Here is a 55984-nt window from a genome sequence, read left to right as displayed (position 1 = left end):
GGACGTTCGCGCCCTGTTCGACTGCGTCACGCATGAGGGCGTCGTAGGCGACTTCGAAGCAGATCGCGAGCCCAGCCCTGATCTGGGAGCCGCCGGCCGCCGCGGTAGTGAAGATGCCCGTGGTGTCGCCGGCCACGATGTCTCGCCGGACCAGGTCGACTTGCTTGCTGAAGGTGCGCCAGAAGTCGCGGTTCGGGATGTATTCAGCAAACGGCACGGGGTGCTGCTTGACGTAGCGTGCGGTGTTGCCGCGGCCCGGTTCGAAGAGCAGCGAGACGTTGGAGAGCCGGTCCTCGGGCTCTTCGAGAAGACCTCCGACGATCAGCGGGACGCCTAGCGCGGCAACGGTCCCATCGATCAGCGAGCGGGCATCGGCGTTACGCAGCGGGTCGATGTCCGAGGCATTCTCGGGCCACACCACCAGATCCGGTCTGGGCGTACGCCCGGACGCCACGTCCCGCTGGGCGCGCAGCGTAGCCTCAACGTGGTTGTCCAGCACAGCCCGCCTTTCGGCATTGAAGTCCAGCCCGGGCTGCGGAACGTTTCCCTGGACCCCGAGAAGCCGGGCCGTCGGCCCGTCGAGCGGTAACGCCACGGCGTACCCCGACACGGACAGACCCGCCACAGCGCCCAATGCGACCACCGCTCGCGTCCTCGCCGTGTGGCGGCCGACGGCCGTGCCCCGGTGGGCGAGCAGAACGTGCTGGACACACCGACCGACCAGTGCACCGGTGAGCGCCACGATGAACGCCACGAACGGGGTGCCGCCGATGGCGACAAGCCGACCGAAGGGCGAGTCGGCCTGGCTGAACGCCAGCTTCAGCCATGGGAAGCCACCGTAGGGCGTCCGTGACCGCAGACCCTCAACAACAACCCATACGAGGGCGAACGCGACCGGCCGTACCGCGCCAGCACGGCTCAACCACCCATACAGCGCGCCGGCGAGACCGAGGAAGAGCGCTTCCAATAGGGACAGTGCGACCCATGGCACCGGCCCGACGTAGATCCCGGACCAGTGAAGGCTCGGCAGGAAGAAGGACGACCCGGCGATCAGGCCCAGGACCAGTCCTCGCCGAGGGCCTGTCCCGGTCAGGACGAGAGCCAGCGCCGCTGTGGACAGGGGCGCGGCCACCCACACGTTGAACGTGGGAAAGGCCAGAAACATGAGGCCACCGGCCAGTAGCGCAATGAGACTGCGGCACAGGAACACCACAGACCGGAGGTAACGCATGCCGATGAGCAGTGCAGCGATCCGGCCGGGTCTGGCCATAGCCGAAGCCGTGCCATTTAACGGCGTTGCGCCCGGCGGTCGGATGTTCATTGCAGCCCTCTCAGAAAGGGTGGACACTGTCAAGCCCTTCACGGGGTAGGACCTGCACCACGCGTTGACAGGCCACGGGCGACGGCCCGGAGGCGAGGACGGATCATCCGAGCCATGCGCGCGGGTTCACGGGACGGCCGTCCTCGTAGGCGCCGAAGTGGAGATGGCAGCCGGTCGAGAACCCCGTCGTGCCCACAGACCCGATCAGTTGGCCCCGGCGGACGGGACCACTGAACCGTGCGATCCGCGACAGGTGGTTGTAGCTGGTGACGAGGTCGACGCCGCGGCGGATACCGTGATCGACGAGAACCTGGTTGCCCCAGCCGCTCGAGTTCCACCCGGCACGGATGACCTGGCCGTCAGCAGCAGCATAGACAGGGGTCCCGCATGCGGCTGCGATATCGAGCCCGTCGTGGAGCATCCACTTCTGCAGGACGGGGTGCCACCGCATCCCGTATGGGGAGGTGACCTCGCCGGCGACCGGGCCAGCCAGCCTGCCCGATGCCGTGACAGGCGGAATGGACGGCTGACGTTGCTCGGCCTGTCGGGCGATCCGGGCGCGCTCGGTCAGCACAGCCTGAAGACGCCGCGCATCTGCTTGCTTGGCGGCCAGCTGGCGCTCTTCCTGGGCCTTGCGGGCGGCGAGCTCCTGCGTCTGGCGTGTCTGCGTGGAGCGCAGCCCTACCAAGAATGCTCGCGCAGCGGCCGCGTTGCCACGTGCCGTGGCCGCGTTCTGCTTCGCGCTCTCGGCTTGAGTGGCGGCGGAGGCAGCGGTTCGTGTCGCGGCCTGCGCCGCGTTCCACGAGCGACGCGACTCATCCCGCAGAGCGCGGACCTCTCGGGCCACCGCCGACAGATAGGCCTGTGTTGCCCGACCCTCGCTGACAGCGGCGCTCACCCGATCGATGGCATCAGCACCGATCTGGCTGGCGATGTCGGCCAGGGCCGTGCGCTCGGACACCGTCTGTAGTGAGGACATGCCGAGCATCAGGCTCAGCTGCGGGGAGGGCTGACCAGATTGAAAGACCTCGGCTGCGTACGCGTCGAGGGCGTCCTGGGTGGCAGCCAACCGTGCCGCATCGAGGGAACGCTGCTCGGTAGCTCGTTGTTGTCTGGTGGCCGCCTCCGCCAGCCTCTGCGCATCCGCCTCGTATCGAGCCTTGGCCTGCCGTTCCGCATCGAGCGCGTGCTCCTTGACTGCCAAGGCGGAGCGCGCTGCTTCGGTCGAGACGTCCAGGGCCTGCTGCGCCCTGGTCAACTGCTCCTGGGCTTGGGTGAGGCGGGCCTCGGTGCCCTTCAGCGCCAGGTACGAGGCAGCCAGTTCCGCCCCCGTGTCCCGGAGGGCCTGCTGGAGCCGGGCGGCGTCCCGATCAGCCTCCCGCTTCTTATCCTCGATGCTGTCCGCCGCCGCGGGCCAGCCCAGGACCCCGGTGAAGAGCGCAATCAGGGCGACGCATACCGCGCGGCGCCAGCGCGGTGATGCCGCCGAAGGCGCGAACGGGGGCGCAGCGACATGGGGATGGCGCCCCCGGTTGGCGGCGAGCGTGTCAACGATCATGGACGAGAGAGGGCAGGGTTCGCGTTGGTAGCGAAGTCCCAGGGGGATCATGGCATCTCCTGTGGGGCTGACCGAGGCGCGGTGGAGCGGCGGAGTCCGAGGTGGGTCGCCTCGATGATGGCGGCAGCCTCGGGCGTGGCAAGGGTGGTGTGTCGTACGCCGCGTCCGGTTGATGTGGTGGGCAGCGTCATCGTGAAGGTCGACCCCTGCCCGGGGCCAGGACTAGACGCCGTGAGCGAGCCGCCGAGCGCGTCCGCGAGGGCCCGGCTGATGGTCAGGCCGATCCCTGCGCCGCCCTGTGTTCGGTCGCGGGCGGTGTCGCCCCGGTAGAACCGCTCGAACACGTGCGGCAACTGCTCGGCAGGAATGCCGTCGCCGTTGTCCGTCACGCGGAAGACCACCTCGGCCCGATCACGGAAGGCAACCACCAACACCGTCCCCCCTTCGGGGGTGTGCCGCAGCGCGTTGCCGAGCAGATTGGCGATGATCTGCCCGAAGCGTTGAACATCAACATCCACGCGGAGGCCGGCGGCCCGGTCTACGTCGACTACCAGGTTGACACCCTTCAGCTGGTACGCGGCGCGGGCCGCGTCGGCGGCGACCCAGACGAGGTCGCCGACGCGGCTGGGGCGTAGATTCAACGGGATACGTCCTTCCTCTGCGCGTGACACGTCCTCCAGGTCCTCGGCGAGCCGTCCCAGGCGATCGCTCTGGTCACGCAGAACAGCTGCAACGGTTTCGTCCCAGGCCACCACGCCCTCCTGCAGCCCCTCGCTGTAGGCGCGGACCGTGGATACGGGAGTGCGCATCTCGTGGGCCAGATCCGCCAGCAGCTGCCGGCGGGTGTCCTCGACCTGCTCCAGTCGCGTGGCCATCGTGTTGAACGCCTCCGCCAGCGTGTCGAGCTCGCGGCTGGCCCCAGTGATGGCGACGCGACGGTCATAGTGCCCGCGGGAGACCTCCCGCGCCGCGCGGGTCAGAGCTCCCAGAGGGATCTGTAGGCGGCGACTGAGGTACCACGCCACGACGGACGCACACGCGACGGCGACGAGCAGGGCGACGCCCAGCGAGGTGAGGCTGCTGTCCCGATACGCCTCCTCGATGTGCACGATTTCGGGTGAGTCCGCCGCGTGCCCCGCCTCGATCAAATGCTCGTGGAATATCGGCGGGCCGAGGACAGCGGCGACAAGCGCGGCGGTGATGATGCTGGCCACGAGCACCGCAAGCAGAGCCGCCATGAACCTGCTGGCCAGCCCTTGGGCACCCCACAATCGTCGGACACCGGACCACCTCGACCAGCCGGCGCAGTCGCTCCGAGAAGAGGTCATCCACGGCCCATCCGATACCCGACGCCGCGCACCGTGGTGAGGAATCGGGGGCTGGCCGAGTCATCGCCGAACTTGCGACGCAGGTGGGCGATGTGCGCGTCAACGATGTGCTCGTCGCCCACCCACGCCGCATCCCACACCTCGTCAATCAGCTGCCGCCGCGACCAGGCCAGGTTGGGTCGCTCGCTGAGAACGGCGAGGATGTCGAACTCGGTGCGTGTGAGGGCCACCGGCGCCCCATGCAGGGTCACCTCCCGGCTCTCGGTGTCGACGCGCAGGGGACCGAAGACCCCTACCCTCCCCTCGCCGGTACGGGGCATATCGCGGCGCGCCAGTCGGGGACGACGCAGCACGGCCTGCACGCGCGCAACCAACTCGCGAGGGCTGAACGGCTTCGTGACGTAGTCGTCGGCGCCGACGGACAGTCCGATGAGCTTGTCCGTCTCGTGGGTGCGCGCGGTCAACATGATGATGTAGGAGTCGCTGAAGGTGCGGACCTGGCGGCACACCTCAACACCGTCCAGTCCCGGCAGTCCAAGGTCGAGGATCACGACGTCGGGGTCCTGCTCTCGGGCTGCTGCCACGCCTTCCGGGCCGGAGTGAACCAGAGCCGCGGCGAAGCCCGCCTGGCTCAGGTAGTTGCCGACGAGCGTGGCGAGCGAGCGCTCATCATCGACGACCAGGACGCGCGCGCCAGGGGACTCGGTGGTCGGACTGCTCATCCCGACAGTGTCCACGCCCGAACCTGGCACCGGTAACGCCACAAGATCAGAGGGCGCAACCTTCGCTAGATCTTCATGAAACCTACATCGAACACCAATGATCAGGGCCGACTCTTTCTCTGAGATGCCGCCCCGACGGCACCCGCGTCCTTGACCGCTCACGCGCAGCCAGATCAGGCGGCCCTAGGAGGACCACCCGAGGCCGCGGGGTCAAATGGGATCCGGAAAAGGGCCGAAAGGCGACGAAGGATGAGCAGGAGGAACGACATGATGTGGACCTCCGGTATGGGCCCCGGGATGTGGCTGCTGATGGCCGCCGGCATCCTCGGCTTCTGGGTTCTGATCGCCATGCTGGTGCGCGCCATCTTCAGCAATCCCGCCCGCGGCGGCGAACCGACCGTAGACCGGAGTCCGCTGCACGTGCTGGCCGACCGGTTGGCGCGCGGTGAGATCACCCCCGAGGAGTACGAGCAGCGCCGGCGAGCCTTGACCGACCTGACAGCGTCGGCGGATCCACCGGCGCCGGGAGTCGGTCTGCAGTCATCTGTATCAGTCCCCGATCCGACGAAAGACCATCACCGATCGTCATGAGGTTCCTTCCCGACCCATCTTGCTCGCCAGCCTGCGTGGGGCAGGTTTCCTCTCAGTGACCCTTCAGTCGTTCCAGCAAGGGCGAGAGGCCCTCCCTTCTCGTCGTCGGCAGGCGGGTCCTTCCGCACCGACGATCTGGGTGTCTGGACCGTGATCTCTCGCCCAATACCGCACGGGTGAAAGCCATCGCCGAATACGTCGCCGGACCGCAGCGTCCGGGCCGCCGAATTGACCTCTAAAGGAGAACTCGCGTGTCACCCCGCTCGTCAGCAGTTGACCCGTTCGCGGCATACAGTCGCTACCGGCGCCGCGTCCGCCTCGGCCAAGCACTCATGGTGGTCGGCGGGGTCATCGCCGCCGTGCACCTTGTGATGCACCTCGCGGGCAGCCCCTCCGGCTGGACCGATCTCGCGGCCGGCTACCCCATCGCCGGACTGATTTTCCTCGCCGGCGTCTGGCTGGCTGGGCAGACCGAACCCAAGCGCAAGCGGTGACCACCGCAGGCATCCCCGCACACGCACTGCTCCCGCTTGCCTTACTGTTCACGGCAGCAGCCGCGCTGACGGCCAGCCTGGCATTCCGGCTGGCCCGCGCATCGCAGCGCCGCGCGGGATGGCTGGCGATTGGGGCGCCGCTCATCCCTGCCGTGCGGCCACACCTAGCGCGCGACGGGGCGGACCTCGCTGCGATCGTCCTCGCCAGCGTGGTGCTGTTCGTAGCCGTCATGTATGCCCAGCGGACACGTGTCGCGCAGCTTCCGCTGCTCTGGGGTTCGTGGGTGGACCGGTATGCCGATCGACTGGCCGGCGAGCAACTCATGGATCCGATTCGGGCCAAGACCGGTCGACGCGCCCGGCGGCGCTATGACCTACGGCGCTGGCGCGGTGTCAACGACTAGGGCGGACATGCCCGGGCCGGCGCTCGCCGTGCTTCCCAAGACGGGCGCCCCCCCGTGGCGCAACTGACTTCCGAGGCCCGAGACCCCCACCCGCAGCCGGGGAGCGCGTCTTCATCAAACCTTCATGGAAACCGCACGGCTCCCCGGTCACGCTCGATCAGGCTGTTCGCCTGTTCTGGACCTACCACGACACCCCGAGCGTTGATCTGAAGGTACTGCACAGGCCGGTCAACGTCACTGGTGTCCTTGAGGAGTTGCTGAATGCTTTCATTCGTCCGTCGGTGGCCCCGCCGCTCCAGCATCCGGACCAGCCGGTGTCCTCACCGGGTGCTCCGGGGCCGGAGGACCAATACCCGGCATGCACGGCGGCTCGGCCGACACGAGCGGGATGACAAGTCGGAGCACGACGTCGAGCCCCCCTCCAGAGCCTCCGACGCAGGCCGGGCCGGTGACGTGATGTTCGTCCAGATGATGATGACCACACCACCAACAGGCCGTCGAGATGGCCGACATCGCGCTCGGCAAACGGGGGGGCGCCCCGGCGCCCGTCCGCAACTGGGGACCCAGATCAAGGCCGGACAAGGCCCGGAGATCCAGACCATCCGCACCTGGCTTCAGTCTTGGGGTGCGCCCGAGCCCACGGCAGGAACGAGCGCGACGTCAGGTCAGAGGATGATGAAGGACGCTGACATGAACGCCGTCAAGGCCGCCGGCGGCGCGGGGTTCGACCAGCAGTGGGTGACCCTAATAACCGCTCAACAGGAGAGGGCTACCGCCATGGCCAAACAGGCCCTTACGACGCAGAACCTTCAGGTTAAGGCCCTCGTCGAGGCCGTCGTCAAGGCCCAGAACGAGGAGACTGCCACCATGAAGGACCTTGTTACGACCGATCCCTCCCGTGATTCAAGACGGGACCGTCGCGGACGTGACGCGGTGAGGCGATGATAGGCGCCTTCGTCGCACCGGCCGTGGAGTGGAGCTACTCCACGATCCCGACCGTGCTGGGCATCTCGCCCCACGGTCTGCTCTCTGCGGTCGGCATCCTACTGGCGTGGGTGCTGCTGCGCCGTACCCTGCACAACCGAGGGCTAGACATCAGCGCCGCTGAGTCCGCCGTCGGTTGGGCCATTCCGGCTGGTCTGGTCGGCGCCAGGATCGACTACGTAGTCTCCCACCCGGGCCAGTTCGGGTCGCTCTGGCAGATGCTCGAGGTGTGGCGCGGTGGCATGGCCCTGTTCGGAGGGCTCCTGGGAGGCGTACTGGGCGGGCTGATCGTGCTGCGCCGCCGTGGGGCGCGCGTGCTGCCGATCCTCGACGCGGCAGCGGCCCCGCTCGCGGCCGGGATCGCGATCGGGCGCGTCGGCGACCTGATGCTCAGCGATCATCTCGGTCGACCCCTCACCGGCACATGGGGCATCGGCTACGTGATCCGGCCCGGCTCGATCCTGGCCCCCGGCTTCTCCCCAAGTCCTGCGCGCCCCCCGGGTCTCGGCGAGAGCTGCAGGGACCTGGGATCCTTCTACGCGGGCTGCACGTACCACCTCACACCGGCCTACGACCTGATCGCTGCCGCCGCCATCGCGCTGGTCCTGGTCGGGTGCGCGAGGTGGACCCGGCGCGTGCCCGGGGTCGCAATCGGTCTCTTCGCGCTGCTCTACGCCGGGCAGCGGTTGGCTCTGGACGGAGCCCGCGGGATCGACGAGCGGCCATTCGCGGGGCTGACCGGCACCCAGCTGATCGCCGTCATCGTGGTGACAGCGGCGGCGATATCGATCGCCGCCGCCGTCGCCCGGCATCGGACTCGCTCCACCGCTACCACTCCGGAGGCCCCGAAATGTCGGTCCACGGGCAACACGAGCGACCGGGACGGTGTCGTCACGGCCGTGGAGCCCTCGGGCCTCCGCACGCTATCCACACCAACCCCCGGACGCGAGCACCCGGGCGGCGACCCCTCCGGGCCGAGAGACACAGCGTGACGTAGGGCCACCCGGCGTTGCGGGCGTGGTCGGCCAGCCGGGCAGCATACTCGGTGATCCATAGCGCTTTCAGTGCGGCGGCAAGGCGGGTCTCCTTGAGCGGCTTGCTCCGCGACAGCAGCCTTGCGCGTCACGGCTGGTTCACCTCCTCGAGGCGGAAGGCGCGGTCGTACTCGCCCAGGTTCGCCACCACGCCCTCCTCGGCCGACGTGGCGGGGCCGGTAATGCTGGTAGTCGTGCGGCAGCGCCGAGACGTGTGCGGGATCGGTCACAGGTCATGCCGCGGGCCGACCGGCGCGGGGTGCTCGGCCACCAGCGGCCGCTGTGTGGTTGTGACAGCTTGGAATCCAGCGAACGTCGCAATACCAAGCAGGGTGGAGCACGTCATGGAGGAGAGCCAGCAGGTCGGAAGGTGCCGGGTCCGGCGCCGTTGACGCGGCAGCGGCAAGAGTACGCGGCCCATCGCGCGCGGGGTCAGCAACGCTGAGGCTTGCCGGCTCGTCTGAGTGAACCGGCGGACCGGGATATCGGTGGCGGCAGGGGCAGCACCGGCTCCTGGTCCTCCGCGAGCAGGTCACTGGCCACAGGTGGGCCGCCGAATGATGCTACGACCCGCCGTTGGCGGTGGGCAGTCACCGGCTGAACGGGTCGTTGAAGCCCGCGGAGGAGGCGAAGTGGGCGCCGAGGTGAACGAACGAGGAGGTCTCGAAGAAGCGGTTGCGGCGTTCGACAGCGCCCTCGGACTCCGGATCCCTTGGCGGCAGCAGCACCACCTTGATCGTCAGCGGCCCGGCAAAGACCGCAACCGGTTCGGTGAGCCCGCGCCGTCCGATGCCGCGCTCACGGCCAAAAATCAGCCAGCGCGGCACCCGTCCGAGCTAACTGAAGTGCGCCCAAGATCCCAGCAGCAAGTCGCGCGCCTTGCGGGTGGGGATCATCTGCCCGAGCGTGTACCGGGAGTACCAGCAGGTCATGACCAGCACCGGCAGCAGGGGGCGTGAGCCGTCCTCGAGCAGGTTCTTGCGCGGCGGGAACCACACGTCACACTGGGCCAGGTCCCCGGCTAGCCAACTCAGCCGGTCGGCCGGGGGGCGGGACGGTGGTCAGACCGCAGGCGGTTGACGTTGTCCCGAAACCCGCGGATCGAGCCGGTCCGCCCCAACCCGCGCGGCCAGCACCATCGCGGGCATGTCCGGGGGCCCGCCAACAGCTAACGCACCCGCGCCTCGAACGGACGAATGACGTCTGTCCCGGTGCCCAACCTCCTGGCGATCGCGGCCGTCACCCTCTCTCGAAGAGGGCACACTTTTCGAGCGTCGCCGACAGTGGGATTCGATCCGGGGTTGTCGTGCCGCGGGCGGAGCCTCGATGATGGTTACGAGCGTGGCACGGACAAAGAGTGCCCGCCCACCCCACAAGGAAGGCAGAGGCGATGCGCAGAGTTCTCAAGGCCGCGGTAGTCCTAACGATCGCGGGTGCCGGGTTGCTCGTCGCATCCCCCGCGCAGGCTGCGGATGCGAACTCCGATTTTGGGCAGCATGTGCGCGCGTGCGCCCAGACGATGGGCTTCGACGGGACGATGAACCCAGGCATGCACCAGGGCAGGTCCGGTTGGGATCCGAGCCACGACTGCCCCATGGCCTGAGCGCCTATCCCGGGGTCCCTCTGGCCCGAGTTGTGCCCGGCGGACACCGAAGCGCCGCCGGTCTGACCCGGGGTCAGGGGGCCCTGCGCCGTGCCGGCGCCCGGCCCTTTCGGGTCGATACGACCAGGATGCGGCCTGCCAGTGACAACGAGGCCAGCGCGGCGACGGCGCTGACGGCGGTCAGCAACGCGGTGAGGTGGCCGGCAGGCATCCGCAGCGTCTGGGAGAGAATGCCGACCGAGAGTATGGTAGCGGCCACGAGGACCCAGAAGTTCCTGCGGACGCGGTCGATGGCGGTCATGGGGCAAACGTCCTTCTGTTGGAACTGCCGACCCGCTACATGTTGAGGTGTGCGGCGGGGGTCGTGACCGCCATGAGGATGGTCAGCACGATTAGGGCGGTCAGGACGAGAGCCCCGATCGTCATGGCGACGGGTCGGGTCCGCCAGGACCGCTTGGGGTTTCGGTCGACGAACGGGACGGCGAACAGCAGCAGGAAGAAGGCCAGGCCTCCCCAGAGGATGGCTGGGAGCCCGAACCAGTTCTCCAAGGTGAACATCCACCAGAACGGCCACATCGGCTTGGTGACTTCGATCCCCGCCACGGGGGTGGACCCGACCGGTGGCGGGAAGAAGACCGCGACGGCACTGAGGACGGCGAGCAGCACGAGCCCGAAGGCGCCGACGCGGCGCAGGTGGTGGGTGAACGGCTCTTGTGCCTCCGAGTAGGTCTCTCCGGATGGGGTGGTGACCTGCGCGAGGCCAGCCGGCCCGTCCTGCACCGGGCTGCCCGAGACGAGGTTGGCCGGCGTGTCCGGTGCGGGTGCGGGCAGTCCGGGGTGGCTGGAGATCTTGTGCTTCTTGATGAGCAGTGCATGCAGGATGACCAGGAGAACCAGCAGGCCGGGGATGAGCATGATGTGTGCCGAGTAGAGCCGAACCAGGATGGGGGTGTGCGCGGCGAACGTCGAGGAGAACCAGAAGCCGGCGCCGCCGAGGATCTTGCCGAGCTCCAGGTTGTGGGCCAGGGCCTCGTAGCCTTCCTGGTCCCATTTGAGGACGGTGCCGGTGAAGATGGCCAGCAGGGTCAGGCCGAACATGCTCACCCCGATGAGCCAGTTCGCCTCGCGCGGTCGCTTGTACGAGCCGTGGAAGAAGACCCGGATCAGGTGCAGCGCGGCGAGGACATACATGGCTTGTGCGGTCCAGAAGTGCAACGAGCGCAGGAACCGGCCGAGCATGATGTCCTCGACGATCGTGCGGACGCTGGCGTTGGCGACCTCGGGCGTCGGGTCGTAGAACTGGGCGAGCACGACGCCGGTGGCGATGAGGATGAGCAAGGCTGCGGCGGTCAGCCCGCCGAGGCTCCACGCGAGATTGTTGGCATGCTCCGGGACCGGGTAGCGCAGGGCATCCAGCCCGAGCCGTTGGTCGACCGCCTGCACGAAGCGGCGTGACCGGGAGGGCCGAAGGACGGGCGGGGCCGGCGGCGTGGTGCTGATCTGTGACATGGCGCTCAACCTGCCTGGCTCTGCCGGGCGCGGCGGCGCAGGTCGTGGATCGAGTGTTCCGGACGGAACCTGGCGCCGAGGAATACCCCGGCCACGGCGGCGAGCAGGGCCAGCCCGAGCAGGGTCGCGTCGATACCCGTGAGGGGCCCACGGCCGGGCAGCTCGTCGGTGACGGTCTGGGTGCCGGGCTGTTCCTCGGTCGCGAGGCTGACGGACGCGAGCCCGGGTGGCACCTGAAGGACATGCCGCACGTTGAGGCCGGTGAGGTCGACCTTGGCTCCGATCGACTGCTCGAGCAGCGTGCGGACCTGGCGCATGTTGCCTGCCGACAGGGCGGTCATGGCGCGTTTGACCGCGGCGAGGTTGACACCCGACTGGTCGGCCGACTCCTGGGCGTCCTTGAGTTTGTCGGTGATGGCGTCCATGTTGTCAGGGGTGTTGACGACGTAGGCGAGCGCCTGCAAGACGCTCTCCCGTGCTGGGACAGCTCCCTCGTCCCCGTGGGCGAAGGCCACCTGGGGCAGGCTGAGGAAGCTCGTGATGGTCAGGACGGCGACGATCAGTGCCATCCGGGCACGTGATCCGGGCGGTGATGGACGCGCCCGAAAAGGGAATGGCTCGCAGCACGTGGGCCCGACATGTCTGCTCCTTGGGGACTCCTTACCTCCCTCAATAGTGAATCGCTACCGTGCCGTCGAGGTACAGGTTTCCCGCAGATTTGGTGAAGAAGGATTGGACGGCGCTACGTTTCCGGGCGCCGGGTTCACCGCTGGTACTTGAGTTCGACCATCATGCCGGCCTCGGCGTGGTAGATGTTGTGGCAGTGGGCGGCCCAGTTGCCCACGTTGTCGGCCTGCAATTCCACCGGGATGCTCGCCATCGGGGGCAGGAGCACGGTGTCCTTGCGCAGCCCGCTGCCGATCACGCCGAAGGTGTGCCCGTGGATGTGGAACGGGTGGGTCATCATCGTCATGTTCGTCAGGTCGAGGCGGACTCGGTTGCCCTCAGTCAGCACGATGGGGTCGTTATCGCCGAACTTGGCTCCGTTGATTCCCCACGCGTAGGGGGCCATCTGCCCGGTGAGCTGGACTGCCGCTGTCGAGTCGGCGCTCTTCTTCTCTAGCCGTGCGGCGTCCGTTGCGACCAGGCTTGTGCCGAGCAGCACTGGGCCGCGCAGCTCAGCCGGGCGGACCGTGGCCGGCGGGGCGCTGCCGGTGCCGGTGCGGATCAGAGCCATGGCCTGTCCCTGCTTGCCGAAGGGAGCCGCGACGAGGGGGAACGCGCCGTCCCCGAGGGTGACGGTCGCGTCATACCGTTCCCCCATCCCGATGTAGAACGCGCCGGTTTCCGTCGGTTGAACGGGGAACCCGTCGCTGTGGGTGACCGTCATCCGATGCCCTCCGAGCGCGACGGTGAAGATGGTGTCCGAGGCAGCGTTGATCACCCGAAGCCTGACCTTCTGGCCAGGCTTGGCCCGCAACACGTCCGGCGCGGTGGGGACGCGGCCGTTGATCAGGAAGTGCGGATAGGTCACGTCTCCGGAGTCGCCGAACGGCGAGGTGCCCGTCGGGCCTGACCCCGTCCCCATCGACCCGTGGTCCATGCCGCTCATACCGCCCATGCCTCCGCCAGTCGCGGACCCGCCCTTGGTAATGAGCTGCTGCAGGACGTCGTCGGGGGTGCGCCCGGTGCCGTCGACCCAGTCGTCGAGGACGACGAGGTACTCGTGGTCGTAGGCGCCGGGTTCACGGGGGTCGTCGATCACCAGTGGGGCATACAGGCCTCGGTCGAGCTGGACCCCGACGTGCGGATGGTAGAAGTATGTGCCGGGGTCGGGGGCGACGAACTCGTAGGTGTAGCTGGTGCCTGGCTTGATCGGGTCCTGTGTCATGCCCGGCACCCCGTCGGCGGCATTGCGCAGCGCGATCCCGTGCCAGTGGATGCTTGTGTCGGCCGGCAGCTGGTTGTCGATCGTGATCCGCACCAGGTCGCCGGCCGTCGCTCGGATGAGGGGCCCGGGAGCCTTGTCCCCGTACGCCCAGGTGGCGACCTGCGGGCCGCCCAGGTCGAGCGTCGTCGCCTTGGCAACGAGCCTGGCGGTGGTGACTCGTTGGCCGGCAGTCGTGCGCACCGGGCTGGGCGGCCCGAAGGTGGGGGCGCTGCCAGCTCCCTTCGTTCCGGAGCATGCGGCCAGCGCGCCGGCACCTGCAATGCCGAGCCCACCGAGGAGCAGGCGGCGTCGCGATAGTGAGTTCATGGTTCCTTCTGGATCGGATGACACAGCGGTCGGCTGGGGTCCAGCCGCGGACAGAACCGGCAGCGGCCGTGTGAACGGTCGCTGCCAGGCGGTCCCACTCAGGTGTGGGTTAGCAGGTTGCGGGTGCGCTGGTACTCGTCGGCGTCGACCTCGCCGCGAGCGAGACGCTCGTCGAGTAGCTGCAAGGGTTCGCGTCCGGACGCTGCCGAGGTCGGAGACGGCGTCGCCGGTCGACCCTGGATCACGGCACGCACGACGTAAGCGACCAGCACCCAGAATCCGAGCGTGCCCAACGCCATCAGCACCCACATCCACCAGCCCATGTCGTAGCTCATCGCGTGGCCCCACATGGCAGCTCCTCCCGTTACGGTGCCACGATCGCCCGGTGGAGGGTCGATCGCGTTCATCAAAATCATCCGAGGCGGTTGTCTTGGTCTGGCCCAGATTCGATGAAGGTTTGACGAAGGTCCCGTCCGGCGGCTTTGGGCGGCGCACTGGGCCGGCTTGGAGGGGCCAGACTTGGGCCATGAGTTCCCTTGTGCATGGTTCCGCCCTGTCCGGCGCCCCCTCGCGGGTGCTCGTCGTCGACGATGAGCGTCCATTGGCCCAGATGCTCGACACGTACCTGACCGGCGCGGGGTATGCCGTGACCCAGGCGCACACCGGCCTCGATGCTGTCGCCCTGGCGCGGGAACTGGACCCCGACGTCATCGTGCTCGACCTCGGGCTGCCCGGCCTGGACGGGGTCGAGGTGTGCCGACAGGTACGCACCTTCTCCGACTGCTATGTGCTGATGCTGACCGCGCGCGACGACGAGATGTCGCGGGTGGTCGGCCTGTCCGTGGGCGCGGACGACTACATCACCAAGCCGTTCAGCGCGCGTGAGCTGGTGGCGCGGGTCCAGGCGGTCCTGCGCCGCCCGCGGGTCGGCGGCCCGGCGCAGGCGGTAGCGCAAGAGGCACCGCCCCGCGTGTTCGGTGACCTTGCGGTCGACGCCGCAGGGCGTCACGTCACCGTCAAGGGGGAGCCGGTCGAGCTGACCCGCACCGAGTTCGACCTCATCGATGTCCTGTCGGCCCGCCCGAAGTACGCCTTCTCCAGACGGCAGCTCATCGACGAGGTCTGGGACACGGCGTGGATCGGTGACGAGCACGTGGTGGACGTCCACATTGGCCATATACGCCGGAAACTGGGTGACGACCCCGTGACCCCGCGGTACATCGAGACGGTCCGCGGTGTCGGCTACCGGATGGGGAGAGGCTGAGCACCATGAGCCCGAGAAACCCCCCGGGTATGGCCTCGCGGCTCATGCTGGCCCAGGTGCTCGTTCTCCTGGCGAGCATCCTGACGGCGGGCCTGGTCGCGCTCCTCACGGGACCACCGCTGTTCCACCAGCACCTGCTCGAGGCCGGACACACCGCCAACTCCCCCGAGACCGCTCACATCGAGGAGGCCTACCGGGACACGTCGGTCGTGTCGCTGGGCGTGGCACTCGTCCTGGCACTCGCCTTCGCGGCAGCAGTCACCTGGTACGTGACCCGGCGCCTACAGGCGCCGCTCGAGGCCCTGACCCAGGCCGCCCGGCAGGTCTCACGCGGCCACCTCGACACGCGCGTCCCCGCGTCGGGGGCTGGGATCGAGCTCGACACCCTGGGCGCAGCGTTCAACCTGATGGCCAATCAACTCGGGCAGACCGAGGACACCCGCCGAAGGCTCTTGTCGGACCTCGCCCACGAGCTACGAACCCCGATCTCGACCCTCAAGCTCTACCTCGAGGGCCTGCACGACGGAGTCACCACGTGGGACGAGGACACCGAACGGGTCATGACCGAGCAGACCGACCGGCTCGTCCGGCTCACCGAGGACATCGACGAGGTGTCCCGGGCCGAAGAGGGCCGGATCGCCCTGGAACAATCCCCGACCGCCGCCGCTGACCTGATCTGGTCGGCCAGCCAAGCCAAGCGCGAGGCGTTCGCCAAGCGGGGCGTCAACCTCGTGGCCGACCCGGGCAGCGGCGCGGGTCTGGTCGTCGACATCGACCGCCGCCGCCTCGGGCAGGTGCTCGACAACCTGCTCGCCAACGCCCTGCGCCACACCCCCGAGGGCGGCACCGTCACCCTGTTAGCACGCAGAACCGGTGAGGAGGCCGAGATCGTCGTCGCCGACACCGGCGAGGGCATCCCCGCAGAGCAACTGCCGCACGTGTTCGAACGGTTCTACCGGGGTGACACCGCCCGCGACCGTGACCGCAGCGGCTCCGGAATCGGGCTGACCATCAGCCGCGCTATCGCCGACGCCCACGGAGGCGGCCTCACTGCCAGCAGTGAAGGACCCGGTCACGGGGCGACGTTCGTCGTCGCCCTGCCCCTGTCCCGCGTCCCGCCCACCGACACCCAGGGGCCCTCCCGTCCAAACGCTGAGAACCACCCCGTGCCTTCGCGTCCCCGCCCGCGGAGTGGGCGCCGCGACGGAACTTGAGCGAACCTTCACCAAACCGCATGCACGGCCTCCATCATGTGTCGGCATCGTGAGTCCTGAAGACAGCAACGGGCCCGGGCCGACTCGGGTCCACGGACCAGGAGGCACCGATGAGTAGCTGGCGAACCATCAACATCAGCCCGAGGGAACGCGCTGCCCGCGTCGCCGTGGGCGCCCTGGGGATCATCGGCGGGATCGTCCTGCTTACAGGTGCCGGCTCCGTGCTCGCGGTAGCCCTCGAGGTCCTGCTCGTCCTGGCCGGGGCCGATCTCCTTATCACCGGAGCGCTTGGGCACTGCCCGCTCTACGCGCGTCTCGGCCATGTCCCAGCAACCTTGAAAGGAAGGTCGTCATGACCACACACCTGCCTGGCAACCGGCACCAGGACGGCCACGACATCCGCGGCACCGACCCCGCGCCGACCGGCACGCCCATTCAACCCCTCACTCTTGGCAGGCACGACCAGGCCAAGGGCGGGGCGCCCACCCCGTGGCGCCACCGCCTCATGATGCTCGCCTGCTGCATCCCCATGCTGGTACTCGTCATCGCCTTGGTGGCCACAGGCGTCGCCGGCAGCGGCGCAGTGCTCTTCGCGCTGCTGTGCATCGGGATGATGGCCGCCATGATGTTCCTCATGCCCGGCGGCCACCGCCACTGACCAAGCAGGAGCGCTGCGCTCGGAGGCGCGGCACCCAGCCCGGCCCTACAGCGGACAGCGGAGAACTCCACATGCCTCACGTTCGGGCCAGTGACCGACGGGAGATGATCGTGAGAATGCCAGCGGGGGCAGATGCCCGCACATCGCGTGCGCGGCGGTATCGCGAGATCGTCGATGTGCTGTCCGTGCATGGGTTCGGCTACCTGCTAGGGGCGACTGGGATGGCTGGCAGGTTCCCGTTCCAGCGCGGCCTGCCTGGACACGAGGCGGGCAGAACGTACACCCAGGCCGAGCACTTGCGCCTCGCGTTCGAGCAACTCGGACCCGCGTTCATCAAACTGGGGCAGGTGATCTCGACACGACCGGATCTGCTCCCGGCGCACTACCTCGACGAGCTGGCCACCCTGCAGGACGCGGCCAGCCCAGTCCTCCCCGACGACGTCCTGGCCACGGTCGCCGAGGAGCTCGGCGCGACGCCCGGCCTCTACAACTTCGAGACCGTGCCGCTGGCTGCGGGTTCCATCGGCACGGTCCACACGGCCACCGTGGACGGCGGCGAGGTGGTGGTCAAGGTGCGCCGCACAGGTGCGGTCGAATCGGTACACGCCGACCTCGACATCCTCGCCGACCTGGCCCAGCGCGCCTGCCGGCGGTCCCAGCTGGCACGTGATTACGATGTGGTTGCGGTGGCCGCCGAGTTCGCCCAGACCCTGAACAACGAACTGGACTACCTGGCCGAGGGCCGCAACGCCGAACGGTTCGCCCGCAACTTCGCCGATGACGGGGGTGTGGTGTTCCCCAAGGTGATGTGGGGCCAGACAACCTCGCGAGTCCTCACGCTGGAACGGATCCGAGGCATCCGGATCGGCGAGACGGAAGCGTTGGATGCCGCCGGCGTCGACCGCCACGAGGTCGCGACGCTCGCAGCGCGGACCCTGTGCAAGATGGTCTTCGAGGACGGCTTCTTCCATGCGGACCCCCACCCCGGCAACTTCTTCGTCCTCGACGGCGGCCGGTTGGGCATCATCGACTTCGGGATGGTGGGCGAGCTCGACGACGACCTGCGTCAGCGGCTTATCCGGTTGTTCGCAGCCCTGATCACGCGCAGCCCGGACCATGTCGCGGCTGCCCTGATCGACCTCACGACCGCTTCCACGGCAGTGGACCGTGCGGCGCTACGCGATGACGTCGCGCCGTTCGTGGACCGGTTCGCGGGGCTCCCGCTCAATGACCTGCCGATCGGGGAGCTTGTCTCGGGGGTGAACGCTATCCTCCGGCGCCACCGGCTGCGCCTACCGCGACACGTCGCCCTACTGCTGAAGACGCTGGTCATGGCCGAGGGAATGGGCCGGCAACTCGACCCGGGGTTCCGGTTCGCGCACGTGATGGCTCCCTTCGCAGACCGACTACTGGCCCGCCCGCTGACCCGAGAGCAGCTCGTCCGCCGCCTCCTGACGTGGTCGGGCAGCCTCACCAGGCTGTCTGCGGACACGCCACAGGCGCTGCGTGACGTGATCGGCGCCCTTGACGGCACCAGCGTAAGGGTCCGGCTCTCCGAGGCTGATCTGCTGGCGATCGTAACCAGCATCCGGGACACCGGAGACCGGCTGATCGCCGCCCTCCTGGCGGCAGCCGCGCTGCAGGCCATGGACCGGCGGCATCGACGAAGGCCAGACTGCGCCGAGGCCCGCGGCAAGAGCCTCATCCTCGCCGGCTTGGCGGTGATCGCTTCCCACCGAGCGCTCTACGCGCACCACTCCAGCAATGCGGACCCCCGAGGTCCTGTACGGATGCGGTTCTCCCGACCCCGGCACCGCCCCAGCGAGCAGATGCACGTCAAACCTTGACCATCCCGACAGCAAAGGCCCATGACACGGAGGAACAGTAGATCTCGACGGGGTCGGACGAGCAAACCGAACACCGGCCATCCCGTCCGAGGTGGACCCGAGCCGGGACAACCACGAAAGGAACGAACATGAGCCTCAGCAAGCGGATCGCCCTGCTGTTCAAGGCCAAGGCGAGCAAGGCCTTGGACCGTGCCGAGGATCCGCGCGAAACCCTGGACTACTCCTACCAACAGCAGCTGGAGATGCTCCAGAAGGTCCGGCGCGGCCTGGCCGATGTGGCAACCAGCCGAAAGCGGGTCCAGCTGCAGGTACAGCAGCTGGCCGGCCAGGCGGACAAGTTGCAGCAGCAGGCAGCCACCGCGATGTCCGCCGGAAGGGAGGACCTGGCCCGTGAGGCCTTGGTGCGCCGTTCGGCCAGCCAGCAGCAGCTGGCCGACCTTGCGGGGCAGGAGGAGTCACTGCGGGCTGAGCAGGACAAGCTGATGCTCGCCTCGCAACGCCTGCAGGCCAAGGTCGAGGCGTTCCGGGTACAGAAGGAGACAATCAAGGCGCGGTACACCGCCGCCGAGGCCCAGACGCGGATCGGCGAGGCCGTCTCCGGCATCAGCGAGGAGATGAGCGATGTCGGTCTGGCGATGCAGCGGGCCGAGGACAAGACCGCACAGCTGCAGGCGCGCGCCGGAGCGATCGACGAGCTGCTGGCCAGCGGCGCCCTGGACGACGCGACAGCGCCCGGCAAGGACGACATCCAGCTCGAGCTCGAACGGATCGCGTCCACCTCGGACGTCGACGAGCAGTTGGCCGCCCTCCGGCGCGGCCTGCCGGCACCCGGTCACGGTGCAGCGCTCCCAGCTCCGTCCCCACCGGCGGCGATCGCCGGCACCACCCCGCCCGGCAGGACCCCCGGCCCTGACGCGACATCGGAGGCGACCTCATGATCATCCGCATCCTCGGAGAGGGCCAACTAAACGTGCCCGACCAGCACGAGGCCGAGCTGAACCGACTCGACGACGCCGTGACTGCCGCTGTGACTGCCGCCCAAGAGATGGCCTACCAGCAATCGCTCGCCCAGTTGCTCGCGCGCGTCCGCGCCATCGGCACCCCGCTGCCCGACGACGAGCTGACAGCCTCCGACGCGATCCTGCCCGCCGAGGACACCAGCCTGGCCGAGGTCCGGGCCCTGCTCGGCGAGCAGGGCCTGATCCCGGGTTGAGCCGATGCGCACGAGGTTCGCCCCGGACCGGGGACTGACCGGTCGGATGCTCGCGACCACGTTCCTGCTCGGCCTGCTCTACGTGGCCTTCGCCGGCGCCCTGTTCGTCCTGCTCAAGAGCGCGGTGCTGGCGGTCGTGATCGCCGGCGCAGCCCTGTTCGCCCAGTACTGGTTCTCCGATCGGATCGCCCTGTTCGCGATGCATGGACGGACCGTCACCCCCGAGGAGGCTCCGCAGCTGCACGGCCGGATCGACCGGCTCTGCGCCCTGGCCGACATGCCCAAACCCGCCGTGGCGATCGCCGACGTCGACCTGCCGAACGCCTTCGCCACCGGCCGCAGCCCCGCCAAGTCCGTCGTCTGTGTCACCTCGGGCATCCTGCGCCGCTTGGATGGCGAGGAACTGGATGGGGTGCTCGCACACGAGCTGTCCCATGTGGCCCATCGGGATGTGGCCGTCATGACCATCGCGTCCTTCCTCGGCGTCCTGGCCGGTCTCATCGTCCGGTTCGGCCTGTTCGCCGGTTACTCGGGCGCCCTGGGGGCCGGGCGCCGGCGCGACGACAACGGCGACAACGTGGCCGTGCTCGTGATGGCGGTGGTCGCGGTCTCGGCGGTCGTGTACGCCGTCTCGTTCCTGCTCATCCGGGCTCTGTCTCGGTACCGCGAACTGGCCGCCGATCGCGCGGGCGCGCTGCTGACTGGACAGCCGTCTGCCCTAGCGTCGGCGTTGACGAAGATCACCGGCGAGATGTCGGCGATCCCGACCCGGGACCTGCGCGAGGCACAGGCGTTCAACGCGTTCTTCTTCGCGCCGGCGCTCGCGCCCGGGGTCGCCTTGACGGCCCTGTTGGCTACCCACCCGCCGCTCGAGCAGCGACTCACCCAGTTGTCGGACCTCTCCCGAGAGCTCGGACAGGAGTCGTGACCGTGGGCTTCCTCGATATCCTGCTGGGCCGCTCCAAACCTGCTGGCCCCGACCTCGACCAGCTCTTCGCGCTGCCTTCCGCCGCAGTCACGTTGCAGGCGGCCACCCGTTTCCGGCCCACCGGGACCGGCTCGGTGGCCTTCAAGGCAGCCGAGGGCGCCGCCTTCTCCGGGCTGACCGAGCACGTCGAGGCGCTGCTCGCCCTCGACGAGGGCAGGTTCGCGATCTCCCGCGACACGTTCGGCTACACATGGCTGACCCGCACCGGCGACGCCGCCGACCTGGAGGGGCTCGTGACGGACCTGCACGCGGTCAACACCAGTCTGGTGGAGGCCGGCTACGGGACTACGTTGCTGTGCACCTTGGTCGTCTTCGGTGACGGGCCGCAGCGCCTGGGTCTGATCTACCTGTACAAACGCGGCACCTGGTACCCGTTCGCCCCCACGGCCCAAGAGCGCCGCGACACCGCGCTCGAGCTGCAGGTCAGGGCCGTCATCGCGGACGACCTGCGCATCGAGCCCGACCTCGGCCGGTGGTTCCCGGTGCACGGTGCGCCGGGACTTTGACTCACTCGGCGACACCCCTTTTCTTTTCACAAGATGGATACATCCGGCAACTGCAGGGAGGAACCGCGATGATGACCACGACCGGCTGGCCCCTGTGGCTGCTGCTCGGGCTGGGCACCCTCGGGTTCTGGGGTACCGTCGCCTACGCGGCCGGCTCCCTCTTCCACCGAAGCGACCCCGCTGCCCGGGACACGGCCGACCCGTTGGCCACGCTCGATGAGCGGCTGGCACGAGGGCAGCTCAGCATCGAGGAGTACGTGCAACAGCGTCGACACCTCACCGACGGGCACTGAGCCCGGCCGGGCGGGCGGCAAGCCTGACGAAGCCAACCGCGGCACCGGTCCGGTCAGACGCTGGCAGGCTGGCGCGCCAGTGCCCCCGCCAGCTGGTCGAGAATGGCTTGGGTCATGCGCCCGGCACGTGCGTGACCGTCGCCTTCGGGCAGGGGCACGCCGACGTCGTGCCAGCCCACCTCAGCCACCTCAGCGGTATTCACCCCCTGCGTGAACCGCGGCTGCGTCGACCAGGCGAGGACCGGCGTCACGATGAACGCCGACCCGGCCAAGGCGTAGTCCGGCAGTACGCCAAGGACCCGCACGCTGCCCGGTTCGAGACCCACCTCCTCGGCGGCCTCGCGCAGCGCGGCCGCGATCGGGTCCACATCACCCTCGTCGACCGCTCCCCCCGGGAAGCTCATGACGTCCGGGTACTGCGCCAGGTCGTCGGCCCGCCGGGTCAGCAGGACCGAGGCACGGGAGGGTCCGCCTCCGCGGACGACGACGAGAACCGCGGCCTGGTGCCACGGCCCCGGTCGTCGGGGCTGTCCGCGACCGGCCCCTCGCTCGGTGAGGGACGTCAGGCCACCCAACCACGACGGTGCGTCCTCGCTCGGCGCGGCGAGCCTTCCCGGGCTCGGGCCCTGCGCGGTGAGCCGCCTGATCGAGGCGGACCTGATGGACATCAGAGTGACGCCGGGCTCGGCGTTGGACGCGACCAGCCGGGTGAGCTGTCCCAGACCCGGGTGCCCGAACAGAGCGGCGTCGGCGGGGCGTGCGAGTCCCTCACCCCAATCGGCGGGGTTGTTCGCGACGATGACAAACGCCTGCGAGAGACCCACCAGCACCGCCGCAGACGCGACGAAGGGCCGCAGCGAGTCACTCATGGCGGGCACCAGCACGACATTGACCACGGCCTCTGACAGGGCGTGCACCGCCTGGGGGTTGAGAAGGTCGCGGCAAATCGCGAGCGTCAGGCGCCAGCCGCCGGGCAGCACCCAGATCCGCAGGGTCGGCCGGGCCTCGACGTCTAGGGCCTCCAGAACCGGCGCCCGTGCCGGAGTGTGCTTCCGGTGCACGAGCGGGTGACCGACACCCTTGGCCCAGACCATGCCGGTGTTGGTCTGCCGGGGCGTCCCGCCGCGCTCAGCGACATGGCGTTCGTGGAAGGTTCCGGCGACCAGGATCTTCGGGCCGTCGTCTCGTTGGACCCACTGGTGCAGATGGTGACTGAGCTCAGCGGTGACGCTCAGCTCAGGCAGCACAACGATCGAGGCCCCCGCATCGACGGCCCACCGAATCTGTTCGTCGATGGTGTGCCGTTGCAGGACGGGGTCGAGCGGGCCGACCGGGAAGGCCTGCTGCTGGCGATCGTGGGGCACGGACAGCTCGGCAAGCTCGAGGTTCGGCTGGCAGCTGGCCACGATCGTGTCCGGGGTCAGGAGCGGCCCATCCATGCTCGGAACCTCGTAGATGACCCGGTACTGCGCCGCCCAGGCACCAGCCAAGCGGACCCGGCGCGTCTGGTCGACGCGTTGTACCAGACGCCACGGGGGCGTGCTCGCAGGCATGTCGATCAGCTGACGGATGTCCGGTGACTCGATCGGGACGGGATCCCCGACCGCGGGCTCGTAGGGGGCCCGGCGCCGGAAGGACTCCTCAAACGTGTGGCCGAGGACGCGGTCGACCTCTCCCGCGAGCAGATAGGCACAACGGATGCCGTCGAGCCTCCGGCCGTGCGCGACGGCATCGGCGATCGCCTCACACGCGAGCTGGCCCAGCCGCCCGCGCCCTGCGTTCAGGGCGATGAGACGCTTGGCGTGCGCAAGGCGTGTCAGCGTGGCGGTCGGGAGGTCCTGTTCGACCCAACCGCCACTTAGACACTCCGCATGGTCACGACACACCCGCAGGAGGTGGGCCAGTACGGCCAGCGGCTCGCCATCGGGGCTGATCGCCGATGGCGCCGACTCGGTGCGCTGCCGCTCAGCCCCTCCCGGGGGGAGGCAACCGACCGTCGTCAGTTTCGGGGGCGCCGAGTTGCAGCCACATGGGCCCGTGGCGGCGATGCAGTTCCCGTTCCGGATCGATGACACCCCGGTCTCGGTTGGTCTGGCCTGTGTCATCGTTCCTCCCGGGCGTCTCGTCCTTCAGCCCAGTCCGGCCCTCGCGCGCTGGACGGGCCCTCGCTTAGCGTGGTGGCCGTAATCACAACGGTGCTCGCCTCACCTGTCGATCGACCGGTGTCAACGGTGAAGGTCCGCTGAAGACCGGATCGGCCTGCTGGCGCCGAGCGCACAGAAACGGATCCGTCGAAGGCCAGCTCGTGCCGGGAAGATCTTGACCGAACCTTCAGGCGAACTCGACACGATCGAGACCTCCGCCCGCGAGGCTGCCAACATGAGCCTCAATTCGCCGCAGTCGGCGCCCCGGCGAGGGCGCCCAACGCTCCTCCTCGGGCGGGCCAGCGCGCCCTGCGGACAACCAACCCCGGGAGGTACCAAGCGATGACTGTCGCCCTCTTGCCCGTGCACGGCATGTTCTGCCCAGACTGCGTCAGTCGGCTCCGTGCCGCGCTCCAGAAGGTCCCAGGGGTTCAGCGCGTTGTCATCGACCTGGGCGGCCGATCGTGCAGCCCGGTGCTGGTCGCGCTCGACCCGGATGGCTCGCGCCAGTCGGTCGCCGCAGCCGTCCACGACGCCGGCTTCACCACCACGAACCTCACGAACGAGAGCCGATCATGACCGAACCCATCGACGCCCCCGCCCTCCCCCTCGTCTCGCAACCGACCAGCAGGGCCACCCCGCGGGGATTCTGGGCTGCGGCCCGCGCGGCCGTCGGCGTTGTACTGGGGATCGTCCCGCACGTGATGCACCACATCGGGCTGCTCGCGGGAGCCGCGCTGCTGACCGGCGTGTGGGGCAACGGCGTGCTCTACATCGTGGGCCTGCTCCTCAGCATCCCGCTACTGCGCCGCATCCACGCGCGGTTCCGGACCCCTTGGGCCCCGGTCCTTGGAGTCGCCGCCTTCACGACCCTGTTCGCCCTGTCAGCCTTCATCATCGGACCGGCCCTCAGCGGCGCGACCGCAGGCGCCACCCCCGACCGCACGCCGACCCCGACCGTCACGAGCAACGAGCACGCCGGCCACCACTGACTCACGGTTGGTCGGCAGGGCGCCGGGCCGAGCGGCAACGGCCCACCGCTATGCCGCTGCCTCGTCGGGCGCGCCCGTTACGGCCCGTGGCGGGACCGCTGGCGCGGTGTGATGGCCCGTTGGCACTCTGCACCGCGGCGCCCAACCGGGAGGATCTTCACCGCAACTTCGCCGTTTCCCAGTCCACATCGCCAACCTCTCGAGGTTTCCTCGACGTAGGCGCCGTCAACCGAGCAAGGTATCTGTACACCGCAAGAGGAGATGGTCCCATGAGTATCCGCGTTGCAGTCAACGGTTATGGCGTGATCGGTAAACGGGTCGCAGACGCGGTGCGCCTCATGCCGGACATGGACCTGGTCGGCGTCGCCGACGTCGCCTCGGACTGGCGTATCCGCACGGCTGTCGGCCTCGACATCGATGTGTACGCGGCGACGACGCCGGCCACCGCGGCGATGCGCGAGGCCGGCGTGTCCATGGCCGGCAGCCTCGCCGACCTCCTCGGCCAGATCGACGTCGTCGTGGACACGACCCCCAAGAAGGTGGCGGCGACCAACCTGCCCAGCTACCGGGCCGCTGGAGTCAAGGCGGTGCTCCAGGGCGGGGAGTCCCACGCCACAACTGGGCACTCCTTCGTCGCCCAGGCCAACTACGCCAGCGCCGTTGGCCGTGACCTGACCCGGGTGGTCTCCTGCAACACCACGAGCATGGTGCGAGTGCTCGGCGCCCTGCAGGGCGCCGGGCTGCTCGCCCGGGCGCGAGGGGTCCTCATCCGGCGAGCGACCGACCCCGGCGAGTCGCACCAGGGCGGGATCATGAACACACTGGTGCCCGAGTCCACCATCCCGTCCCACCAGGGACCGGACGCCCAGACCGTGCTACCGGATCTCGACGTGGTCACCATTGCCGCCAAGGCCTCACACACCCAGACCCACGCGCACTTCTGGACGCTGCAGCTGACCCGCTCAGCCTCCCGGCAGGAGGTGCTCGAGGCCCTGCGAGCTGCGCCCCGGATCGCGTTCATCCGGATGACCGACGGGCTGACCGCGCTCAACACCACGGTGGAGCTGATGCGCGACCTCGGCCGGCCCCGGGGCGACATGTGGGAGGTCGCGCTGTGGGAGGACGTGTTGAGCGTCGCCGAAGCCGAGGCCTTCCTGACCTACCAGGTCCACAACGAGGCCATCGTCGTCCCGGAGACCATCGACGCCATCCGGGCCCTCAGCGGGACGGTGACCGATGGCGCCACCTCCATCGCGATGACCGACAAGGCCCTGGGCATGCGCCACCGGTTCCTGCCGGCTCCAGTCCGCCTCCACGATCGGGTGCACTGAACGGCCGCCACGGCCCGTCAGGTTCAGCCACGCTGGCCCACGACCGGGCGGCCACACAACCAGGAAGGGAAGATCGGACCATGAACAGCCAGACGACGATCCTGCAGGTCGGTGGCGTGCACTGGGCCACCTCCGAGGCGGTCATCGAGAACACCCTCCTGCGCCGTCCGGGCGTGCTCGGCGTCCAGGCGAGCGCCGCCTCGCAGACCGCAACCGTCACCTACGACCCGGACCGGACCTCCGTCGCCCGGCTCGCCCAGTGGGTCACGGAGTGCGGCTACCACTGCCAGGGCCAGTCCGTGCCCCAGCACGTGTGCGACCCCATGCACGAGCCCGGTGACAGGCACGCCCGGCACGACCCGCACGCCGGTCACGAGCCGCACGCCGGTCACCACGCGCAGGCCGGGCTTGAATCACCCGGCCGCTCCGCGCAGGATGTGATGGGGCACGGCGGGCACCATGGTGGCGGGTCGATGGAGGACATGGTCCGCGACATGCGCAACCGCTTCCTCGTGGCGCTTCTCTTCTCCGTTCCGATCACGCTGTGGTCCCCGATCGGCCGGGACTTCATCGGGTTCACCGCCGCCGCACCGCTCGGGCTGCGCGACGACGTCTTCATGCTGATCCTCTCGCTTCCGGTGATCTTCTACTCCGCGTGGATTTTCTTCGACGGCGCGTACCGGGCCTTGAAGGCCAAGACGCTGGACATGATGGTGCTGGTCGCGGTCGCCGTCGGCACCGGCTGGCTCTACAGCCTGTTCGTCACCCTGTCCGGTGGTGGGGACGTCTTCTACGAGGCGGCAACCGTCCTCGCGACGTTCGTGCTCCTCGGGCACTGGTTCGAGATGCGCGCCCGCGGCGGCGCCAACGACGCGGTGCGCACCCTGCTCGAGCTCGCCCCGCCCCGCGCGGTCGTGATCCGCGACGGAGCCGAGGCGGAGATACCCACCGCCGACGTGGTGGTCGGGGACCTGCTGCTCGTGCGCCCCGGCTCAAAGATCGCAGTTGACGCCATGGTGGAGGAGGGCGAGTCCGAGGTCGACGAGTCGATGGTGACGGGCGAGTCCCTGCCGGTGCACAAAGCGCCGGCAGACGAGATCATCGGTGCCTCGATCAACCTCTCCGGCACCCTGCGGGCGCGGGCCACCAAGGTCGGGCAGGACACCGCCCTGGCGCAGATCGTCGCGATGGTCCAGGAGGCCCAGAACTCCAAGGCCCCGGGCCAGCGGCTGGCCGACCGGGCCGCGTTCTGGCTGGTGTTCGTGGCGCTCATCGGCGGCACCGTCACGTTCCTTGCCTGGCTGCTGGCCGGGGCGAGCGTGCCGACCGCGATCCTGTTCGCGATCACCGTGGTGGTCATCACCTGCCCCGATGCGCTCGGCCTGGCCACCCCTACCGCGATCATGGTCGGCACGGGCCTGGGCGCCAAGCGGGGGATCCTGTTCAAGAACGCGACCGCGCTGGAGACCTCCGCGCGCATCGACACCGTGGTCATGGACAAGACCGGCACCCTGACCAAGGGCCAGCCCGATGTCACCGACATCGTCGCAGCACCAGGGATGACCCAGGACGAGGTGCTCGCGCTGGTCGCGGCGGTGGAGCGCGAGTCCGAGCACCCCTTGGCCCGAGCCATCGTCGGGCGCGCCACCCAGACCCGTGTCCCGGTGTACGCGGCGTCGGACTTCCGCAACGTCGCCGGGCACGGCGCCACCGCCAGCGTCCAGGGCCGGCGTGTCGCGGTGGGCAACCGGAGGTTGATGACCGCCGAGAACGTCGACCTCGGCGACCTCGCCAAGGCGCGCGAGGACCTGGCGGCCGCGGGGCGAACCGCCGTGCTGGCCGCGGTCGACGGGCGCGCCGTGGCCGTCCTCGCCCTCGCGGACGCCCCCCGAGAGACCGCTGCTGCAGCGGTCCGGGCCCTGCACGAGCAGGGCATCGAGGTCGTCATGCTCACCGGCGACAACGAGGCCACCGCGCGACGGATCGCCGGCCGGCTCGGCATCGACACCGTCATCGCCGAGGTGCTACCCGGAGACAAAGCCGACAAGGTCGCCGAGCTGCAACGGGCGGGGAAGAAGGTCGCCATGGTCGGCGACGGCGTCAACGATGCCCCGGCCCTGGCCACCGCAGACATCGGCGTGGCCATCGGCGCCGGCACCGATGTGGCCATCGAGACCGCGGACATCGTGCTGATGCGTTCGGACCCGCTTGACGTGCCGGTCGCGCTGCGGATCGGTCGGGGAACCCTGCGCAAGATGCGGCAGAACCTGGGTTGGGCGATCGGCTACAACACCATCGCCCTGCCCATCGCGGCTGGGGTGTTCTACCCCTCCCTCGGCGTCTCGCTCAGCCCGGAGATCGCGGCGTTGTCGATGTCGGGCTCGTCGGTGATCGTCGCCGTCAATGCCCTGCTGCTCAAGCGCCTGCGGCTGCCGCAACAGCAGGGGCCTCAGCCTGCGCACCCCGTCGGTGGCAGCCCCAAGCCGACGGCCCCAGTGCCGGCCGGCACGCGCTGATGGGCCACCCCACCCCGCCGTCCCGTCGCACCGAGCCGTCGCGGGCGGCGCCTACGGACCGACGCGTCTGCGGCCGGCGGGACCGCGAAACCGACCCACCAGTTGGAGGTGGTCCACGATGAAAGGTCCCACAACTGGCCAGCCGCGCGGGCAGTGCGCGCAGGCGGCGGCCCGACCCCCACAGGAGGCCGTCATCTTCGACATGGACGGTGTCGTGACGGACACGGCGGCCATGCACGCCACGGCCTGGAAAGCCTTGTTCGACCAGGTGCTGGCCGATCCTCGTCTCGGTGCCATGCCGTACCGCCCGTTTGATGCCGTCGAGGACTACCGCCGGCTGGTCGACGGACGCTCCCGTGAAGAGGGCGTCGCCAACGTCCTGTCCGACCGGGGGATCGACCTGCCCCTCGGAAACCTCGGCGACGGGGCCGGAGCCTGGTCGGTGCACGGGCTCGCCGCCCGCAAGAACGAGCTCTACCTCGACCTGCTCGCTGAGCAGGGCCTGCGCGTCTTCCCGGGCACCATGGAGCTGGTGCGCCGGCTCAAAGCAGGCCGGGTGCCGGTGGGCCTGGTGACCGCCAGCCGCAACAGCCGCCAGCTTCTGATGGCGGCTGGTCTCGACGGGGTCTTCGATGTCGTTGTCGATGGCCGGGACGCGAGCGAGCTCGGGCTGCCGGGCAAGCCGGACCCGGCCATGTTCCTGTACGCGGCCGGGCAGTTCCGGCTCGCTCCGGCGCGCGTGGCGGTGGTCGAGGACGCCGTCGCCGGGGTCGAGGCGGCACGGGCCGGCGGCTTCGGCCTGGTGGTCGGCGTGGACCGGACGGGTCGTCGTCAGGCACTGGAGGCGGCCGGCGCGGACCTCGTCGTGACCACGGTCAGCGAGCTGGACCTCGGAGCCCTGCGCGCTGATCCATGGATGCTGGTCTACGAGGGGTTCGACCCGGCCCATGAAGCGCATCGGGAGGCACTGACGACGCTCGCCAACGGCTATCTCGGCACCCGCGGCGCGGCCCCCGAGCGAGCGGCGGACGGGGTGCACTACCCGGGCTCGTACCTGGCCGGCGTGTACAACCGGCTGACATCCACCGTACATGGGCGCCAGGTCGAGGACGAGAGCCTGGTCAACGCGCCGAACTGGCTGGTGCTCGACCTGCGCATCGGGCAGGGTGGCTGGTGGTCGGCCGGTGCCCTCGCAGTGACGCACGAGCGCCGCGAGCTGAACCTGCGCACCGGGGTGCTCACCCGCACCGCCGTCCTCACCGACGAGGCCGACCACCGTATCCGCGTGACCCAGCGCCGCGTCGTCTCCATGGCCAGACCGCACCTGGCCTGCCTCGAGACCACGGTGGTAGCCGAGGGATGGACCGGTGCCGTCAGCATCCTCTCGGGGGTGGACACCGGCGTGCGCAATGGGAACGTGCCCGAGTACCGCGGGCTGGCGGACCGGCACCTGAGGACCGTGGGTGTCAAGCGGGTGGGGCCCGAGACCCTCGTGACCGAGGTCGAGACCACCCAGAGCCACGTGCGCATCGCGACGGCCGCACGCACCACGATCACGGGAACGCATGCCACCGCAGGGATGCTCACGCAGCATGGGCAGCGTCACGGGCTGCGTTTCGAGGTGACACTCGAGACGGGCCGGCCGGTGGTGGTGGACAAGACCGTGGCCGTCTTCACCTCCAGGGACCGGGCGATCTCCTCACCATCGCTGGCCGCGGTGGGCGAGCTCGGCTGGGCCCCCGGCGGGTTCTGCGACGTGCTGCCACCGCACGAGGCGGCCTGGGAACGCTTGTGGGACCGCTTCGGAATCGAGCTGGATGCCGACCGCGGGAGCCAGCTCGCGCTGAACCTGCACGTGTTCCATGTCCTGCAGTGCGTCTCGGCACATACCGCGGAGATCGATGCCGGCGTGCCCGCACGCGGCCTGCACGGGGAGGGCTACCGCGGGCACGTGTTCTGGGACGAGCTGTTCGTCCTGCCGGTGCTCACGGCCCACCTGCCCGTGGTCACCCGCGCCCTGCTCGAGTATCGCCACCGACGGTTGGACGCCGCACGGCAGGCGGCCGCCGAGGACGGGCACGCCGGAGCGATGTTCCCGTGGCAGAGCGGCAGCGACGGACGTGAGGACACCCCGAGCATGCTGTTCAACACCCGCTCGGCGCGATGGATGCCCGACAACTCCCACCTGCAGCGGCACGTCGGCCTGGCCGTGGCCTACAACGCCTGGCAGTACTACCAGACCACCGGCGACTTGGCCTGGCTCGCCCACCGCGGAGGCGACCTGATCGTAGAGGTCGCCCGGTTCTTCGCCTCCCTGGCCACCTACGACAACACCGCGGATCGGTTCCACATCGCGGGCGTCATGGGCCCTGACGAGTACCACGACGGCTACCCGGAGGCCCCCGGTGAGGGCCTGCGGGACAACGCCTACACCAACATCCTGAGCGCCTGGGTGTGCGACCGGGCACTGGACGTGCTGCGCGTCACCGACGGGCACGACTGCGACAGTCTGCACGCGCGCCTTGGGGTCCGCCCCGCGGAGCGCAGGCTGTGGCAGCGCCTCAGCAGCCGGCTCACCGTGCCATTCCACGATGGGGTGATCAGCCAGTTCGACGGCTACGGCGCCCTGGCCGAACTGGACTGGGACGGCTACCAAACCAAGTACGGCAACATCGGACGCCTGGACCTCATCCTCGAGGCGGAGCACGACACCACCAACCGGTACCGGCTCGCCAAGCAGGCCGACGTCCTCATGCTCGTCTATCTCCTCGGGCCCGACGGCGTCGTCGCCGCCCTTGAAAGGCTCGGCTATCCGGCCGACGCCGAACTGCTGGCGCGAACCGTCGAGTACTACCTGGCCCGCACCGCTCACGGGTCGACCCTCAGCCGCGTGGTGCACGCGTCCGTGCTCGCCAGAACGGATCCTGACCGCGCCTGGCAGAGCTTCCGCGAGGCCTTGGCGGCGGACTTGGACGACACCCAAGGCGGAACCACCGGCGAGGGCATCCACCTCGGCGCCATGGCTGCCACCACCGACATCGTCACCCGCGCCCTTGCCGGTCAGCGCACCGAGGGCGACGCCGTCATCCTCGACCCGAACCTGCCGACCGGCCTGAGGCGAGCCCGGTTCACCATCCTGCACCGCGGTCAACGCCTGCGGATCATCCTCGACCGGGACACGGTGAGCGTCCACGCGGACCCCTGCGCCACGAATCGAGACGTGCACCTGCGGGCGCTCGGCCACACTCACGTCATCCCTGCCGGCGGGAAGGCAGTGTTCGTCCCAGCGGACCGTGCCGGAACCTCCAGCACTCCCCCGCCACCCGGAGGCGCCGTGCGGTCACGATCCCGTCGCGACCTGCGCCGGCAGCGGACCGACCGGGCCGGCGGTCGACAGTCAGCGCCGTGAAGGTGCGAGAGACACCACGCCGCTCACCTCGGTCCCGCTGGGAGGCGACGTCCCGGCGGGACTGAGGTGAGCGGCATACGACTGATAACGTCCCTTACCGAGCGATCTCATCCCGCCTGGCAGCAGGCATGCCCGGCAACCACATCCGCGTCGCTCTCGGGGACGGAGTGCTCGTCGTCGTCCTGAGAGTGCTGGTGATTGCCGTCTTCCCTGCAGCAGCCTCCGGTGGCCAGTGCGGCCACGACCTCGAACTGTGTCGCCTGCGGCGCCTCGGCCACGAGTCCCCGCAGCCTCGTCTGGACACGGGCCGCCGCCGAAGTGCCGTGCATGGCGGTGAAGCTCCTAGCTGACTCGTGCTCGACCAGAGCGCAGTACCCGTCGTCCGCGGAGTACAACAGCCGCCGGCCCCGCAGGCCCTGGGTACCGGCCAGCTCCTGGTTCGACCATTCGAACCAGTCACGGAACTCGGCATCGCGGTCACTCGGTACGTCCGGGAACCGGACCATGGCGATGAACATGGGATCCTCCTCGTCGGGTGCCGCCTGACCTCGACACAAGTCGAGAGGCGTGACCTACGTCGGTCAGCCGGATGCCGGAGCGGCGGGCCGTTTCAGGTTCTCCGATGAGGATCGAGATCTCACGTTCTTCCCGTGAAGGTTCGACGAAGACGTATGCCGCGCCGCAACCGGCTGGGCTGGTCGGCCCAGCAAGGCCTATCCCGGGTTCATGGCGACTGATCTTCATCGATCCTTGACGGTTCGTGCCTCCAGTCTCCATGAATGAAGACCAGTCTCGGAGATGGCAAGCGGACGCCCCCGCTGTCAGCCCTTTGCGTTCACCTACAGGAGCAAGTGATGTTCGAGTTCATCCAGCGGAACTGGGTCGGAATCGTCCTGGTCGTCGGCATGCTCGTGATGCACCTTGGTGGACACGGCCACGGCGGGCACGGCGGGCATGGCGGCCGCATGGGCGGATGTGGTGGGCACGCCGGCCACGATCACGGCGAAAGCGACGCGCCGGCGAGGCACCAGGAACCCGCCAGCCCGAGGCCCTCGAACCCGGACCCGACCCGGGACGCCTACAACCCGGACGACCAGGACCAAGCCCAGCGACCTGACGGATCCGGGCCCCGTTATGGGTCCGCGCACCGGCCCTTCTGACGCCTCCCCCCCAAGGACCTGCCCTACTACCGACGGAGCCGTTAGCGATGCGCCCCATCCTCTTCTCGATCCTCGGGATCGACATCCAGACCTACGGAGTGAGCAAGGCGTTGGCCGCCTTGGCCGCCGCCGTGCTCGTGGCTCGCGCGTTCGAGCGCCGCGGCATCGACCGGTCTCTCGCCTACCCCCTCGTCATGTGGGCCACCGTGTGGGGCTTCGCCGGAGCGAAGGTGTACTACCTGCTCGAGCGCCTGCCGAACCTGACCCTGCACGACCTCGGCGGGATGGGCTTCACCTGGTACGGCGGCCTGATCGCCGGCGCCGTCGCGGCCGTGGTCATGATACGCCGCTGGCGTTTGGACCTCGGCGTCGTGGCCGGAGCGGTGGCCGCGCCGCTGTCCGTCGCCTACGCGATCGGCCGCCTCGGGTGTCTCGTCTCCGGCGATGGCACCTACGGGCGCCCCACCACACTGCCGTGGGCCATGACCTTCCCCAACGGGGTCGTGTCGACCAACGTCCCGGTGCACCCCACCCCGCTCTATGAGGCGATCGGCGCCCTGGCCATCGCCGGAATCCTGTGGTGGCTCGGTCGACGGGCAGGTGGACCGGCGGTGTTCGCCTGGTACCTCGTACTCAGCGGCGCAGCCCGCCTCGCGGTGGAGTTCCTGCGGACCAACACACCGGCCGTCCTCGGCCTGACCCAGCCGCAGCTGTGGGCGCTGGCCGGGATGGTGGGGGGGGTCGCGCTGCTCGCCGCGGCGACACGACGATCCGGCGGCGCTGGGACGCCCAAGCGGCCGGGCAACGATCATCCCTCCGCTGCGCAAACGCCGATCTTCGACACGACGGGAGCCGACCAGTGAACGCCGATCTGAAGACCGGGCTAAGTAGCGACATGACCGGTGTCCCGGACAGTCCTCACGTACTGCTCGGTGCCTACGTGCTCGGCGGCCTGTCCACGGAGGACCGGCACACCTTCCTGGAACACCTGCGCTCCTGCCCCACGTGCCAAAACGAGCTCGCGGCGGCCGCGTGGCTGCGCCGCTGTCTCGCTCGACTCGGGCCCGGAGACTGGGCACAGCTCGCAGTGCGGGGCGCTGCTGACGCCGCGGAAACTTCACAGGACCTTCATGATTCGAATGGACGCCCAACACCTTCACGAGGTCCACTAGCACTGTGACCGTACCCCGACGGGGTATTAGAAGGGGACGACTCCCCACGGCCACACCGATCAGCGGAGGTGAATGGAATGCCCATCGGTGACGTGTTCATCGTGCTGTCAGCGGTCCTTCTCACCGGCCTGCTGGCGTGGTTCTTCTTCGGACCGAAGAAGACCCGCCGGGCAGACCTGGAGGACGGCGTGCAAGTCGTGAAGGTCAGCGTGCGAGGCGGCTACAGCCCGGACCTGGTGGAGGTTCGCACAGGCCTGCCGGTACGGATGCTGTTCGACCGGCAGGAGTCTGGCGACTGCTCCTCGCGGGTCGTCATGCCGGACTTCAAGGTCAACCAGCTGCTGCCGGCCTACGCCACCACCGCGGTCGAGTTCACCCCCCCGGGACGCGGGCGAGTTCCGGTTCGCCTGCGGGATGAACATGATCAGCGGCACCTTGCGGGTCACCACGGGTGCGGCCGAGCCTGGTCGCGACGCTGTGCCCGGGAGCACGCAGGCGAGCACGACCGCCACGACACCGCCCCTACGGCCCGAGCACGGCCAGGGCGCGGACCCGGCCCCTGCCATAGGAAACGAAGAGGACCCGGAGGCCACCGAGCGGGCCGCCGAAATCAGCGACCTGACCCGGCGAGTCATCTTCGGTGCGATCCTGACCGCGCCGGTTCTCTTCGCGGTGATGTTCACCGAGTTCTTCGGCGTCACCTGGATGCCCGAGCTGCTGATGAACCGCTGGCTCCAGCTCGTCCTCATCGCGCCGGTGATGTTCTACACGGGCTGGCCGATCCACCGGACCGGCTGGCTGGCGCTCTCGCACCGGACCGCGGACATGAACTCGCTCATCACGCTGGGCACGGTCGCCGCGTTCGGCTACAGCCTCGTCGTCACCTTCGTGCCCGCGATTCTGCCGGCGAACGTCCAAGAGGTGTACTACGAGGCCGTCGGCGTCATCATCACCCTGATCCTGCTCGGCCGGCTGCTGGAGACCAAGGCCAAGGCCGGCACCGGTGAGGCGATCCGCACCCTGATCGGGCTGCAGCCGCACACCGCCCGCGTGATCCGCGACGGTGTCGAGTCCGAGGTGACGATCGAGGAGGTCGCCGTAGGCGAGGTGGTCGTGGTCCGACCCGGGGAGAAGCTGCCGGTCGACGGGCAGGTCCTCGAGGGCACCTCGTCGGTGGACGAGTCGATGGTGACCGGCGAGCCGATCCCGGTCAGCAAGGCGGCCGGCGACCCCGTCATCGGCGCGACCATCAACCAGACGGGCGCCTTCCGCTACACCGCGACCAAGGTCGGCGCCGACACGATGCTGGCCCAGATCATCAACCTCGTCCGCCAGGCCCAGGGCTCCAAGGCGCCGATCCAGCGGCTGGTCGACAAGGTCTCCAGCTACTTCGTCCCCGCAGTGATCGGCATCGCCATCTGGGCTTTCGTCATCTGGGCGCTGGCCGGGCCACAACCCGCGATCGTCTTCGCGCTCGTCGCCGCCGTGTCGGTGCTCATCATCGCGTGCCCCTGCGCGCTCGGGCTGGCCACCCCGATGTCGATTACCGTCGGCACCGGCAAGGGCGCATCCAACGGGATCCTGATCCGCTCGGCCGAGGCCCTCGAGACGGCGCACAAACTGGACACGATCGTGCTGGACAAGACCGGCACCATCACCAACGGCGCCCCGGCCCTGACTGACGTGCTACCCACGCAGGGCATCACCGCCGAGGAGCTCCTCACGCTGGTCGCCGCCGTGGAGAGCTCGTCCGAGCACCCGCTCGCCGCAGCGATCCTGACCGGCGCCCGGCAGGGCGGGCTCACCGTGCCCGAGGTGACCGCCTTCGACTCCATCACTGGACAGGGTGTGCGCGCCCTCGTCGGGGGCCGCGAGGTGCTGGTCGGCAACGCCCGGCTCCTGAGCGGCGCGGGCATCGACCCGGCACCGCTGCTGAGCGACCTGGAGCGGCTGGCACGGGACGGCAAGACCCCGATCCTGGCCGCAGTTGACGGCCTGCCCGCCGGCGTGATCGGCGTCGCCGACACCGTCAAGGACGGCTCCGCAGCGGCGGTCGCGGCCCTGCAGGCCCGCGGCATCGAGGTGGTCATGATGACGGGCGACAACCGGGCCACCGCGGCCGCCATCGCCCGTCAGGTTGGCATCCGCCGGGTCGTGGCCGAGGTGCTGCCCGAGCACAAGGCCGCCGAGGTCAAGCGGCTGCAGGGTGAGGGCAAGATCGTCGGCATGGTCGGCGACGGCATCAACGACGCCCCGGCACTGGCCCAGGCCGACGTCGGCTCGGCCATCGGGACCGGCACGGACGTCGCCATTGAATCCTCGGACATCACCTTGATCTCCGGCGCGCTGTCCGGAGTGGTCACCGCCGTGGACCTGTCCCGCGCCACCATGCGCAACATCAAGCAGAACCTCGGGTTCGCGTTCGTCTACAACGGGCTCGGCATCCCCGTCGCGGCCGGCGCGCTCTACCCCACGCTCGGGCTGACCCTGAGCCCGATGATCGCGGCGGCCGCGATGGCTCTGTCCTCCCTGTCAGTCGTGGCGAACGCCAACCGGCTCAAGACCTTCTCCCCCAAGGCCATCCCCAGCGCCGTCATGATCCCGACCACCGACCCGGTCGTCGAGGTCGGACGAGACGAGCAAGACACCACAGAAGAAGAGGAGAACCCCATGCCCACCCAGCCCACTGGATCCACCGTCGTCGACCCCGTCTGCGGCATGACCATCGACCCGGCCGGCGCCGCCGCCACCGTCGAGCACGACGGCACCATCTACTACTTCTGCTCCACCCACTGCGCCGGCAGTTTCGAGAAGGACCCGGCCAAGTACGCCGGCGCCACCACCTGACGACCACCCCGGTGGTGCCCGCGCCGTCCACAGCGGGCACCACCGGCACCTCTCCCGCGCACCACGGAAAGGGCCATGATGAGCCAGACCATCTCTCGCCCGCCCCACCCCACCGAAGCCGAGGCCATCACCCGCCTGCACCGCATAGAGGGGCAGGTCCGCGGGATCGCCCGCATGGTGGAGCAGGACCGCTACTGCATCGATGTCCTGACCCAGGTCGCCGCCACAACCCGGGCCCTGCAGGCCGTCGCGCTGCTGGTCCTCGAGAACCACCTCCGCGGCTGCCTGAGCGAGCCAGATGGGTCAGCGCGGGACACAAAGGTCACCGAGGCCGCCGAGGCCATCGCCCGCCTCGTGCGCAGCTGAAGGAGCGCCCCGAGAATGTCGACGACCGCGACCGACCAGCACGGCGATTCACCACCGAGCGTCGTTCTTGGGCAGCCGAGCCGGTGGCGGATGATCTGGATCACCAGCGTCTGGGGCGCCTGCTTCCTGTTCGTGTCGTGGGGTCTGCGGGACGCACCAATCCTCTGGTTCGCATCGCTGCGCGCCCTGGTAGCCGGCGCCGCCCTCGTCGGGTTCGGGGCGCTGCAGCGGCGGCCCCAACCTCGCGGGATCCGTGCCTGGGGCTGGATCACCACCGCCGGGCTGGTCAACGTGACCATCGCGTTCGCTGCCATGTTCGCCGGGGTCGCGGGCCTCGCCACCGGGGTCGCGGCGGTGCTGGCCAACGCCCAGCCGCTGCTCATCCTGCTACCGGCGTGGTGGCTCTACGGAGAGGCCATATCCCACCGCACCGCGGCGGGTCTCAGCGTCGGGTTCATCGGCCTACTGCTCGTCGCACTGCCCGGTGGGGGCGGCAGCGGAGCAGCGCTCTCCCTCTTGTCGGCGATCGCCGTGACCGGCGGCACCTTGCTGGCACGACGCCTCGCCGGCATGGACCTGGTGCTAGCCACCGGGTGGCACCTGGTCATCGGCGGTGTCGTGCTCGCCGGCCTCGCGCTCCTCGTCGACGGCCCCGCCCACATCGAGTGGACGCCCCGCTTCCTGGTGTCCTTGGCCTTCCTCGCCCTGGTTGGCACCGCCGCCACGACCGTCGCCTGGTTCCACGAGGCGAACCGGGCGCGGCTGGACGCCCTGACCTCGTGGACGTTCCTGGCACCTGTGGTCGGACTGGCCTTGGCCGTGTCGGTGCTCGGGGAACGCCCCGGTGGGTGGACTGCAACCGGGCTCGCCGCCACCCTGACCGCGATGTGGGTGGTCCTGCGATCTGGCGCCGGCGGGCGGCACGGGGCGAGCGACGCCGCCGCGCGGCGGGGGTCGAGCGACGGCGCCGCGCGGGCCGTGCACCCCTCCAGGTATTGAGGCACCCATGGACCCGGTGCAGCCCGTGCATGCGTACCTGCACGTCAACGGCCACTTTAAGGTGGCCGAGTACCCGGTGCTGGAGGCGTGCCGAGGGCGCGGAAGCCGCACCGTCATCCATCTGGACATCGTCGGCTACCGTTTCGCGGGGGCGGGCCACGACCTCATCAGCCACGGGGGCCACCGCCGACCCCTCCGGGACTCGGCGCGCACCGTCGACCCCGCCCTTGGCTGCGGCCCGGGCCAGCCGGACGTGCTCGTCGACGAGGTCAAGGAAGGTCGGGCCCGGGTCGACCCGGCCCGTCGAGACCCGGTCGTGCTCGAGGTCGCCCTGACCCGTTTCGGGTGCTGCCCTGCCGCGCACGCGCGGGACATAGCGCGCCAACTTGTCGGCCGCGGGCAGGTCCCCACCGAGGCCGGTCACGTGATCAGGGTCGTCGCCTTCGGCAACAGTTACGGCCGCCACCGGTCAGGACCGTGGAGGATCGTCTCCATCGGACACGTCGTCCGGTTTCGCCAGGCGTACCTGCACGAGAACTGGGACGTGCTGGCGCACGCGCAACTGCGCGACGCCGCTTTCGCCGTACTCGCCCTCATCCAGAAGTGGAACATCCACCTGGCCAGCGCGGGCATCGGCAAGGAGCAGATGCCGTGACACTGCAATGCGCATGCTCGAAGGGGCACGAATCTCGACGAGTCGTGCTCACCGGCGGACCCGGCGCTGGTAAGACCCCGGTGCTCGAGTTGGTCAGACGGTCCCTGTGCCAGCACGTGAAGGTCCTGCCCGAAGCGGCCAGCATCATCTTCGGTGGTGGCTTCCCGCGGGAGGACGCGGCGGGCGGCCGACGCGCGGCACAGCGGGCGATCTATCACGTCCAGCGCGAGCTGGAAGCGTGGCGGACACGCACCGAGCCGCAGTCGTCCTTTGCGATCGGGGCACTGTCGACGGGTTGGCGTACTGGCCCGGTACGGAGGCCGAGTTCTGGGCATCCTTCGCCACCACACCCTCAGCGGAGTCCGGGCGCTACGACACCGTCATCCACCTGCGAACGCCCGCAAGTTCAGAGGGCTACAACCAGGCCAACCCGGTGCGCACCGAGTCCGCAGCCGATGCAGCCGACATCGACGAACGCCTACTGCACGCGTGGAAGGACCATCCCCGGAGGTTTGTCGTGCCCTCGTCCATTGACTTCATGGACAAGGCGGCCACCGCGTTGCAGATCCTCAAGGGTGAGCTGCCCGACTGCTGCGCAGGCCATCTCCCCCGCGCTCATCCACCGGATCGTGGATAGTGCCCGTACAGGATGCCTTCCAAGACATCCCCAGTGCTGCCCGAGCGGCTGATCAGGCTGCGGCTGCGGGAGGGACCCGGTACAGCCGGCCGCGCGCCGCGGGACCGCACCCCGACCGCACACCGCATCCTCGTGCGGGCCGGCTCGACGGGCGGGCCCACGTCGGCCGGCCCACCGGCGAGCCGGCCGACCGCTACGAGGAGCCCGCCCCGGCTCGATGATCCATGGGGGCGTCGAGAAGTTCGGGAACACCCCGACGGCGGGCGCCGCTACGTCCGGCGCCAGCAAGGAGACAAGAACCGCGCCGCGCCCCCGGGCAACGCCAAGAGCGCCCACCGCAACCCAGCTGGGACATGCGTTCCTCCACACGCCATGGACCACCACTCCTGTGTCGGCTACGCCGAGGTCCACGACGACGAAGCCGCCGCCGTCGCTCTGGACGTCCTGCGCCGGGGCGGTCACCGGGTCAACCAGCGCGGCGGCACCGTCGGACGGGTCAAGCCCGGCAACGGATCGCCGGCCTACCGCTCGAAGCCGTCGCAGAACACCTGCACCCAAATCCGCATCCTCGCCAAGCGGGGCCGGCCGTACCGGCCGCGTTCGCCGGCCAGATCGAACGCCTCCGCCGCACCCTGGCCGTCGGGTGGGCCTACGCCCGCCAGTACACGAACGAGGCCCAGCGCCGAGCCGCGCTGCCGGCCGGGCTTCAGGCCTCCGGTCACCACGACCCCACTCCGGCTGTGGAACGAGGCCTCCCTCCGCCGATTGACCAGCCTCTCCGGGCAGTACCCGCTAGAGGCCCCTCGCGCCGGCCCATCCCAGCCAGTAGATGAACCTCTCGTCGAATTTTGATGAAGCCTGGGGGCCGCCGGCTCGATGAACGCGTCGTCCAACAAGACCCGAGCGCACCAGCACAAGGTGGAGGTTGAACGTCAAAGCCCAGCGCCGCCTGTGATCTCCGCGCCGGGTTGACCGCCTGTGGTGATCCTGAACCGGCCGGGGTCGTTGATGAACTCGCTGCGGCAACCGGCGGAGCAGAACCGCAGGGATCGGCCCGCCCACTCGAAGGCGGGACCCGTCGCTGCGACCGGCATCTGGCAGACCGGGTCGATGAACAGGTCAGTGACGGTCTTGAACCTGCCGTCCTCGAGCCACAGGACCCGGTCGGCAACCTCACGAAGCCGATCGTCGTGGCTGACGATTACGATGCACCGCTCGTCCTCGTCAGCGAGCCGGCGCAGGAGCCTGGCGAGGTCCCGCCCTCGGGACGCGTCGAGATTGGCCGTCGGCTCGTCCGCGAGCAGTACCGGCGGGTCGTTGGCCAGGGCGCGCGCGACAGCAACCCGCTGCTGCTCTCCCCCGGACAGCTCCGTGGGCCTCGCCGCCGCGCGGTGCGCCAGGCCGACTCGCTCGAGCAGGGTGAGCGCCCGCTGCCTCGCGGCGGCGCCCTTCGTGCCGGCCAGGTTGGCGGCCACGGCGATGTTCTCCGCGGCGGTCAGGGCATCGAGCAGGGCGTAGTCCTGGAAGATGAAGCCGAAACTGCGGGTCCGCAGCGCGGGGAGCGCCTTCTCCGGTTCGGCCGCCACGTCCACCCGGGTGCCATCTCGCCCGGTGACGACGATCGAGCCGCTCGTGGGGCGCAGCAGCGCCCCGAGCATGAGCAGCAGGGTCGTCTTGCCGGACCCGCTGGGGCCCATCACCAGCACCACCTCGCCGCTGACGATGGTCAGGTCGACGTCGCGGACCGCCACCACTTCGGTGGCGCCGCGGCCATAGGCCTTGGTCAGGCCACGGACCGTGACGGCGCTGGGTGCGGGTGCGGCTCGTTCGTGCCGGGGTACGTCGTTTGGGGCGTTCATCGGGACTCCCGGAAGGCAGTGATGGTGTCGAGGGTGGCGATTCGTCGCAACGGCCACAGCGCTGCGAGCAAGCCGATAGCGATGGCCCAGCCGGCAAGCTGACCCATCGAAGCGGCAGTGATGCGCACCTGGATGGTCGTCGCGGCCAGTGGGAGCACCCAGGCCAGGACTGTGCCGACGGCTGCGGCAACGACTGAGGCCAAGGCGACCGTCCACACGACCTGCACCGCCACCGAGGCGGCAAGCCGGGCAGTGCTGGCTCCAAGGGCCTTGAGGATCGCGTAGTCATGCAGTCGGCTCAGGGTGGCGGTCATCAGGCCAAGCGCGATCACGGCCAGCGCGATGAGCAGTCCGATCACCGACATCAGCCGCAGCAGGTTCGCGCTCATGTCCGTGACCACGCGGGCCTCGGAGTCGGCGAACTGCTCCCTCGTCTGCACGGTCACGCCGGGTACCGCGGCCCGAACCCGCGCCGCCAGGTCCGCAGCCGTGATGCCGCCCGCCCGCACCAGGATGTACGAGACCGACGCGACGCCGCGCAGGCGGGCCAGGTCATCGGACCCAACGAACACGGTCGTGTTGGTGATGCTGGTTCCGCCGCTGCTTAGCCCGGACACCCGAAGGGGGACCCCCAGCACGGCGACGGCGCCACCGATCCGAAGGCCGAGCGAGTCTGCGGCAGCGTCGTCCACCACGACCTCGCCGGGCCGGGGCGCGCGCCCGGCCACCAGGCTGGCGGGCCCGCCGCGGCTGGTCGTCGGGTCGTAGCCGATGACGTAGCTGAGCTGTCGGCCCCGCGGGCCGGAGACCGCACCGGGGGCGTACCCGATGGCCGAGGCCCAGGCCGCCCCCGGCACCGCCCGGACGCGGTCCACGGTGTCCGGCGGCAAAGCGGACGCACTCATGTGCATCGTCTCCACGCCGAGCTGGGAGACGAACACGTCGGCCGGGGACGTGCGGATGTAGTAGGTGACCCGTTCGATGGCGCCCGCGAAGATGCCCTGCAGGAGAAGCACGAGCAGCAGGGCGGCTGCGACACCGAGGACCGTCAGGGTCGCCCGGCGGGGCTCGGTGAACAGGAGGCGGCGACCGAGCGGGACGGAGTCCAGGAGAGGTGGGCGTGCGGCGATGCGGGTCATCGCCGGCTCCGGAACGCTGTGGCCGGGTCAAGCCGGGCGAGGCGCCGCGCGGGCAGCCAGGCGGCGAGCAGCGCCATCGCCGCCGCAGCCGCTCCGGCGATGACCAAGGTCCGCGGGGTTACCACGACGGGGAAGGATGGGAACGACCAGGCGAGCACGCGGCGGGCAACCTCCAGGAGCAGCAGGGCGGCGCCGGCGCCACCCAGCGTCAGCGACGCCGTCTCGCCAAGCGCGATGCGGCGCAGCCTCCCTGGGGTCGCGCCGAGCGCCTTCAGGACACCGAGGTCGCGCTGCTGCTCCGACACTCGGGTGTGGGCGACCAGCGCGACGATCAGGGTCCCTGCGGCGAACGCGACGGCGACCATGAGCCGCACCGGAGAGCCGTATATCCGGGTAGCGAGGTCAAGGGCGGCTGTGTGCAGCTGGGCAGGGGTGCGCACCGTGAGGCCCCGTGCCCGGAGCGTCGCCGAGATCCGATCGGGGCCCGCCCCCGGCGAGAGCGTCAGCAAGAGCGCACCCGTCGAGCCCGGGGCTCGCAGCATCTGGGACATCGCTGCCTCGGTGGTGAACAGCAGCGGCGTCATGAACACCGCGCTGTCGGCCGTGAGGCCGACGACCCGCATCCGATGCCCGAGGACCGGCAGCTGGTCCCCGACCACCACGCCGTGCTCGTCGGCGAAGCTGGCGTCGACGGCAACCTCGTCGGTCGTGCGCGGCTGGCGGCCTGTCTCCATCCGCCACGGGCCGCCCCGGCCCCCGGGGACGCTCGCGACGGCGGCAACGGCGGCCTTGCCGTGGGACAGGTCCAAGATCAGGTACAGGGTGCGGATCGGGTCGGCGGCGGCCACGCCACGCGTTCGGCGCACCGCGGCGATCGCCTGGGCTGGCACGGATCCCGGGTCGGCGAACAGGTTCTCGGTCCCGGACGGCACGACGACCAGGTCGGCGCCCAAGTGGTCCTCATACGCCGTGATGCGCTGCTGCACTCCCTCCCATAACCCACTCAGCAGCAGCATCAGCATCAGGGCCAGGCCGATGCCCAGCGCGCCGGCCGCGGTCCGCACTGGACGTTGCGCCAACAGCCGACGCGTCACCGGCACCTTTACCGTTGACCGCCGTTCACGGACGCTCATGTCCCTCGCCTGCCTCGTGCCTCGCCTTTGAGGATGCATCCGGTATGTGGAGGGATCCCGGCCTTCGTATGACGGTTCCGTGTTGTTCCCGTCATGCGGAATCGGAAGGCGTGCAAGTGCACCCTGCAGGGCCGCCGCCGCCAGAGGCGAGAGTCGTCGGCACGACGGTTCGCTTCTTCATCAAACCTTCATGGAAACCTGATCGTTCGCCAGTCGAGGTCGTCGACGCTGGTCGTTGTTGCCTGTCAATCAGGCCGCAGGTGACCGACCGGGACCGCCAGGTGCCCGGTCTTCTGTTGTCTTCGCCGAGGAGTTGTTGATGCGTTCACCCATCCGCCGATTCGTACCCGTGGTCGCAGCTGGGGCCCTGGCTGTAGGCCTCACCGCCTGCTCTGGATCCGGCTCAGCGCCGAGCACGGACCATGGCTCCGCCGGAATGCCTGGCATGTCGACGAGTGGCACCACGGCGCCGGGATCGGCCGGGACGGCCCCGGCCGATGTGGGCCGCTCCGGTGACATCATGTTCGCGCAGATGATGATCCCCCACCACCAGCAGGCCGTCGAGATGGCCGAGATCGCGATCGGCAAGCCGACCGCCTCTGCCCAGGTACGCCAGCTGGCGACCCAGATCAAGGCCGGTCAAGATCCAGAGGTTCAGACGATGGGCAAGTGGCTCCGAGCGTGGGGTGCGCCTACCCCGACCGGAGGGACCAGTCACGGGATGTCTGGTGAGGGAATGATGACGCAGGCGGACATGGACGCCCTCAAGGCCACCGACGGCGACGCGTTCGACAAGCAGTGGGTCAGGATGATGACAGCGCATCACGAGGGCGCCATCACCATGGCCAAGCAGGTTCTCGCCACGACCCAGGACCCCGCGGTCAGGACCCTCGCAGAGGCCGTCGTCAAGGCCCAGACCGAGGAGATCGCCACCATGAAGAGCCTCTTCTGACGGGTATCGCACCGGGAATCAGTATGGGTCCGTGACCATTCGCCCCCAAGGTCAGGGATCCCGACGCCGCAGCTTGGAAGCGATCGAGCGGATGACCTCCCGGGCGGAACGTTCTGCCCGGCCACCGTCAGCAGGCGCTCCGAGCCTCGCACGCTACCTCTGTCCTAGTTCTTGCCGGGGTATTAGGACCTATCGGGCGCCTGTCCGTCGCCCTCTGCAAGCTCCTAGGCGGCGGCTGCTGGACGTCCGGTGCCGGCGTAGCTGCGGACTTATCGACTGATGGTGGGCGGCTATTGTCCTAGCTCGAGCGGTGTGGGCGGCAAGCGACGGTCGCGGACCTTGGCGTAAGTACGTCGCCGCCGTTCCCGGTCGGGTGGTCAGACCACAGTCGATGGTCCCGGCCCGGCGAGCAGGAAAGCGCCCCGGGGCGTGGTGGGCTTTGAGGTTGGATCCTCGGTGCTCACGAGCCGCTGGTGATTGCGGCGGTGTCGATATCGCTGGTCTTGTACAGCAGCGCCATGGGTGCTTCGGACAGGTAGCGGCGGTCGGCGACTTTCCCTTCGTCGTGGGCGTCCCCGAGGACGGCGCCGCCGAGGCGGATCATGGCCGCGCTGTTGGGAAGATCCCGAAGACGGCGGCTCGTCGTTTGATTTCTCGGTTCAAGCGTTTGGCTAACCGGCCTTGGCCGGGGCAAGCGGAAGCGGCTTGAGGTCGGCGCGGCTGGAGCCAGTCGAGGTGTCCTTGCGGGGGCTTCGGCGACGCGTTCGTGTCGTCGCGCCTCGCCGGTCCAGCCGCGCCGGTCGGCGTCGTCTTGCAGGGCGTGGATGTCGGCGAGCTGCTCGGTAAGCCGAGAAGCATCGGTTTGTTTTCGCCTGAGGGGCAAGCAGGCCGCAAACAGGGATGCCTTGGTTCTCGTTCTAGGAGGCGGACCGAGGTGAATGCTCCTACTTCTACCTCTGTGGTCAGGACTTCCGGCTCGGATTGATCCAGGGTGCGCTCACTTCCAAGTCTCCAGGACCTGCTCACCGGCATTCTTGCCCACTCGCTCCCGTGAGCCTTGAACACTCACCATGGTGGGTCCGGGCACCCCTAGACCATCATCACCTCAACGGCCGACACGCGCTACCCGCAGGGCGCGTTACTCAAACGTGACATCCGTAGAAACGTCCGTTAGTGTGAGGCCCGCCGGTTCGCCCCCGACCCGGTGCCAAGGGTGGTCCGCCGAGTCCTGCCTGCTGCCCGAGGCCCCTTGATATCCCTTCCTGGCAGGAGTGGGGGACCCATCTCCCGGTCGTTCCGACGTCCTTGGGGTGAAGGCCTCGCGATGAGCAGACGCGCTCGCAGCGGGGGCCGGGCAGCACCTCCGCCCGAACCCGACAGCTAACTCCGCAGGCGGCCCCCCTCGAGGTACACGTGACAACGAACCGACCTGTCGGGCGCCACCGTGCCCCCGGGCGCCACAATCCCCTCCACGAGCTCCGGCTCATCGCCAAAGATTCCGCCGAGCCGGTCATGAAGACCGCTGCCACCGTCGCCGCTGCAGGCGGCCTGATCGCCACCGTTGCGGGCCCCGCCAATGCCGAGACCGTCAGCCACCCGAATAGCGGGACCGTCGAGCAGGCGACATCCATCGTCCCGAGCGCCGTCGGTCCGAAGGCGCCCGCAGTCGAGGCAACGAACGCCCTCGACGCCATCGGCTTCGCCGCCCCCAAGGCAAAGGCCAAGCCGGAGGTCATCGAGGACCTCGTCGTCAAGGAGCAGCGCGCCGAGGCCGCTGCCAAGGCGAAGGCCGAGGCGGCCATGAAGGCAAAGGCGCGGGCTGAGGACGCGGCGTCCCGCGCCGAGGCCCAGGCCTCCCGTTCGACCACCCGCTCGAGCCTCACGACCTCGACCTACTCGGCCAAGGCAAGCACCAACACAGTCACCCCGGTAGCGTCCTCGGGCATGCGCTCGTCCTACAACTGGGGCACCGCTGGTCAGTGCACCTGGGGCGCGCTCAACAAGTGGTACCAGTCGGAGGGCTACTATCCCGGCGGCTGGACCGGCAACGCCCTCACCTGGGCCTCGCGCGCGGCCAGCGCCGGCTACACGGTGAGCGGCGTGCCGCGCGTGCGGTCCATCGTGGTCCTGCAGCCGGGCGTCTACGGCTCGTCCAGCGCCGGTCACCTCGGCTGGGTGACCGCCGTCAACGGCGACCAGGTGACGATCGTGGAGATGAACGCCCTGGCCGGCCCGTACAAGTACAACACCCGCACGCTCACCCACGTCAGCGGGTTGAAGTACATCTACGCTCCCTGAGCCAACCGCACAAGAGGGGATGGCGCTCGCCGGGGCACCGTGAGCGCCATCCCAATCTCTGTGGGTCCGTCCGATTGTCGCTCGACTTGGCGAGTGTCGCCCCTCGTTGATGGACTTACCAGTGGCGGTGGTGCCTGCACCCGGACCGGCGGGCAGGACCTGCGAACGGGTCGGCCAACGGCGCGCGCTGTCCGGCGAGGGCTATCGTCGGGAGGCAGCGGGGGACGGCTGCGCAGGCGGATAGGACGGGCAGCTGGATGGTACGTGTTGCTGCCCCTTGACTGATGGGTTGTCCTGACAGCTGGACTGCCGGGGATGCCGTGAAGGTCTTGGCCTTCAGGACCGAAACGCCGAAACTTGCTCGAGGTCCGTGCCTTGATCACCCGGGTCGTGTGCCGGCTGTCTGCTCGCCGGCGGACGGGGTTCTTTCCGTTCTGTAGGGTCGGTGGGTCACTCGGACAGCGCGCTGCCCCACCGCTCCTCGATGCGCCGGAAGCGCCAGACCGCGAGGGCGCCGAGCCAGGTCAGGAGGAACAGTCCGACGATCCAGAAGCCGACCTCGCCCAGGTCGATCCGGCCCACCCAGGCGATGGGACCAGTGGCGAGCCCCAACTTGTCCGTCAGGATCGAGGTCAGCTCGATCACGCCGACCACGAGGGCGACGGCCACCGAGAGCGCCGTGACCGTGAGGTTGTAGAAGATCTTGCGCACCGGGCGTGTGAAGGCCCAGCCATAGGCCAGGTTCATGAACGCCCCGTCGATGGTGTCGAGCAGCGACATGCCGGCGGCGAAGAGCACGGGCAGCGTCAGGACGGCGTACCACGGCAGGTTCGTGGCGGCCGCGCCACCGGCCACGACGAGCAGACCAACCTCGGTCACGGTGTCGAACCCGAGTCCGAACAGGAAGCCGATCGGGTACATGTGCCAAGGCTTGCGCACGGTGCGGGTCACGCGCCCGAGCAGTCGGTTGAGGAAACCGCGGCTGTCGAGCTGCCGCTCGAGCTCGGCCTCGTCGTAGTGACCGGCGCGCATTCGCTTGTACACCTTGAGGATGCCCGCGAGCGCCCCGAGGTTGATGGCGCCGATGAGGATCAGGAAGAGCCCCGAGATCAAGGTGCCCCACACCCCGGTGACCGACTGCAGGGTCGAGTTCTCGTCCCGGATGGCACCGGTCATGGCACGGATGCCGAAGGCCAGCAGCATGACCATGATGAAGACGACCGAGGAGTGCCCCAGGCTAAACCAGAAGCCGACACTCGTGGGTCGGCGGCCGTCGCCGATCAGCTTGCGCGTCGTGTTGTCGATCGCAGCGATGTGGTCCGCGTCGAAGGCATGGCGCATGCCGAGGGTGTATGCGGTCAGTCCTAGGCCCACTCCGAACAGCTGCCCGCCGATCCGATACTGCTGCGGCACGATGACCCAGACGAGCAAACCCCACCCGAGCAGGTGCAGGCAGGCGATGAATAGACCCATCCAGACGAGGGAGCGGCGGTTCTCGGCACCAAACGCGCTGCCGGGACGTGAATCAAGCCCGGCGCGTCCCGGCTGCGTGGTGTTCACCGGAGCACCCTAGATGCGAACGTGTCGCATCTGCAACGGTGCCAAGTCACCGCTTGGTCGGAGGCGGGGCCTGTCAGAGGACGTGGCCCGCTTGCCGGTGACGCGATCGTCCCCGGATCTGGACGGCCGCTGCCACGGCTGCCGCTGCGGCCAGGCCCAACCAGCCGAGCCACCCGGAGGTGGCCAGGTCCGCCCCGTACCAACCCGCTGCGGCATAGCCGATCGCGCTGGGCACCAGACCGAGCGCCGAACCTGCGGCGTAGGCGGCCCAGGGGACCCGAAGCGCGCCGGCCCCCCAGCTGACCAGCCAGAACGGGACCGGTGAGAGGCGCGCGACCAGGACCATCCAGCCCGACCCGACGTCCGCGGTGAGCCGCAAGGCAGCGAGGCGGCGCGAGACGGCCTCGGCTCGTCTCGACGACACGGAACCCAGCCATGGCCCTGGAGGTGGGAGAAGCCGCCGACCGGCCACGAAGGCGAGGAGGGCCGCGAGCAAGGAGGCGAGCCACGCCATGACCGCGCCCGGCAAAGGACCGAAGAGCAGCGCACCCATCACGGTCAACGCCGCCCGGGGCACCCCGAGGGCGGCAAGCACCGTGAAGCTCAACACGAACACCGCCGGCCCCCACGCCCCCAGCGCGCCCAGCGTTCCTTCAAGCGTCGACACCACGGCGCCGCCCAGTGAGAACGCCGCGAAGGTGGCGAGCAGCAGCACGACGAGGACAGTCATCCCGAACCGCCCGGCCGTCATGAGGCGGGCGGTGACTCTGACGTCTCTGGCCTCGTCGTCAGCGGGGCCGGGATCAGGGCCCATTGCCACCGTGGGTGTCGCCACCGCCGGGCGACGCGTCGTGACCGCCGACTCCTTCCGGGGCCTTGATCGCGACTGGCGGCTGCTGGCGCACGAGCACCGGTGAGAAGCTGACCCCGTTCGGCTTGTCCCCCACGCGGACCCGCGCGACCACGCGCAGCTCCTGCAGATCCAGCACCGCGACGTCGTCGCCGTAGGGGTTCGTGACATAGGCGTGCCGGCTGGACGGGTCGATCACGATGCCATGCGCGCCCTTGCCTGTCTCGACGGTCGCGGCCACGGCGAACCGTTCGGTGTCGATCACCGAGACCGTCGTCCCTGGTCGGTTGTGGATTCCCTGCTTGGCGACCAACAGGTACCGGTTGTCGGGGCTGACATAGGTCTGGATCGGGACTGCCCGACGGGCGTGGTGCCGACCAGCCGGCGGGTCGAGACCTCGACCTTGGCCACGGCTGCGGCGCCGCTCAGCGAGGCATAGATGAATCTCCCGTCCGGCGAGAATGCGACCTGTCCCGGGCCCTTGCCGACCTCGACCTCCGCCACCTTCCGGCTGGCGGTGTCGATCACGCTCACGCTCGAGCCGCCCATGTTTGCGACGTAGACCCACCGGCCGTCCGGGCTGGGTCGCAGCCCGTGGGCTCTGGCCCCCACCGGGATCGTCGCGACGGTCCTCATCGTGGCGACGTCGATGGCCGACACCGTGCCATCGGCACCGTTGCTCGTATAGGTCGTGCGCCCGTTGGGGGACACGACCACATGCGCTGGTGACTCGCCGGTCGGGATGAACCGATGAGGCGCCAACGACGCGGAGTCGATCATGACGGCCATCGAATCATGGCCGCTCCACGGCCCACACGGCGCGTCCGTTCTGGGAGACCTGTACATTGTGCGGTCCTTAGATGCCGGTGACCGTCGTCGAGATCCGGTGCGTGCCCGCGTCGATCGCGGTGAGGCTCCGCCGGCCTCACTGGCGACCCGTAGCCAAGCCGGCTCCCGCCGGCGCGACGGCCACCGCCGCCAGCCGGCGACTGCCGCCGGCCGCCCTCGTCGCTCCGGTACCGCGGGCTTCCTCTATCAGTCACTCCTCATCGGGCCACAGGCCAACCAGATGAGCCATAACCAGCAGTCACTCTGGATGGTCCCGTTCAGGGAATGACGAACGAGCCGTCAAGATGCCTGAAGCCGCGGCGATGCGCCCAGCCCGCGCGTATGCCGCTGGCGCCGGCCCGGTGAGCCAGCCCAGCGGCATAGAGCTGCTGCGCTGTGAATCGGGTCAGGCTGTTCGGGCGGGGCGCCCGCCGGCGGCGTCGTACCACTGCGCCAGCCAGCGCTGCATCGTCGCGATCTCGACGAGCTGGGCCCGCTCGATCCGACCGCACAGTGCAAGCAGCTCGGGGTGTTCCGCCCGGGCCAAGCAGCGGCTCGCCTCCCGAACCGCGCCCCAGTGGTGACGGATCATCGAGCGCATGAAGGCGATCTCGTAGGCGGCGCCGGTCAGCCGATCAAGGCGTGCCATGGAGCGCATCTGCCCCTTGGTCATCGTCGGCTCGTGACTGGTGCCGTACCAGTCCTGAAGCCAGCCTTGCATCATCTCGATCTGCGCAGACTGGGACGTGATGATCGACTGGCACATCGAGGCCAGCTCTTCGTGGACAGCCTTGTCGAGGCAGGGCTGCGCCATCATGACCGCCATCTCGTGGTGGTCGATCATCCCGGTCAGGAAGTCGACCTCGAAGGCAGCGGCATGTGGATCGCTGGCCGGTTCGGACGCCTGTGCCGGCGAGACCAGCCCCAGCGAGAGCGACAGCACCCCCGTGAGCACCGCGGCCAGCAGCGACAGACGTGTGCGCATGCTTCGCAGAATCATCCCTGCCTCCTCAGCCCAAGGCTCCGAGCAGGTCACGGCAGGCCTGCTCACAGCGACGACACGACTCCGCGCAGACGCGGCAGTGCTCGTGCATTCCTGCGTGGCGCTCACACTCGTCGCGGCAGGCCTTGCACGCTTGGGCACAGGCCTCGAGGACCGCGCGGGTGAGGTTGGCGTCGTAGCCGGTGTGCCTCGACAGGACCGCTCCCGTGCTCGCGCAGAGATCGGCGCAGTCGAGATTCGTGCGGATGCAGGTCACGAGTTCGGTCACCATCTCTTCGCTCAGGCAGGCATCGGCGCACGCGGTGCAGGCCTGCGCGCACTCGAAGCAGGCCTGGATGCAGGTGGTGAACCGCGCCCGGTCGACGTCGCCGAGGTCCCTTGGATACGCCTCCAGCATCGCTTCGACCGTCGTATGCATGATGATCACCTCCGACGGGCACGCCCGTGGACGGCTCCACGGGAGGGACGCGCCCCCGACACCCCTACCCCGTGACGACCAGTGCACAACACGCTCAGCCTGAGAGAGCCTGTCTTGCCCGGCAGGTACGAGCTCGCCGGGAAGGTTGGACGGCCGGGGGCGGCTCGCTCGCTCGTTGGTGCTCGTCACGGTACAGCCGCCCCCACGATGGGTTCGCTTGACCGGGCAGCCAGCTCATCGGAGGGATTCCGGAAGTGGATCGGCGGTGTACCGGAGGATGCGGCCCTCGACAAGGTTTGCTGAACCTGACCTGCGCACCATCTATGAAGCTAAGGATGGGCGGCTGACTCGGCCCAGCGGCATACCGCCTCTTTTGGATGCTGAACGAGTCGCCGAGCGATCGATTCGTACCCTTGCTGCCCCAGGTCCGAGGGCAAACCATCAACTCAGCCGGGTGGTGGTGCTTCCACCGTCGGTGCTGACGAGCACGGAGGTTCCGGACACGATCAAGATCTCGATCTGTCCCGATGGGAGCCGGCTCGCGGACAGGGCGCTGACCTCGGGGACCGCGGTAGTGCCCGCCTTCCAGGACTTCCCGCCGTCCACGCTGGTGACGATCACTCCCTCCACGGTGGCGCCGACGATCGTCTGGTCATCGGCCCAGGCGACGAGGGCCACGAGACCAGGTGGGGCGAGAGTGGTCCAGTTCTGGCCACCGTCGGTGGAACGCAGCAGCCCCTTCTCCGTGGTGGCAAGGACGGTCCCGGACTTCGGGGAGACACCGAGGCTGTGTGCGGGGGCGGGGATCGCGCGGTCCGCCCAGGTGCGGCGATCGCTGGTCGTCCGCAGGGCGCCGTCAAAGCCGACGACCAGCCCGCGGCCGGTGGCCAAGGCGTGGAAGTCGCTCTGCCCCCCGCGGGACTCAACGGTCCAGGTGCGGCCCTGGTCGGTGGACGAGATGAGGCCAACCGGTTGCGGCAGGTCGACGTTGATGCCGGGGTGGCCCGAGGCGAGCCAGGTCCCGTCGGCAGCGATCGTGAAGCCCATCAGGTCGACCACGGGTCCGCGCGCCACCCATTCGCCGGAGTCGCGCAGGAAGGCGCCCTCGTGGGTCGCGATGACAACCTGGCCGGTCGTGGCGTCTCGAGCCACGCCGTGCACATGGGTAATCGCCTGGTTCGTCCCTGCGTAGGTCCCCGCAGCGGCGCCCGTGGCGGGGCCGGAGGTGGACGAGCACGCTGTGAGCAGCGCCACGCTCGCCACGCTGGCGGCGATCAGGAGAGTTCGTCGGTTCGGCATGGTCCTCATTCACCGTAGGTCAGGGCGGCCATCTGGCCCGCCTCGGCATGGTAGATGTTGGTTCAGTGGCCCATCCACTCGCCGTCATGGTCCGCGTCGAACTCCACGGGAAGCTTCTCCATCTGACGCAGCAGGACATCGTCGGCACAGTCGGCGCCAGCGGCCCCCTACGCAAGCAGGGCGGTTCCGGTCCCGCGTATGCAGGGGCGAGGCTTGCCTCCGCGTTTTCATCACCGGTTTCTCGCCCGGGCGAGTCTCGTCCTCCAGATGTCTTCAGGGCGCGCTGATGGCATGGAGGCCTTCGCTAGCAGCGGCGAAGACCAATGGGGACCCTCCTTGGGGGCGGCGGCTCCCCTGCGGAACGTCGATCTACATCGAATCTTCATCGGAACTTGCCCGTTCCTTCCGGGGCTGGCGCAACGGTGAACCCATGAATCACGCCTGGTCGCCGGGCAGCTGCCCAACTGCACCGACCGTCACCCTCGTGCACACGGAGAGCTGCCATCTCTGCGGCGAGGCGATCGTGGCCCTGACCGCGCTTGAGGCGGAGGGCCGGCTGCGGCTGCGTCTGCTGGCGGCAGACAGCCCCGAGGGGAGGCGCCTGCTCGAGCTGCACCGCCCGGCCCTGTTCCCGCTCGTCACCCTTGACGACGACTTCTTCAGCGCCGGGCGCCTGCCTCGCCGGAAGCTGGCTCGGCGCCTCGAGCAGGCCCACCTGAGCGGCGTGAAGGTCGGCTGATGGGCAGCCAGCTGCTCCAGGGCGGCAGCATCCTGGCCGCGTTCTTCGCCGGGGCCGTCGCACTCTTCGCGCCCTGCTGCATCGTCTTCCTGGCGCCGAGCTACCTCGCGGCCGCCGTGAAGAACCGCCGGTGGCGTCTGCTGCCCCTCACCTTCGTCTTCACAGCGGGGCTTGCCCTCGTCCTGGTCCCGATCACCCTCGGGGTGAACCTGCTCGCCGGCGCGATCGCGAAGTTCCACGGGCCGCTCTACTGGGGTGGCGGGCTGCTCATGATCGCGATCGGACTCTTCGCGGTCTCCGGGCGGATGTGGTCGATGCCGTCGATGCTGCGCTCACCAGACGTGACCAGAGCCGACTCGGCCACCTTCTTCAGCCTCGGCGTGTTCTCCGGCATCGCCTCGAGCTGCTGCGCACCCGTCCTCGCCGGAGTCATGACGCTCTCGGCCCTCAGCGGCTCACCGGTGGGAGCGGTGGCACTCGGCCTGGCCTTCGTCTTCGGCATGGTGATCCCCCTGTTCGTGATGGCCCTGATTTGGGACGGCGCCGGCCTACGTGACCGGAACTGGCTGCGCGCCAAGAGCTTCCGCATCCGCCTCGGACGCCGGACGGTCCACACCAACACCGTCAACCTCGCCGTCGGCGTCGCCTTCACCGCGATGGGCCTCGGCGTGATCTCCCTGGCCGGCTCGCCCAACATGACCGGTGGCAGCGCGGTCCAGGATGCGCTGGGGCGGAGCCTGACCTCGGTCGCGCAGTCCGTCCTTGCGGTGCTCGACCCCATCCCTGACCCCGTGCTCGGTCTGGGCCTGCTCGCACTGGCGAGCCTGTTCATCTGGGCCACCTTGCGCGGCAAGGCAGCTGACAGGTCCGCGACCGCGGCACCCGACCAGACCGAGCCGCATTGCCACCCGGAGCCAACCGGTTCCACGTCCACCAGGAGCCACCGATGAGCACCCACACCCGCCCCGTCTCGAAGGTCCGGGCTGAGCACCAGGACCGGATGGCCGCGGCCAAGAAACGCCGCTCACGCCTGCGCGCCGTCGTCATCGCGGCAGGCGTAGTGGTGGCCGGCCTGCTCGTCACCCTGGCGCTGCTACAGGGCGCCCCGACAAGCAGCACAGGCGCCGACCAGGCACCGACCTTCACCCTGCCCAGCACCAGCGGCCAGACCGTGTCGCTCGAGCAGTTCCGCGGTCAGCCGGTGGTCCTCTTCTTCAACGAGGGGGCGGGCTGCGGCTCGTGCACCGTCCAGATGGCACAGATCGAACAGGACCCGGCGGTGAAGGCCGCCGGCATCACGGTGCTGCCGATCGTGATGAACAGCAAGGACCAGATCCTGCCCGACCTGCGCCAGTACGGCGTGACCACGCCTTACCTCCTCGACGACGGCACGGTCTCGAAGGCGTACGGCGTGCTCGGCACCGGGATGCACGCCGGCCTGCCCGGGCACAGCTTCGTCCTCATCGACAAGGACGGCGTCAAGAAGTGGACCGGCAGCTACCCGTCCATGTGGCTCCCCCCCACCGACCTGCTCACGGAAGTCAAGCAGCGGCTCTGAGCAGCAGATGGATCGCTGCCCCGGAAGCCGGCTCGCGCGGCAGCGCGGGCCCGCTCAGACTGCGATCGCCGACTCGATGACGCCCCAGACGAGGCCGCCGCCCACTCCGAGGGCGAGGCTGAGCGCGCTGGCCACGACGGCCACGGTGACCGAGGTCCTCCCCGCTGGCGCCTGCGCGTGTGGACTGCCGCCGGGGGCGCCGCGCCGGTAGAGGACCATGATCCACCGCAGGTAGTAGAAGAGGCTGATGACCGAGTTGGCCAGCAGCGCGAGGGCGAGCCACGCGTAGCCGCCGTCCCACCCAGCCGTGGCGGCGGTCAGCTTGCCGACGA

At 69.4% G+C, this 55984-nt stretch carries 56 protein-coding genes, 3 pseudogenes and 1 riboswitch (1 of these 60 cut by a window edge); of the genes and pseudogenes, 32 read left to right on the top strand and 27 right to left on the bottom strand.

Annotated features, from left to right (window positions below; all coding sequences use genetic code 11):
• The 4 genes from lnt to N864_RS01430 all read right to left on the bottom strand — a co-directional run.
• Window positions 1-1321, bottom strand: partial view of an apolipoprotein N-acyltransferase gene (gene lnt / locus N864_RS01445; protein ID WP_240474160.1) — the 5' portion only. 422 nt of this gene lie to the left of the window's left edge; only the first 1321 of its 1743 coding nucleotides appear in the window; the start codon lies at window positions 1319-1321; the stop codon falls past the left edge of the window.
• A 103-nt stretch (window positions 1322-1424) separates the two neighbouring features.
• Window positions 1425-2879 (bottom strand): peptidoglycan DD-metalloendopeptidase family protein, encoded by a 1455-nt coding sequence (locus N864_RS01440; RefSeq protein ID WP_081793265.1) that lies wholly within the window; start codon window positions 2877-2879, stop codon window positions 1425-1427.
• Window positions 2880-2926: 47 nt separating this feature from the next.
• Window positions 2927-4117 (bottom strand): sensor histidine kinase, encoded by a 1191-nt coding sequence (locus tag N864_RS01435; RefSeq protein WP_081793263.1) that lies wholly within the window; start codon window positions 4115-4117, stop codon window positions 2927-2929.
• Between the two features lie 86 nt (window positions 4118-4203).
• Window positions 4204-4929 (bottom strand): response regulator transcription factor, encoded by a 726-nt coding sequence (locus N864_RS01430; RefSeq protein WP_169735948.1) that lies wholly within the window; start codon window positions 4927-4929, stop codon window positions 4204-4206.
• A gap of 267 nt (window positions 4930-5196) precedes the next feature.
• On the opposite strand from N864_RS01430, the gene N864_RS01425 reads away from it, so the two are divergent.
• The 5 genes from N864_RS01425 to N864_RS23345 all read left to right on the top strand — a co-directional run bounded on the left by N864_RS01425 (window position 5197) and on the right by N864_RS23345 (window position 8394).
• The gene (locus N864_RS01425; protein ID WP_081793262.1) at window positions 5197-5520 is read left to right on the top strand and encodes an SHOCT domain-containing protein; all 324 of its coding nucleotides are present in this window, start codon (window positions 5197-5199) and stop codon (window positions 5518-5520) included.
• 251 nt (window positions 5521-5771) lie between these two features.
• Window positions 5772-6014, top strand: coding sequence for a hypothetical protein (locus N864_RS01420; protein WP_034712539.1), 243 nt, complete (start codon window positions 5772-5774; stop codon window positions 6012-6014).
• Entirely contained in the window at window positions 6011-6418 is a 408-nt protein-coding gene (locus N864_RS01415) for a hypothetical protein (RefSeq protein ID WP_034712538.1), read from the top strand. The genes N864_RS01420 and N864_RS01415 overlap by 4 nt, the downstream gene beginning before the upstream one ends.
• A 261-nt stretch (window positions 6419-6679) precedes the next feature.
• A complete protein-coding gene (locus tag N864_RS23950; RefSeq protein WP_081793261.1) occupies window positions 6680-7363 on the top strand; it encodes a DUF305 domain-containing protein in 684 nt (227 codons plus the stop codon).
• Window positions 7360-8394, top strand: coding sequence for a prolipoprotein diacylglyceryl transferase family protein (locus N864_RS23345; RefSeq protein WP_051518042.1), 1035 nt, complete (start codon window positions 7360-7362; stop codon window positions 8392-8394). The genes N864_RS23950 and N864_RS23345 overlap by 4 nt, the downstream gene beginning before the upstream one ends.
• 632 nt (window positions 8395-9026) lie before the next feature.
• Here the strand turns inward: N864_RS23345 and N864_RS23340 are convergent.
• The 7 genes from N864_RS23340 to N864_RS01370 form a co-directional block, all read right to left on the bottom strand.
• On the bottom strand, window positions 9027-9263 hold the full coding sequence (locus N864_RS23340; protein ID WP_051518041.1) for a hypothetical protein: 237 nt from the start codon (window positions 9261-9263) through the stop codon (window positions 9027-9029).
• 9 nt (window positions 9264-9272) lie between these two features.
• Window positions 9273-9434 (bottom strand): hypothetical protein, encoded by a 162-nt coding sequence (locus tag N864_RS24475; RefSeq protein WP_155892764.1) that lies wholly within the window; start codon window positions 9432-9434, stop codon window positions 9273-9275.
• A 678-nt stretch (window positions 9435-10112) separates the two neighbouring features.
• Window positions 10113-10340 carry a hypothetical protein gene (locus N864_RS01390; protein WP_034712530.1) on the bottom strand — a complete coding sequence of 76 codons (228 nt, stop codon included), beginning with the start codon at window positions 10338-10340 and terminating at the stop codon, window positions 10113-10115.
• A 35-nt stretch (window positions 10341-10375) separates the two neighbouring features.
• Complete coding sequence (locus N864_RS01385) at window positions 10376-11548, bottom strand: cytochrome b (protein WP_034712527.1); 1173 nt, start codon at window positions 11546-11548, stop codon at window positions 10376-10378.
• A 5-nt stretch (window positions 11549-11553) separates the two neighbouring features.
• Window positions 11554-12117 carry a hypothetical protein gene (locus N864_RS01380; RefSeq protein ID WP_034712524.1) on the bottom strand — a complete coding sequence of 188 codons (564 nt, stop codon included), beginning with the start codon at window positions 12115-12117 and terminating at the stop codon, window positions 11554-11556.
• A gap of 194 nt (window positions 12118-12311) precedes the next feature.
• Window positions 12312-13805 carry a multicopper oxidase family protein gene (locus N864_RS01375; RefSeq protein ID WP_034712521.1) on the bottom strand — a complete coding sequence of 498 codons (1494 nt, stop codon included), beginning with the start codon at window positions 13803-13805 and terminating at the stop codon, window positions 12312-12314.
• A gap of 98 nt (window positions 13806-13903) precedes the next feature.
• Window positions 13904-14212 (bottom strand): SHOCT domain-containing protein, encoded by a 309-nt coding sequence (locus N864_RS01370; protein ID WP_240474159.1) that lies wholly within the window; start codon window positions 14210-14212, stop codon window positions 13904-13906.
• A 119-nt stretch (window positions 14213-14331) separates the two neighbouring features.
• Here N864_RS01370 and N864_RS01365 point away from each other — a divergent pair, with 119 nt between their 5' ends.
• The 10 genes from N864_RS01365 to N864_RS01320 all read left to right on the top strand — a co-directional run bounded on the left by N864_RS01365 (window position 14332) and on the right by N864_RS01320 (window position 21788).
• The gene (locus tag N864_RS01365; RefSeq protein ID WP_034712515.1) at window positions 14332-15069 is read left to right on the top strand and encodes a response regulator transcription factor; all 738 of its coding nucleotides are present in this window, start codon (window positions 14332-14334) and stop codon (window positions 15067-15069) included.
• 5 nt (window positions 15070-15074) lie between these two features.
• Complete coding sequence (locus N864_RS01360; protein ID WP_240474158.1) at window positions 15075-16283, top strand: sensor histidine kinase; 1209 nt, start codon at window positions 15075-15077, stop codon at window positions 16281-16283.
• 110 nt (window positions 16284-16393) lie between these two features.
• Window positions 16394-16639, top strand: a complete 246-nt coding sequence (locus N864_RS01355; protein ID WP_034712513.1) for a YgaP family membrane protein — start codon at window positions 16394-16396, stop codon at window positions 16637-16639.
• A complete protein-coding gene (locus tag N864_RS01350; RefSeq protein ID WP_034712510.1) occupies window positions 16636-16941 on the top strand; it encodes a hypothetical protein in 306 nt (101 codons plus the stop codon). Before N864_RS01355 ends, N864_RS01350 begins: the two co-directional genes overlap by 4 nt.
• Before the next feature lie 347 nt (window positions 16942-17288).
• Complete coding sequence (locus N864_RS01345) at window positions 17289-18788, top strand: ABC1 kinase family protein (protein WP_162164484.1); 1500 nt, start codon at window positions 17289-17291, stop codon at window positions 18786-18788.
• Window positions 18789-18916: 128 nt separating this feature from the next.
• A complete protein-coding gene (locus tag N864_RS01340; protein ID WP_034712507.1) occupies window positions 18917-19726 on the top strand; it encodes a PspA/IM30 family protein in 810 nt (269 codons plus the stop codon).
• On the top strand, window positions 19723-20001 hold the full coding sequence (gene pspAA / locus N864_RS01335; protein ID WP_034712505.1) for a PspA-associated protein PspAA: 279 nt from the start codon (window positions 19723-19725) through the stop codon (window positions 19999-20001). The genes N864_RS01340 and pspAA overlap by 4 nt, the downstream gene beginning before the upstream one ends.
• Window positions 20002-20005: 4 nt before the next feature.
• A complete protein-coding gene (htpX, locus tag N864_RS01330) occupies window positions 20006-20929 on the top strand; it encodes a zinc metalloprotease HtpX (RefSeq protein ID WP_034712502.1) in 924 nt (307 codons plus the stop codon).
• A 2-nt stretch (window positions 20930-20931) separates the two neighbouring features.
• Complete coding sequence (gene pspAB, locus N864_RS01325; protein ID WP_034712499.1) at window positions 20932-21495, top strand: PspA-associated protein PspAB; 564 nt, start codon at window positions 20932-20934, stop codon at window positions 21493-21495.
• Between the two features lie 68 nt (window positions 21496-21563).
• Complete coding sequence (locus N864_RS01320; protein ID WP_034712496.1) at window positions 21564-21788, top strand: SHOCT domain-containing protein; 225 nt, start codon at window positions 21564-21566, stop codon at window positions 21786-21788.
• 53 nt (window positions 21789-21841) lie between these two features.
• Here the strand turns inward: N864_RS01320 and N864_RS25880 are convergent, their stop codons facing one another.
• A complete protein-coding gene (locus N864_RS25880; RefSeq protein ID WP_240474157.1) occupies window positions 21842-23674 on the bottom strand; it encodes an NUDIX domain-containing protein in 1833 nt (610 codons plus the stop codon).
• Window positions 23675-24274: 600 nt separating this feature from the next.
• Here N864_RS25880 and N864_RS01310 point away from each other — a divergent pair.
• From N864_RS01310 to N864_RS01290, 5 genes are all read left to right on the top strand, one after another.
• The gene (locus tag N864_RS01310) at window positions 24275-24511 is read left to right on the top strand and encodes a heavy-metal-associated domain-containing protein (protein WP_034712492.1); all 237 of its coding nucleotides are present in this window, start codon (window positions 24275-24277) and stop codon (window positions 24509-24511) included.
• Complete coding sequence (locus N864_RS01305) at window positions 24508-24924, top strand: hypothetical protein (RefSeq protein ID WP_034712487.1); 417 nt, start codon at window positions 24508-24510, stop codon at window positions 24922-24924. The genes N864_RS01310 and N864_RS01305 overlap by 4 nt, the downstream gene beginning before the upstream one ends.
• Before the next feature lie 269 nt (window positions 24925-25193).
• Entirely contained in the window at window positions 25194-26255 is a 1062-nt protein-coding gene (locus N864_RS01300) for a type II glyceraldehyde-3-phosphate dehydrogenase (protein WP_034712485.1), read from the top strand.
• Between the two features lie 80 nt (window positions 26256-26335).
• On the top strand, window positions 26336-28771 hold the full coding sequence (locus N864_RS01295; RefSeq protein WP_034712483.1) for a heavy metal translocating P-type ATPase: 2436 nt from the start codon (window positions 26336-26338) through the stop codon (window positions 28769-28771).
• A gap of 118 nt (window positions 28772-28889) precedes the next feature.
• On the top strand, window positions 28890-32180 hold the full coding sequence (locus tag N864_RS01290) for a beta-phosphoglucomutase family hydrolase (protein ID WP_081793257.1): 3291 nt from the start codon (window positions 28890-28892) through the stop codon (window positions 32178-32180).
• A gap of 107 nt (window positions 32181-32287) precedes the next feature.
• Here the strand turns inward: N864_RS01290 and N864_RS23330 are convergent, their stop codons facing one another.
• Together N864_RS23330 and N864_RS25585 are read right to left on the bottom strand one after the other, a co-directional pair.
• Window positions 32288-32698, bottom strand: a complete 411-nt coding sequence (locus N864_RS23330; protein WP_051518038.1) for an antibiotic biosynthesis monooxygenase family protein — start codon at window positions 32696-32698, stop codon at window positions 32288-32290.
• A gap of 321 nt (window positions 32699-33019) precedes the next feature.
• A complete protein-coding gene (locus N864_RS25585; protein ID WP_162164483.1) occupies window positions 33020-33166 on the bottom strand; it encodes a hypothetical protein in 147 nt (48 codons plus the stop codon).
• Between the two features lie 221 nt (window positions 33167-33387).
• Between N864_RS25585 and N864_RS01275 the strand changes: the two are divergent.
• A pseudogene (locus N864_RS01275) lies at window positions 33388-34035 on the top strand (prolipoprotein diacylglyceryl transferase); the annotation flags it as partial.
• Here the strand turns inward: N864_RS01275 and N864_RS26490 are convergent.
• The gene (locus N864_RS26490; protein ID WP_476702738.1) at window positions 33974-34237 is read right to left on the bottom strand and encodes a hypothetical protein; all 264 of its coding nucleotides are present in this window, start codon (window positions 34235-34237) and stop codon (window positions 33974-33976) included. The pseudogene N864_RS01275 and the gene N864_RS26490 sit on opposite strands and share 62 nt — an antisense overlap.
• On the opposite strand from N864_RS26490, the gene N864_RS26360 reads away from it, so the two are divergent.
• The 6 genes from N864_RS26360 to N864_RS23325 all read left to right on the top strand — a co-directional run bounded on the left by N864_RS26360 (window position 34236) and on the right by N864_RS23325 (window position 40016).
• Window positions 34236-34520: a zf-HC2 domain-containing protein gene (locus N864_RS26360; protein ID WP_420805195.1), complete on the top strand. Its 285-nt coding sequence runs from the start codon at window positions 34236-34238 to the stop codon at window positions 34518-34520. The two genes, N864_RS26490 and N864_RS26360, sit on opposite strands and share 2 nt — an antisense overlap.
• 406 nt (window positions 34521-34926) lie before the next feature.
• Complete coding sequence (locus N864_RS01270) at window positions 34927-37359, top strand: heavy metal translocating P-type ATPase (protein ID WP_240474156.1); 2433 nt, start codon at window positions 34927-34929, stop codon at window positions 37357-37359.
• A gap of 75 nt (window positions 37360-37434) precedes the next feature.
• Window positions 37435-37725 carry a metal-sensitive transcriptional regulator gene (locus N864_RS01265; RefSeq protein ID WP_169735947.1) on the top strand — a complete coding sequence of 97 codons (291 nt, stop codon included), beginning with the start codon at window positions 37435-37437 and terminating at the stop codon, window positions 37723-37725.
• Window positions 37726-37740: 15 nt separating this feature from the next.
• The gene (locus N864_RS01260; RefSeq protein WP_081793255.1) at window positions 37741-38724 is read left to right on the top strand and encodes a DMT family transporter; all 984 of its coding nucleotides are present in this window, start codon (window positions 37741-37743) and stop codon (window positions 38722-38724) included.
• Between the two features lie 7 nt (window positions 38725-38731).
• Entirely contained in the window at window positions 38732-39379 is a 648-nt protein-coding gene (locus N864_RS01255; protein WP_034712474.1) for a hypothetical protein, read from the top strand.
• Between the two features lie 238 nt (window positions 39380-39617).
• A complete protein-coding gene (locus tag N864_RS23325) occupies window positions 39618-40016 on the top strand; it encodes an AAA family ATPase (RefSeq protein WP_051518037.1) in 399 nt (132 codons plus the stop codon).
• A gap of 932 nt (window positions 40017-40948) precedes the next feature.
• Here N864_RS23325 and N864_RS01240 read toward each other — a convergent pair.
• From N864_RS01240 to N864_RS01230, 3 genes are read right to left on the bottom strand one after another with little or no spacing between them, the layout of a single operon-like run.
• Complete coding sequence (locus N864_RS01240) at window positions 40949-41875, bottom strand: ATP-binding cassette domain-containing protein (protein ID WP_051518036.1); 927 nt, start codon at window positions 41873-41875, stop codon at window positions 40949-40951.
• Entirely contained in the window at window positions 41872-43014 is a 1143-nt protein-coding gene (locus N864_RS01235) for an ABC transporter permease (RefSeq protein ID WP_051518035.1), read from the bottom strand. Before N864_RS01235 ends, N864_RS01240 begins: the two co-directional genes overlap by 4 nt.
• Window positions 43011-44108, bottom strand: coding sequence for an ABC transporter permease (locus N864_RS01230; protein WP_162164482.1), 1098 nt, complete (start codon window positions 44106-44108; stop codon window positions 43011-43013). The genes N864_RS01235 and N864_RS01230 overlap by 4 nt, the downstream gene beginning before the upstream one ends.
• 484 nt (window positions 44109-44592) lie before the next feature.
• On the opposite strand from N864_RS01230, the gene N864_RS01225 reads away from it, so the two are divergent.
• A complete protein-coding gene (locus N864_RS01225) occupies window positions 44593-45099 on the top strand; it encodes a DUF305 domain-containing protein (protein ID WP_240474155.1) in 507 nt (168 codons plus the stop codon).
• 460 nt (window positions 45100-45559) lie between these two features.
• Here the strand turns inward: N864_RS01225 and N864_RS24460 are convergent.
• Window positions 45560-45768: pseudogene (locus N864_RS24460) on the bottom strand (transposase); the annotation flags it as partial.
• Window positions 45769-46359: 591 nt separating this feature from the next.
• Window positions 46360-46490, top strand: a riboswitch (cyclic di-AMP (ydaO/yuaA leader).
• Between the two features lie 121 nt (window positions 46491-46611).
• Here N864_RS24460 and N864_RS01220 point away from each other — a divergent pair.
• Window positions 46612-47397 carry a CHAP domain-containing protein gene (locus N864_RS01220; RefSeq protein WP_081793252.1) on the top strand — a complete coding sequence of 262 codons (786 nt, stop codon included), beginning with the start codon at window positions 46612-46614 and terminating at the stop codon, window positions 47395-47397.
• 450 nt (window positions 47398-47847) lie between these two features.
• Here the strand turns inward: N864_RS01220 and nicT are convergent, their stop codons facing one another.
• The 7 genes from nicT to N864_RS01190 all read right to left on the bottom strand — a co-directional run bounded on the left by nicT (window position 47848) and on the right by N864_RS01190 (window position 53310).
• Entirely contained in the window at window positions 47848-48957 is a 1110-nt protein-coding gene (nicT, locus tag N864_RS01215; RefSeq protein ID WP_240474154.1) for a Nickel transporter NicT, read from the bottom strand.
• A gap of 73 nt (window positions 48958-49030) precedes the next feature.
• Window positions 49031-49708 (bottom strand): TVP38/TMEM64 family protein, encoded by a 678-nt coding sequence (locus N864_RS01210; protein ID WP_162164481.1) that lies wholly within the window; start codon window positions 49706-49708, stop codon window positions 49031-49033.
• 52 nt (window positions 49709-49760) lie between these two features.
• The gene (locus tag N864_RS25875; protein WP_051518033.1) at window positions 49761-50072 is read right to left on the bottom strand and encodes a YncE family protein; all 312 of its coding nucleotides are present in this window, start codon (window positions 50070-50072) and stop codon (window positions 49761-49763) included.
• The gene (locus N864_RS25870) at window positions 50069-50587 is read right to left on the bottom strand and encodes a YncE family protein (RefSeq protein WP_240474153.1); all 519 of its coding nucleotides are present in this window, start codon (window positions 50585-50587) and stop codon (window positions 50069-50071) included. Before N864_RS25870 ends, N864_RS25875 begins: the two co-directional genes overlap by 4 nt.
• 454 nt (window positions 50588-51041) lie before the next feature.
• The gene (locus N864_RS01200; RefSeq protein WP_034712447.1) at window positions 51042-51635 is read right to left on the bottom strand and encodes a DUF305 domain-containing protein; all 594 of its coding nucleotides are present in this window, start codon (window positions 51633-51635) and stop codon (window positions 51042-51044) included.
• A 10-nt stretch (window positions 51636-51645) separates the two neighbouring features.
• The gene (locus N864_RS01195; protein ID WP_034712561.1) at window positions 51646-52056 is read right to left on the bottom strand and encodes a four-helix bundle copper-binding protein; all 411 of its coding nucleotides are present in this window, start codon (window positions 52054-52056) and stop codon (window positions 51646-51648) included.
• A gap of 441 nt (window positions 52057-52497) precedes the next feature.
• Complete coding sequence (locus N864_RS01190) at window positions 52498-53310, bottom strand: F510_1955 family glycosylhydrolase (RefSeq protein ID WP_240474152.1); 813 nt, start codon at window positions 53308-53310, stop codon at window positions 52498-52500.
• Window positions 53311-53785: 475 nt separating this feature from the next.
• Here N864_RS01190 and N864_RS01185 point away from each other — a divergent pair, with 475 nt between their 5' ends.
• The 3 genes from N864_RS01185 to N864_RS01175 are packed head-to-tail and all read left to right on the top strand — an operon-like array spanning window position 53786 to window position 55652.
• Complete coding sequence (locus N864_RS01185) at window positions 53786-54094, top strand: hypothetical protein (RefSeq protein ID WP_051518031.1); 309 nt, start codon at window positions 53786-53788, stop codon at window positions 54092-54094.
• On the top strand, window positions 54094-55044 hold the full coding sequence (locus N864_RS01180) for a cytochrome c biogenesis CcdA family protein (RefSeq protein ID WP_051518030.1): 951 nt from the start codon (window positions 54094-54096) through the stop codon (window positions 55042-55044). Before N864_RS01185 ends, N864_RS01180 begins: the two co-directional genes overlap by 1 nt.
• Window positions 55041-55652 carry a peroxiredoxin family protein gene (locus N864_RS01175; protein ID WP_034712443.1) on the top strand — a complete coding sequence of 204 codons (612 nt, stop codon included), beginning with the start codon at window positions 55041-55043 and terminating at the stop codon, window positions 55650-55652. Before N864_RS01180 ends, N864_RS01175 begins: the two co-directional genes overlap by 4 nt.
• 54 nt (window positions 55653-55706) lie before the next feature.
• Here the strand turns inward: N864_RS01175 and N864_RS24995 are convergent.
• Window positions 55707-55984 (bottom strand): annotated as a pseudogene (locus N864_RS24995) (NADH-quinone oxidoreductase subunit N); the annotation flags it as partial.

The sequence above is a fragment of the Intrasporangium chromatireducens Q5-1 genome, from assembly GCF_000576575.1.
GTDB classification, from domain to species: domain Bacteria; phylum Actinomycetota; class Actinomycetes; order Actinomycetales; family Dermatophilaceae; genus Intrasporangium_A; species Intrasporangium_A chromatireducens.
The sequence above is the reverse complement of the archived record's forward strand: the minus strand, read 5'-3'. Positions and strand labels throughout refer to the sequence as shown.

Excerpts from the sequence above, each read along its gene's own strand:
- N864_RS01310 (WP_034712492.1), top strand. The coding sequence starts at position 24,275 with ATGACTGTCGCCCTCTTGCCCGTGCACGGCATGTTCTGCCCAGACTGC.
- N864_RS01435 (WP_081793263.1), bottom strand. The coding sequence starts at position 4,117 with ATGGCGGCTCTGCTTGCGGTGCTCGTGGCCAGCATCATCACCGCCGCG.
- N864_RS26360 (WP_420805195.1), top strand. The coding sequence starts at position 34,236 with ATGACCGGTGTCCCGGACAGTCCTCACGTACTGCTCGGTGCCTACGTG.
- N864_RS23330 (WP_051518038.1), bottom strand. The coding sequence starts at position 32,698 with ATGTTCATCGCCATGGTCCGGTTCCCGGACGTACCGAGTGACCGCGAT.
- N864_RS01375 (WP_034712521.1), bottom strand. The coding sequence starts at position 13,805 with ATGAACTCACTATCGCGACGCCGCCTGCTCCTCGGTGGGCTCGGCATT.
- N864_RS01340 (WP_034712507.1), top strand. The coding sequence starts at position 18,917 with ATGAGCCTCAGCAAGCGGATCGCCCTGCTGTTCAAGGCCAAGGCGAGC.
- N864_RS01440 (WP_081793265.1), bottom strand. The coding sequence starts at position 2,879 with ATGATCGTTGACACGCTCGCCGCCAACCGGGGGCGCCATCCCCATGTC.
- N864_RS01235 (WP_051518035.1), bottom strand. The coding sequence starts at position 43,014 with ATGACCCGCATCGCCGCACGCCCACCTCTCCTGGACTCCGTCCCGCTC.
- N864_RS01295 (WP_034712483.1), top strand. The coding sequence starts at position 26,336 with ATGAACAGCCAGACGACGATCCTGCAGGTCGGTGGCGTGCACTGGGCC.
- N864_RS01360 (WP_240474158.1), top strand. The coding sequence starts at position 15,075 with ATGAGCCCGAGAAACCCCCCGGGTATGGCCTCGCGGCTCATGCTGGCC.
- N864_RS23345 (WP_051518042.1), top strand. The coding sequence starts at position 7,360 with ATGATAGGCGCCTTCGTCGCACCGGCCGTGGAGTGGAGCTACTCCACG.
- N864_RS01300 (WP_034712485.1), top strand. The coding sequence starts at position 25,194 with ATGAGTATCCGCGTTGCAGTCAACGGTTATGGCGTGATCGGTAAACGG.
- N864_RS01430 (WP_169735948.1), bottom strand. The coding sequence starts at position 4,929 with ATGAGCAGTCCGACCACCGAGTCCCCTGGCGCGCGCGTCCTGGTCGTC.
- N864_RS01370 (WP_240474159.1), bottom strand. The coding sequence starts at position 14,212 with ATGAACGCGATCGACCCTCCACCGGGCGATCGTGGCACCGTAACGGGA.
- N864_RS01320 (WP_034712496.1), top strand. The coding sequence starts at position 21,564 with ATGATGACCACGACCGGCTGGCCCCTGTGGCTGCTGCTCGGGCTGGGC.
- N864_RS01210 (WP_162164481.1), bottom strand. The coding sequence starts at position 49,708 with ATGACGGCCGGGCGGTTCGGGATGACTGTCCTCGTCGTGCTGCTGCTC.
- N864_RS01305 (WP_034712487.1), top strand. The coding sequence starts at position 24,508 with ATGACCGAACCCATCGACGCCCCCGCCCTCCCCCTCGTCTCGCAACCG.
- N864_RS01425 (WP_081793262.1), top strand. The coding sequence starts at position 5,197 with ATGATGTGGACCTCCGGTATGGGCCCCGGGATGTGGCTGCTGATGGCC.
- N864_RS01385 (WP_034712527.1), bottom strand. The coding sequence starts at position 11,548 with ATGTCACAGATCAGCACCACGCCGCCGGCCCCGCCCGTCCTTCGGCCC.
- N864_RS01350 (WP_034712510.1), top strand. The coding sequence starts at position 16,636 with ATGACCACACACCTGCCTGGCAACCGGCACCAGGACGGCCACGACATC.
- N864_RS01240 (WP_051518036.1), bottom strand. The coding sequence starts at position 41,875 with ATGAACGCCCCAAACGACGTACCCCGGCACGAACGAGCCGCACCCGCA.
- N864_RS01380 (WP_034712524.1), bottom strand. The coding sequence starts at position 12,117 with ATGGCACTGATCGTCGCCGTCCTGACCATCACGAGCTTCCTCAGCCTG.
- N864_RS25870 (WP_240474153.1), bottom strand. The coding sequence starts at position 50,587 with ATGATCGACTCCGCGTCGTTGGCGCCTCATCGGTTCATCCCGACCGGC.
- N864_RS26490 (WP_476702738.1), bottom strand. The coding sequence starts at position 34,237 with ATGTCGCTACTTAGCCCGGTCTTCAGATCGGCGTTCACTGGTCGGCTC.
- N864_RS01270 (WP_240474156.1), top strand. The coding sequence starts at position 34,927 with ATGAACATGATCAGCGGCACCTTGCGGGTCACCACGGGTGCGGCCGAG.
- N864_RS01185 (WP_051518031.1), top strand. The coding sequence starts at position 53,786 with ATGAATCACGCCTGGTCGCCGGGCAGCTGCCCAACTGCACCGACCGTC.
- N864_RS01265 (WP_169735947.1), top strand. The coding sequence starts at position 37,435 with ATGATGAGCCAGACCATCTCTCGCCCGCCCCACCCCACCGAAGCCGAG.
- N864_RS01255 (WP_034712474.1), top strand. The coding sequence starts at position 38,732 with ATGGACCCGGTGCAGCCCGTGCATGCGTACCTGCACGTCAACGGCCAC.
- N864_RS01220 (WP_081793252.1), top strand. The coding sequence starts at position 46,612 with ATGAAGACCGCTGCCACCGTCGCCGCTGCAGGCGGCCTGATCGCCACC.
- N864_RS01365 (WP_034712515.1), top strand. The coding sequence starts at position 14,332 with ATGAGTTCCCTTGTGCATGGTTCCGCCCTGTCCGGCGCCCCCTCGCGG.
- N864_RS01175 (WP_034712443.1), top strand. The coding sequence starts at position 55,041 with ATGAGCACCCACACCCGCCCCGTCTCGAAGGTCCGGGCTGAGCACCAG.
- N864_RS01355 (WP_034712513.1), top strand. The coding sequence starts at position 16,394 with ATGAGTAGCTGGCGAACCATCAACATCAGCCCGAGGGAACGCGCTGCC.
- pspAA (WP_034712505.1), top strand. The coding sequence starts at position 19,723 with ATGATCATCCGCATCCTCGGAGAGGGCCAACTAAACGTGCCCGACCAG.
- htpX (WP_034712502.1), top strand. The coding sequence starts at position 20,006 with ATGCGCACGAGGTTCGCCCCGGACCGGGGACTGACCGGTCGGATGCTC.
- N864_RS01180 (WP_051518030.1), top strand. The coding sequence starts at position 54,094 with ATGGGCAGCCAGCTGCTCCAGGGCGGCAGCATCCTGGCCGCGTTCTTC.
- N864_RS01225 (WP_240474155.1), top strand. The coding sequence starts at position 44,593 with ATGTCGACGAGTGGCACCACGGCGCCGGGATCGGCCGGGACGGCCCCG.
- N864_RS01200 (WP_034712447.1), bottom strand. The coding sequence starts at position 51,635 with ATGATTCTGCGAAGCATGCGCACACGTCTGTCGCTGCTGGCCGCGGTG.
- N864_RS01290 (WP_081793257.1), top strand. The coding sequence starts at position 28,890 with ATGAAAGGTCCCACAACTGGCCAGCCGCGCGGGCAGTGCGCGCAGGCG.
- N864_RS23950 (WP_081793261.1), top strand. The coding sequence starts at position 6,680 with ATGCTTTCATTCGTCCGTCGGTGGCCCCGCCGCTCCAGCATCCGGACC.
- N864_RS01390 (WP_034712530.1), bottom strand. The coding sequence starts at position 10,340 with ATGACCGCCATCGACCGCGTCCGCAGGAACTTCTGGGTCCTCGTGGCC.
- N864_RS01195 (WP_034712561.1), bottom strand. The coding sequence starts at position 52,056 with ATGCATACGACGGTCGAAGCGATGCTGGAGGCGTATCCAAGGGACCTC.
- N864_RS01260 (WP_081793255.1), top strand. The coding sequence starts at position 37,741 with ATGTCGACGACCGCGACCGACCAGCACGGCGATTCACCACCGAGCGTC.